Here is a 56,172-nt window from a genome sequence, read left to right as displayed (position 1 = left end):
ACCTGCCGCTGCAGGTTGGAATTCGAGACGACATCGTCATCCACCACACCTATCCGCCCCGCCCCGGCAGCGGCGAGATAGAGCAGCGCGGGCGAGCCCAGCCCCCCGGCGCCGACCACCAGAACCTTAGCCTGTTTGAGCCGCTTCTGCCCCGGCCCGCCGATCTCGCGCAGCATGATGTGGCGCGCGTAGCGGTCCAGTTCCGCCTCGGAAAAGCTGCCCGGTTTGGCGGCTGGCGACTGCGGCTCCTTCGCCTCGGCTCTCGTCCGGATCGCCCCGAGCATCCGGCGATAGATCAGCACCAGCGCGACCACGACACCGAGGCCAATCCACCCCGCAAGCGAACCGCCCAGAACACGCCCGATGGGAGAAAATCCCGGGATCGGCAGATGCGCGACCACCAGCGCCGCCCAGACCAGCACCAGCATCCCGAAGATCGCACGGGCAGACGCTTTCATCACCAGCCCAAGCCCGAGGATCGCCGCCATGAGAGTGAGTCCGAGCATGCCTCAGCCCTTGCCGGTCGAGCCGAAACCGCCTGCGCCGCGTGCGGTGTCACCCAAAGTGTCGGAGACCTCGAAGCGCGCCTGCACCACCGGCGCGACGATCGCCTGCGCGATGCGCGCCCCATGCTCGATCAGATAGGGCTCTTGGCCGAGGTTGATCAGCAGCACCCCCAGCGGCCCGCGATAATCGGCGTCGATCGTCCCGGGCGTGTTGGCCAGGCTGATCCCGTGTTTGTACGCAAGCCCCGAACGCGGACGGATCTGCATCTCGAACCCTTCGGGAATCTCGACTCGCAGCCCTGTCGGAATGATCGCGCGCTGCATCGGGCCGAGCATGACGCCGCGGCCGCGATCCTCGGGCGGAAGATTGGCGCGCAGGTCGGCCCCGGCGGCGCCGTGGGTCTCGTAGCGCGGCAGGGCGATCTCGTGATCGGCCCAGTCTTCGTGCAGAACCTTGATGATCGGTGTGCTCACGTGTCCCTCTCCTGCCCGATGTCGTGCGGGCGTCAATTGCAGATGCCTCCGGCGGGAATATTTGGACCAAGCCGAAAGAGGGGCGCTTCGCTTCGGCTTGGCATAAATATCCCCCGCGGAGCGTCCCCTAACCCGTCGCCGCGCCCAAGGTTGCCGCGATGCGCGCAGCCAACCGCCGCGCAACCTCGTCCTTGCCCGTCCGGTCCCAGCTTTCCGCGCCGGTCTCGTCGATGATCGTCACCGCGTTCTCGGTGCCGCCCATAATCCCGGTCGCGGGGCTCACGTCATTGGCGACGATCCAGTCACAGCCCTTGCGGACGCGTTTGTCCGCCGCGAAGCGCGCGACATCGTGGGTCTCGGCGGCGAAGCCAACCACGAGACCCGGGCGGCCCTCGCCCATCTTCGAAACTGTGGCGAGAATGTCCGGGTTCTCGGCAAATTCCAGCGCGGGCGGCGCGCCGGTGCCGTCCTTCTTCATCTTCCGCTCGGCCGCGTTCGCGACACGCCAATCCGCCACGGCGGCAGCAAAGATCGCGGCCTCGGCAGGCAGCGCGGTCTGCACCGCGTCGAGCATTTCGCGAGCGGTCTCGACCTTGATCACCTTCACGCCCGCAGGGGGCGCAACCGTCGCGGGACCGGTGACGAAGGTGACAGTCGCGCCGAGGTCGCGCAGGGCTGCGGCAATCGCCGTGCCCTGCGCGCCCGAGGAGCGGTTCGCTATATAGCGCACCGGGTCGATCGGCTCATGGGTGGGCCCCGAGGTCACGAGGATATGGCGGCCTTTCAGCGGACCGTCGGACAGCGCCGCACCGATCGCCGCGAGGATCGCCTCGGGCTCGATCATCCGGCCCTCGCCGAATTCGCCGCAGGCCATGTCGCCCTCGGTCGGACCTGCGAAGATCACGCCGTCGGATTTCAGCGTCGCGATATTGCGCTGCGTTGCGGGATGCTCCCACATCCGCACGTTCATCGCGGGCGCGATCAGCACACGCTTGTCCGTCGCGAGCAGCAGGGTCGAGGCGAGGTCATTGGCCAGACCGTGCGCCATCTTCGCCATCAGGTCGGCGGTGGCCGCCACGACGACGACCAGATGGGCGGCGCGCGACAGCTGGATATGACCGATCTCGGCCTCATGCGTCAGATCGAAAAGGTCGGAATGCACGGCCTCGCCCGCAAGCGAGGACAGGGTCAGCGGCGTCACGAACTCGGCGCCGGCCTTGGTCAGGACCGGGCTCACCGAGGCTCCCGCACCCCGCAGCAGTCGGATCAGCTCGGGCGCCTTGAAGGCGGCGATGCCGCCGCCGACGATCAACAGGATGCGTTTGCCGGCAAGCATTTGCCTCTCCGTGAAACTCTCTCAGATGGTCTAAGCGCCGGGGCGCATTGGTGCAAGGATCACTTGAACGCGGCGCAGGGATCGGCGCGCTCGGTCGGGGGCGTGACGATCCAGTCGTCATAGGGCTGTGGACCGGGATCGGCACCCGGTTCGGCCTCGATCTGGCCGATCGCCACGACCTTCGCCTCCGGGTCCGCCTTGCGCAGAAGCGCGGGGACCGCGAGGTCGGTTCTGGCATGGCCCGAGCCGGTGACCACCGCGACCGGGCCGCCGGTTTCCTTCAGCGCCTTCAGAGCGACCCGGGCGAAGGCGGCGTCGCGGAAGCGTTGCGCGGCGACCATGCCGGGCAGCAGATCGACCGGAAGCGCGTTACAATGATCTTCCTGCGACTGAGCTTCCAGCTTGGCCTGCAACGCGTCGGGATAGGGTCGATCGAGCCCGTAACGCGCAGCGCCCTTGCCGAACACCTCCGGTAGCGGCTTGGTCATCGCGGCGCGCACTGTCTCGCGCGGCTGCGCGGCGCCATAGACTTTCGCATCGCCCAAAGCCTCGAAAATCGGATAGTAGATCGCGAAATCGGGCCAGCCCGAGTTATTCCAATCCAGCGCCTTTTCCAGCGCCCCCTCTTCCTTCAAAAGCGCCGGCGTGATCTTCGCGGCCTGCTCGGGCGTCAACTGTTCGAACACCACAGCGGCGGGCTTCAGCGCCTTGATCGCCCGCGCCTGATTGAGGTGATGGGTGGGGTTGTCGTGAATCTCGCCCAGAACGACAATATCGCCCGACAGCGTATCGAGCTGGTCGGGCGATATTTCCGCAGCTTGAGCGGAACCTGTCAGCGACAGCAGGCAGATCGCGGCGAGAAACTTCCTCATATGAAGAAGCTTTGCACCTCGCCCTGATGTGTTTCAAGCGATTTGCGCATCTTGCCGAAGGCCTGCGCTTCGAGCTGACGAATGCGCTCTTTCGAAAGACCCAATTCTTCACCGAGGCTTTCCAAAGTGCGCGGCTCGTCGATCAGGCGGCGCTCGCGGACGATGTAGGCTTCGCGGTCGGTAAGACGCTCCATCGCCTCGCCCAACCAGACTTTCATCGTTTGGCCGTCATGGGTGTCGGCCACGGTTTCCTCCGGGCTCGCGCCATCGTCTTCCAGTGTGTCGACCCATTCGCGGCCTTCGTCTTCACTGGACTGCGTCGCGTTGAGCGAGAAGTCGGAGCCGGACAGGCGGCCCTCCATCATCTCGACGTCGGCAAGCGGCACGCCGATCACCTCGGCCACGCGCTGCCGCAGCTGCATCGCGTCGAGCTGCTCGCCCTCTTGCTGAGCCTCGCGGGTCAACTGAGCCTGAACGCGGCGCATGTTGAAGAACAGCGCTTTTTGCGACGAGGTGGACCCGGTGCGCACCATCGACCAGTTCCGCATTACGAATTCCTGGATCGAGGCCTTGATCCACCACACGGCATAGGTCGAGAAGCGCACGCCGCGTTCCGGATCGAACTTGTCGGCGGCCTTCATCAGACCAAGTGACGCTTCCTGAATGAGATCGTTCATCGGGGCGCCGTAGCGGCGGAACTTCGACGCCATCGAAATCGCCAGGCGCATGTAAGCGGTTACAAGTCGATGGAGGGCCTGCTCATCCCGATGATCGCGCCACGCGCGCGCCAGTTCTGCTTCGGTGTCAGCGTCCAGGAACTCTGCCCGCATCGCTTGGCGTGGCAGGGTTTCATCGGTCATACCATCAAGTGCCATTTACAATCTCCCTGGGGTGTCCAGCCCAAACCGGCGCAACCTTGAATTGGGTGGCTGCTTTGCCCACCCAATGCGAATGACATGAATTAGTTCCTCACGGAAATGTTGAATTTTGCTTGAAACTTTGTGCGCGTGGCGCACTTGACGACGTTTTCAAGCGAAAAATGAAAGAAATTCATACCCCTACGGAAGGACCATCACTCCTTCTTGAGCACGACATATCATAAGCCTGCTCACGGACACTTGAGAAACTGTAACGCAACGCGTTGATCTTGTGCGCGAAATTGAAGCGAGCGCTGTGCGGATATGCAGAAAATGCAGGTTCTCGTGGAGATTTCGGCAGCTTTCCCCCAGGCGCCTTTCGCCCCTGAGTCGAGGTTCGGGTGCCGCCTCTCGGCCTCGGCGACCGTTAACCGATCCTAAACCATGATCGCGCTACCCATCGACGAGGAGGCGTGGGAGAACCGATGGTCAGCCAGAGCTACACGGTGGCGTTCGAGGGGGTGGAAGCCCGCCTCGTGGAGGTGCAATGCGCTCTCTCCGAAGGCATGCCCGGCTTCGCGGTCGTGGGTCTGCCCGACAAGGCGGTCTCCGAGGCGCGCGAGCGGGTGCGCGCGGCGCTCGGTGCGCTGGGGATCGCTCTGCCGATGCAGAAGATCACCGTGAACCTTTCGCCCGCGGACCTGCCGAAAGAGGGCTCGCATTTCGACCTGCCCATCGCTCTGTCGCTGCTGGGCGCCATTGGCGTGATGCCCCGCGACCGGATCGAGGCACTGGTCGCGGTGGGGGAACTATCGCTCGACGGACGACTGCTGCCGGTCGCGGGCGCCCTACCCGCCGCGATGGCGGCTGCCGCAGCGGACAAGGGGCTGATCTGCCCGAAAGGCTCCGGCGCAGAGGCCGCCTGGGTCGGCGCGACCGATGTAACGGCGCCGGAGACGCTCGGCGGCGCAATCGACCATCTCAGCGGTCGCCTACCGCTGGAGCCTGCGCGACCGGGTCTGATCGAAGCGACCGCGCATCCGCGCGACCTGCGTGACGTGAAGGGTCAGGAGCGGGCGAAACGCGCGCTGGAAATCGCCGCTGCCGGACGCCATCACCTGATGATGATCGGCACGCCCGGCTCGGGCAAATCCATGCTGGCCGCGCGGCTGGCCTCTATCCTGCCGGAGATGCGCCCCGAGGAGATGCTGGAAACATCGATGATCCAGTCACTTTCGGGCCTGCTGGCCGAGGGAGGCATCTCGCGCACCCGCCCCTTCCGCGAACCGCACCACACCGCGTCGATGGCGGCGATGATCGGAGGCGGACGCGGCGCACGCCCCGGCGAGGTCAGCCTCGCCCATAACGGCGTCCTGTTCATGGACGAGTTCCCCGAATTCCCCCGCGCCGTGCTGGAGACTCTGCGCCAACCGATCGAAACCGGAGAAGTCGTCGTCTCGCGCGCCAACGCACATACGCGCTACCCCTGCCGCTTCCTGTTGATCGCCGCCGCGAACCCCTGCAAATGCGGCTATCTCGGCGATGCCGAACGCGCATGCCCCCGCGCGCCCGGCTGTGGTGACGACTATCTGGGCCGAATTTCAGGACCGCTGATGGATCGGTTCGATCTGCGCATCGAGGTGCCCCCGGTGCGCTATGCCGATCTCGACCTGCCCGCCACCGGCGACAGCTCCACAGAAGTGGCGGCGCGCGTCGCTGACGCACGCGAGCGGCAGGCCCAACGCTTCGCGGATCACCAGGAAATCCGCGTCAACGCCGAAGTCGAAGGACGGTTGCTCGAAGATATCGCAACGCCGGATACCGAGGGACGCGATCTTCTGGCGCGGATGGCGGAACGGGTCGGGCTCTCGGCGCGCGGCTACCACCGCGTCTTGCGGGTCGCACGCACGATCGCCGATCTCGATCACGCCGATAAGGTGCGCAAGCCACATATCGCGGAGGCGTTGAGCTATCGCCTCAGCGCTGTGGCAGGTTGAGCATCTTGCGCGCCGCGGCGGCCGCGTCTTCCAGCGCCTCGCGCGCCTCGGGAATCCGACCGTCGAAGAAATGCCACACATGCGGCGTGTCGGGCCAGCTCTGCACGGTGACATCCGTGCCGAAATCGCGCAGCCTTTCGGCCATGCGCAGCGAGTCGTCACACAGGATCTCGGCCATCGAATGCTGGATCAGCACCGGTGGCGGATCGGGAAATTCCGCGAAAAGCGGCGAGAAGCGCGGATCGGTCGGGTCATGGCCGCGCAGAACCATTTCGCAGGTGTCGCCAAGACGCTCGACCGGCAGCATTGCATCTTTAGAAGCGTTGAGGCGGAGGCTCTCGCCCGAACAGGTCAAATCCGTCCAGGGGGACAAAGCGATCACCCCGGCAGGCGGCGTGCCGCGCTGGCACAGGGCGCTGAGAAGCGCCAACGCCAAGCCGCCCCCCGCGCTGTCGCCTGCGAGCACGATCGCGCTAGGATCATACCCGGTCTCAACAAGCGCGTCGAAAGCCGCCGTCGCATCCTCGAGCGCGGCGCCCACCGGCGCTTCGGGCGCGAGGCGGTAATCCGGCACGATCACCTCGAGGCCGCTCAGCTTCGCCAAGCGCCCGGTGAGACCGCGATACATCCAAGGGGATCCGGTGACGTAACCGCCGCCGTGAAGATAGAGAATGACGCGCCCGGCCGCGCATTGTCCCGCGCGCAACGACAGCGCGTCACGCCCGGCCAGCCTGATTTGCAGACGACATATCTCTGTGGGCTCGCGCACGATCCAACTGGCCAATCTCTCGGTCCCGCGTCGCATTTGCGCAGGGCCGTGGAACCTGCGCACCATCGGTTTTGCGAAAGCCCGCAGCCAGAGATTGAGTAAAACCAGACGGATCGACATATCAGCTCCGTTTCGCTTCGATCGCCTCCCAGATCCGGGCGGTGATATTCACGCCGTCGAACCGTTCGAGCTCCTGAATTCCGGTGGGCGAAGTCACGTTGATTTCGGTCAGCCAATCGCCGATCACATCGATTCCGACGAAAATCTGACCCTTCTCGCGCAGATGCGGACCGATCCGCGCACAGATTTCTCGATCACGTGCGGTCAGCTCGACCTTTTCGGGCCGGCCGCCGACATGCATGTTCGACCGCGTCTCACCTTCCGCAGGCACCCGATTGATCGCGCCCACGGGCTCGCCATCGACAAGAATGATCCGCTTGTCGCCCTTCGACACCGCGGGCAGGAATTTCTGCGCGATCAACGGCTCGTTGTTGATGCCGACGAAAAGCTCATGCAGCGACGACAGGTTGCGGTCGTTCGGATCGAGCCGAAACACCCCCGCTCCCCCGTTGCCATAAAGCGGCTTGAGGATGATATCGCCATGCTCGGCCTTGAAGGCCCGGATGGCCTTGAGGTCGCGCGCAATCAATGTCGGCGGCGTCAGGTCGGGGAAGTCGAGAACGAGCAGCTTCTCGGGCGAATTGCGAACCCAGAAAGGATCGTTCACCACAAGCGTCTCGGGATGAATCCGATCCAGCAGATGCGTCGTGGTGATGTAACCCATGTCAAAGGGTGGATCCTGCCGTAGCCAGACGACGTCCCAATCCCCCAGATCGATCTCGGCCTCTTCGCCCAACGAGAAGTGATTGCCCTTCTCGCGGCGCACCGTGAGCGGCCAGCCACGTGCATAAACGCGACCCTCGCGATAAATCAGACGACCCGGCGTGTAATAGAACAGCTCATGTCCACGAGCCTGCGCTTCTTCGGCGATCCGAAACGTGCTGTCAGCCTCGATATTGACCGCTTCGATCGGATCCATCTGGATCGCAACTTTCAAACCCATCCGCGCCCCCTGTTTCAGTGCAATCTTGATGCAATGTGGCGCGCCCGGATGCAACCTCAACCCATCGGCCGGTCACATTCCGAAATAGGCGTTCTCCAGAACCTTAATCTCCCCGATCTCATTGACCAGCGCGAGATCGAACCGAACCTTGCGATTGCAGTTGGCCGGAGCCGGATGGCGCATCAGGTATTCTTCGACCGAAACGCAAATTCGGCGCATCTGACGTTGCGAAAGACGTTCGGCAGCACGGGCATGGCTCCGCGATTTCTTCACTTCGATGAAGATCAGGGTGTCGCCCTCGCGCGCGATCAAATCGATCTCGCCGCCATATTTGCCGCGCCAGCGATGTTCCGACACCGCGCGGCCTTCTCTCTCGTAATGCAGCATCACCTGTTCTTCGGCGGCGAGACCCGAATGATACGACAGCGATCCACTCATTTCTTCTTCTCCATAGCCAGAGCGGCCTGATAGACCTTGCGTCGCGGCAAACCGGTCGCGCCCACGACGGCATCGACCGCATCGCGAAGCGACTCCCGCTCGAGCGCGGCGCTCAACCGGCGCTCCAGTTCCGCATCATCGACTTCGACCGCGTGCGGCCTGTCGACCACCACCACGATCTCTCCCTTGATCGGCGCATCAGCCACGCCTGCCGCAAGCTCTTCCAGCGTGCCCCGGCGCACCTCTTCGAACCGCTTCGTCAGTTCCCGGCACAGCGCCGCTTGCCTCTCCTTTCCCAGACTATGGGCCGCGTCAGCTAACATTTCCCTAATGCGTTTGGGGCTTTCATAAAAAACCAGTGTCGCGGGAATTTCCTTGAACTCGGCGAGCCAATTCCGCCGCGCGCCTTTACTGTTCGGCGCGAACCCGGCGAAGAGGAAGCGATCCGTCGGCAAGCCCGAGAGCGTCAGCGCCGTCAGCACCGCTGAGGGGCCCGGCGCACTGTAGAGCGGCAGCCCGGCCTCGATCACCGCGCGGCCGAGCTGATAGCCGGGGTCGGCGACCAGCGGCGTGCCCGCTTCGGAGGCATAAACCACCGACTTCCCGGCCTCGAGCGCGGCAAGGATTTTCGGCCGCATCGCGGCACCGTTATGGTCATGATATGCGAGCACCTGGCGCCCGTTGAGCGGTACTCCGTGAATCTCCATCAGGTGCCGCAGGCTGCGGGTATCCTCGGCCGCCAGAACATCGGCAGCGCGCAACATATCTAGGGCGCGCAGCGTGATGTCGCGGGCCGCTCCGATCGGCGTGGCGATGAAATGAAGCCCCGGGCTTAACGGCGCAGGCACCCTCTTGGTTCCGCCATTTTGCGCGTTTGCATCAGATACAACACCCTCGCCCATCGCCCGCCTCATCACTTGTGTGGATCGTTTACTTCACGCCTGCTTGTGCGTAGTCTCGATCGCGTCATCCGATCGCGGTTCGCAGGCTTTGCTTCAGTGCCCGGACCGGACGCCAACGCCCAAAAGGACGTATCATGTTTAATCTCATTCGTAACCCCCGCGCCCTCGCTGCGCGAATCGCAGCCCTCCTTGCTCTGGTCTGGCTCGCGGCCTGTCAGCCGGGGCCGATGGGCAATTCCGGCCAGAAGATCGACAGCAGCGCACCGGTCAAGGTCGCGCTTCTCGTCCCGTCGGGGTCGGGAAATGCGGGCGATGAGACTCTCGCACGGGCTCTGCAGAATGCGGCCAATCTCGCGATCCAGGACCTGAAGGGCACCCGCATCGACCTGCAGGTCTACAACACCGCGGGCAATCCGCAGCAGGCCGCCGCGATGGCGACCAAGGCTGCCGACGAGGGCGCGAAGGTCATCCTCGGCCCCGTCTATGCGCAATCGGCGAATGCGGCGGGTCTCGCGGTGGCCTCGCGCAACATCAACGTGCTTGCGTTTTCGAACAATACCAACGTCGCGGGCGGCAATGTCTTCGTGCTCGGCCCGACCTTCCAGAACACCGCCAACCGCCTCGTGAGCTTCGCCGCGCGTCAGGGCAAGCAGCGGATCATGGTCGTGCATGAGCAGACCACGGCAGGCGAAATCGGCGCGCAGGCGATCCAGACGGCGATCGCACGGTCGGGCGCTTCGCTCGCGGGCGTGGCCTCCTACCCGTTCTCGCAGCAGGGCGTGGTCGATGCGACGCCGCAGATCGCAAGCCGCGTGAAGTCCGGCGACGTCGATGCGCTGTTCCTGACCGCCGATACCGCAGGCGCGCTCCCGCTGCTCACGCAGCTGATGGGCGAGCAGGGAGTGACCCCGCAGACCACGCAATATATCGGCCTGACCCGTTGGGATATCCCGCCGGCGACCCTGTCGCTTCCGGGCACCCAAGGTGGATGGTTCGCCGAGCCCGACCCGGCGCTGCAACAGCAGTTCGTGTCGCGCTACACCGCCGCTTACGGGCAAGCGCCCCACCCGATCGCGGGCCTCGCCTATGACGGGGTCGCGGCGATCGGCGCGCTGGTGAAATCGGGCAATCCGAACGCGCTGACCAAGCAGGGCCTGACCCAGCGTTCGGGCTTCGTGGGCGTCAACGGCGTCTTCCGGCTCCTGCCCGACGGCACCAACGAGCGCGCACTCGCCGTAGCTCAGGTCCGCAACGGGCAGGCGGTCGTGATCGATCCGGCGCCGCGCAACTTCGGCGGTTTCGGCTTCTGATCCGGAGCGCCGCTACAGGAAAGGGCCCGCAAAGGGACGAGATCGCGCAGTGACCAGCATGACAGACACCGCCCCGGCATCGACCGGGGCGCCCCTCCTTCTGGATCAGCAGCGTCTGTTCGACGCGCTCGACGCCGCAACCTCCGGTGCAAGCGATCCCAAGGACATCCGGACCGCGACGGTGAACTTCCTCACCGAGGAGCGCCGCGCCGCCACCGCTGCGATCGAGGCTGATTTCGAGAGGCACCCGCGCGCGGCGCGCGACACGGTCGAAGCCTATGCCCAGATGACGGACGGGATCGTCCGGTCGGTGCTGCGCATCGCGACGACGCGTCTGCATCCAAGCGGCATCCGCACCGAGGCAGAGCGTTTCGCGGTGCTCGCCGTGGGCGGCTATGGCCGCGCCGAGATGGCGCCGCATTCCGATGTCGATCTGCTCTTCCTCACCCCTTACAAGGTCACCCCCTGGGCCGAGAGCGTCATCGAGTCGATGCTCTACATGCTCTGGGATCTGAAGCTGAAGGTCGGTCATTCGTCTCGGACGCTCGACGATTGCATCCGGCTCGGGCGCGAGGACATCACGATCCGCACCGCACTTCTGGAGCATCGCTGCGTCGGCGGCGACGATAAGCTGGCCGAGGCGCTGTCGCTGCGCCTTCACCACGACCTTTTCGAGGGGACCGAGGCCGAGTTCATCGAGGCCAAGCTTGAGGAACGCTCGCAACGCCACCGCCGGCAGGGCGGGCAGCGCTACGTGCTCGAACCGAACGTGAAAGAGGGCAAGGGGGGCCTGCGCGACCTGCAGACCCTCTACTGGATCGGCAAATACATCCATCATGTGGGCCGCGCCCGCGAATTGATGGAGATCGGGGCATTTTCGCCCGAGGAATACGAGACCTTCCACGAGGCCGAGAATTACCTCTGGGCGGTGCGTTGTCACCTGCATCTGATCTCCGGCCGCGCTTCGGATCAGCTGACCTTCGACATGCAGGTCGAGGTGGCCGAGCGCATGGGCTATCGCGATCTGGCGGGCCGCCGCGCGGTAGAGGTCTTCATGCAGGATTACTTCCGCCACGCGACCGCCGTGGGCGACGTGACCCGGATCTTCCTGACCAAGCTCGAAGCGCAGCACGTCAAAAGCGCGCCGATGCTGACGCGGATTTTCCGCCGGCGACGCAAGCTGAAGGCCCCCTATTGCGAAGAGAACGGACGCATCAACGTGGCCGACGAGAAGGCCTTCCTCTCCGATCCGGTCAACCTGCTGCGCCTCTTCGAAGAGGGGCTGCGATCGGGGATGCTTATCCACCCTGACGCGATGCGGCTCGTCTCGGCCAATCTCGACCTGATCGACGACAAGGTGCGCACCAATCGCGAGGCGCAGCGTATCTTCCTCGATCTGCTCCTGAAGCACGGCAACCCGGAACGCGCGCTGCGCCGCATGAACGAGCTGGGCGTGCTGGCCGCCTTCATCCCCGAATTCGAGCCGATCGTCGCGATGATGCAGTTCAACATGTATCACAGCTACACCGTGGATGAGCACACGATACAGGTCGTCTCGACGCTGGCACAGATCGAGCGCAAGGAGCTGGTGGAGGATCTGCCGCTCTCGTCGCATATTCTCGAAGAAGGCATCAATCGCAAGGTTCTCTATGTCGCGCTGCTGGTGCATGACATCGGCAAGGGACGCCCCGAAGATCACTCGATCCTCGGCGCGAAGATCGCCCGCAAGGTAGCGCCGCGGCTGGGGTTGAACCCAGAGGAATGCGACACCGTCGAATGGCTGGTGCGCCATCACCTTCTGATGTCCGACGTGGCGCAGAAACGCGACCTGTCGGACCCGCGCACGATCCGCGATTTCGCCAAGCGCGTGAAGTCGCGCAAGCGACTCGACCTGCTGACGGTGCTGACGGTCTGTGACATTCGCGGCGTCGGCCCGAACGTGTGGAACAACTGGAAAGCGACGCTGCTGCGCAAGCTGCATTCCGAGACCGCGATGGCGTTGGAGCACGGGCTGGAAGCGGTCAATCGCGAGCAGCGTACCGACGAGGCCAAACGTGCCCTGCGCGAAGTGCTGGAGGCGCAGGACGATTGGGACAAGACCCGCATCCGCGCCGAGCTCGCCCGCCATTACCCGCCCTACTGGCAGGCGCTCGCCACGGTCAATCACGAGATCTTCGCGCGGCTGCTGCGCGATCTGGGCGATAACGAGATCCGTATCGACCTGCATCCCGATGACGATCACGACGCGACCCGCGTCAGCTTCGCTCTCGCCGATCACCCCGGCATTTTCTCCCGGCTCTCCGGCGCGCTGGCGCTGGTCGGCGCGAACGTGGTCGATGCGCGCACCTATACCTCGAAGGACGGCTACGCGACCGCCGTCTTCTGGGTTCAGGATGCCGAGGGCCATCCCTACGAGGCCTCGAAACTGACCCGCCTGCGCGGGATGATCGAGAAGACGCTGAAAGGCGAGGTCGTCGCCCGCGAGGCGCTCAAGGATCGCGACAAGCTCAAGAAGCGTGAGCGCGAGTTCAAGTTCCCGACCCATATCACCATCGACAACGAGGGATCGGATATCTACACGATCATCGAAGTCGATACCCGCGACCGGCCCGGCCTTCTCTACGACCTGACCCGGGCGCTGGCATCGAACAATATCTCGATCTCCTCGGCGGTGATCGCCACCTATGGCGCTCAGGTCGTGGACAGCTTCTACGTGAAAGACATGTTCGGCCTGAAACTCCATTCCAAATCGCGCCAGGAAGCTCTCGAGAAGAAGCTGATGGACGCGATTGCCTCGGGCGCGAAACGGGCGGGCAACTAATATGAAACCAATCCGGCTGGTGCGCGGCTTCCTCACGGTGGGCGGCTGGACCATGGCGAGCCGCATCCTCGGCTTTGCGCGCGACATGATGATCGCGGCCTATCTCGGTGCAGGCCCGGTGGCGGAGGCCTTCCTCGTGGCCTTCTCGCTGCCGAACCTGTTTCGCCGTTTCTTCGCGGAAGGCGCGTTCAACACCGCCTTCATCCCGATCTTCTCGAAGAAGCTGGAGGGCGGCGAGGACGCGCAGGGCTTCGCGCGCGAGGCAATGGGCGGCTTGGCCTCGGTGCTGATCGTGCTGACACTGGTGGCTTCGGCGGCAATGCCGTGGCTGGTGCTGGCGATGGCCTCGGGCTTCGCGGGCGATGAGCGGTTCGCCATCGCCACGAGCTATGGCCGGATCGCCTTCCCCTACATCCTCTTCATCTCGCTCAGCGCGCTTCTGTCAGGCGTGCTGAACGCCGCCGGTCACTTCGCCGCTGCCGCTGCGGCACCCGTGCTGCTGAACGTCACCTTCGTCATCGCGATGCTGATGGCCGATCAAGCCGGCTGGCCGGTGGGCGATGCGCTGGCCTGGGCCGTGCCCGTTGCGGGCGTGGCGCAACTGGCGCTGGTCTGGGCCGCGGCATGGCGGGCGGGCTACAAGATCGTCCCGAAACGCCCGCGCCTCTCTCCCGACATGAAACGCCTCGTTCGGATCGCGATCCCGGCGATGCTCGCGGGCGGCGTGGTGCAGGTGAACCTGCTGGTGGGCCGTCAGGTCGCCTCGCATTTCGACGGCGCGATCGCGTGGCTGAACTATGCCGATCGGCTCTATCAGTTGCCGCTGGGCGTCGTGGGCATCGCGATCGGCGTGGTTCTGCTGCCCGACCTGTCTCGTCGCTTGCGCGGCGGCGACACGGCCGGCAGCCGCTATTCCTTTTCGCGTGCGGGAGAGTTCGCGCTCCTCTTCACCGTCGGCCCCGCCGTAGCGCTGCTGGTGGCAGCCCAGCCCATCGTCTCGGTCCTGTTCGAGCGCGGCCAGTTCACCCACGAGGACACCATTGCCACGGCCTGGGCCACCGCGATCTACGGCCTCGGCCTGCCCGCCTTCGTGCTGCAAAAGGTTCTGCAGCCCTTGTATTTCGCCCGCGAGAACACGCGCACGCCGTTCAACTACGCGCTCGTCGCGATGGTGGTGAATGCGGTGTTGGCGATCGGGCTGTCCTTCGTGATCGGCTACCTTGCGGCGGCTGTCGGAACGACGCTCGCCGCCTGGGCGATGGTCGCGCAGCTTTGGCTCGGCGCACGCCCGATGGGGGAAGCCGCGAGCTTCGATCACCGTTTCTACCGCCGCCTGCCCCGCATCGTGATCGCGGCGCTGGTGATGGGCGCTGCGATCTGGGCGGTGACCTGGGCGGTGCCCGGCGCATTCACCGTGCCGGGCCTACGTGCGCTGGCGCTACTGGGGCTCGTGCTGTTCGGGATGGTCGTCTATTTCGGCACGGCCATCGCGATCGGTGCGATGCATATGGCCGATCTGAAAGGTGCGATGCGGCGCGGTCCGGGCGGGGCGTAAGGGCCGCGCCCGACCCTAGGGTAGGCGCTTTAGTCCGTCTCTCGCTGGGCGCTTTATCTCTCATGCCCGACGGCCGCTAATGCCTGCGCCGACTTCGCCAATGCGCCCTCCCGGTGGGAGGGTCGGGCGCGGCCCGGGGCTGGTCGCCCCTGGCCAGGAAGGCTCACCGACGCCGCAACCGCTGCAACGTCCGCTGCATTCCGCCGGGCGCCACGAAGAAGCTCAGCACGAAGCCTGCCACGAACCCGACGATATCCGCGATCCAGTCGGGCCGCGCGCCGAAGATCATCGCAAACAGCAGCTGAATGCCCATCAGTGCGCCGATCAACGAGAAGGCCCGGAACTGGTTCGCATTTTCCTGCCCCAGTCGCGTCCACAGAATCCATGTGAACGCCCCGATCAGCCCGTAATCGCCGGGATAGCCGCCATAGAGCCCGATCTGCGTAAAGGGCAGCGCCGCATAGACAAGCGCGCCAAGGATCGTCGCCCCGAAGAAGACGATCGCCACGGCGAGGCCCGAGAACACCTCGCCCACCATCTTGCCCAGCGCCAAGAGGAACACGAGCACGAAGATCGCCTGAGTCACCGAAGCGTTGACGAACGGATAGGTCAGAATTCGCATCATCTGCTCCGGCGGATATTGCCCGGTCTGGACCATCGCGCGCATCACCTGCGGCGAGAATGCGAATTTCTGCAGCGCGTCGAGCCGCCAGCCCGCCGCCTGCGCCCCGCCGATCAGCCCCGACTGGCCCATCGCGAAGAACAGCTCCGTCGCGATGATCGGCAGCGCCAAAAGCCAGACCACTGGCGGCAGCGGGTTCATCGGGTGTTCGTCATAGCCGTCGCGCATTAATGGCCTCCTGCTCGCGGGCTCAGTTGCGCCCTTTGCGCTTTAGCGATAAGCGAGCGGAGAGCGGATTTCCACCCCGGGAGATCCTCAATGGCGGGCTTCCACCCCCCGCAGATCAGGAGCATCAGATGAGCGAGCAAGCGCAACCCCTCAACGCCAATTTCAAACCGCGGATCTTCTCCGGCATCCAGCCCTCGGGCGGGCTCACGCTGGGCAACTATCTGGGCGCGCTCAAGCGCTTCGCCCAGAAGCAGGACGAAGGAATCGAGACGATCTACTGCCTCGTCGACCTGCACGCGATCACGGTCTGGCAAGAGCCCGAGGCGCTGCGCCGCAACACCCGCGAGGCAGCTGCCGCCTTCATCGCCTCGGGCGTCGACCCGAAACGCTCGATCCTGTTCAACCAATCGCAAGTGTCGGCCCATGCCGAACTGGCCTGGGCGCTGAACTGCGTCGCGCGTCTGGGCTGGATGAACCGGATGACCCAGTTCAAGGACAAGGCGGGCAAGAATGCCGAGAAGGCCTCGCTGGGCCTCTATGCCTATCCCGCCCTGATGGCCGCCGACATCCTGCTATATCACGCGACGATGGTGCCGGTGGGCGAGGATCAGAAGCAGCACGTCGAATTGACCCGCGACATTGCGGCCAAGTTCAACCACGACTACGGGACCGAGTTCTTCCCCTCCCCCGAGCCGCTGATCGAAGGCGCCGCTACCCGGGTGATGTCCCTGCGCGACGGCACCAAGAAGATGTCGAAATCCGACCCCTCGGACGCGAGCCGCATCAACCTGACCGACGATGCCGACACGATCGCCAAGAAGATTCGCAAGGCCGTGACCGACCCCGAGCCCCTGCCCTCCGAGATCGAGGGGCTCAAGGACCGAGCCGAGGCGCGCAACCTCGTGAACATCTACGCCGCGCTGGCCGACATGACGCCGACCCAAGTGCTGGGCGAATATGGCGGCGAGGGCTTCGGCAAGTTCAAACCGGCGCTGGCGGAGCTCGCAGTCGCGAAGCTCGCCCCGATCTCGGACGAGATGACCCGGCTGATGAACGACCCTTCCGAGATCGACAATATCTTGGGCGATGGCGCAAACCGGGCCGACGAGATCGCGCAGCCGATCCTGGGCCAGACGCTCGAGATCATGGGAATGATCCGCTCGCGTTAAGCGTCGCGCACGGGAGGCTCTGTCCCCGTTGCCGGAGGGCGACAAAACCAAAGGAAGAGGGGGCGCTGCCCCCTCGGGCTATCGCCCTCCCCCCGGGATATTTCGCCCAAGCCGAAACGGATCTTCCTCTTGATGGAAATATCCCGGGGGAGGCGCGCACGCGCCGGGGGCGGAGCCCCCTTCGCGCCTTCCGGTCGCGATCCGGCGAACCAGCAGCGCCCCCCTTGCCGCCGCTCACGGCCCGCACTACGCTTCGGCAACAAGAGCTTACGAGCGGACCTCCCATGCGTATCGGCATTCTCCAAACCGGCCAATCCCCCGACGTTCTGCGCGACAAGGCGGGCGATTATCCCGACATGTTCGAAGCCCTGCTCGCCGGGCGCGGCCTCGAATTCCAACGCTACGACGTCGAGCATATGCACTTCCCGAAAGACGTGCATGAGTGCGACGGCTGGCTGATCACCGGCTCCCGTCACGGCGCCTACGAGGATCATCCCTTCATCAAGCCACTCGAGACGTTCATCCGCGACGCTCATGCCGAGAAGGTGCCGATGGTTGGCATCTGTTTCGGCCACCAAATCATCGCGCAGGCGCTTGGCGGCAAGGTCGAGAAATTCTCCGGCGGCTGGGCCGTAGGCCCGCAGGATTACGATTTCGGCGGCGAGGTGATCGCACTCAACGCGTGGCATCAGGATCAGGTGACCGAGCTGCCGCCGGGTGCGACACCGATTGCGGGCAATGATTTCTGCGCCTATCCAGCGCTTACCTATGGCGACACGATCTTCACCGTTCAGCCCCATCCCGAGTTTCGCGACGAATTCGTGGAAGGGTTGATGGACACACGCGGGCGCGGCGTCGTGCCCGACGAGTTGATGGAGGCGGCCCGCACGCGGCTGGGCCGGCCCAACGGCGCGCCCCGGATCGCCGAGCGCATCGCCGATTTCTTCCTCAAGACAAGGGTGCCCGCGCACCCGGAAAGCTGACCGATGAGCGACATGAAGGACTGGACCGACCGCATCCCGCAAGCCGCACGCGATTACATCGAGGGTCGGCGTCTCGACGAGGTTGAATGCATTGTCGCCGACATCGCGGGGGTCGCGCGCGGCAAGGCGATGCCCGCGTCGAAATTCAAGTTCCAGGATCGCTTCTTCCTGCCGAACTCGATCTTCCTGCAGACGATCACCGGCGAGTGGACTGACAACCCCTCGGGCGCCTTCACCGAGCCGGACATGATCCTGACGCCCGATTTCTCGACCGCGACGGCCGCGCCCTGGACGGCGGACTGGACCTTGCAGATCATCCACGACGTCGAGGACCAGCAGGGCAACCCGGTGCCGATCGCCCCACGCAACGTGCTCAAGCGCGTGCTTTCGCTCTACGAGGCCGAGGGTTGGGTGCCGGTCGTCGCCCCCGAAATGGAATTCTTCCTCGTTGCACGCAATGTGGATCCGAACCAGCCGATCATCCCGCCGATGGGGCGGTCTGGTCGTCGCGCGGCCGCCAAGCAGGCCTATTCGATGTCGGCGGTCGATGAATACGGCAAGGTCATCGACGATATCTACGACTTCGCCGAGCTTCAGGGTTTCGAGATCGACGGCATCTTGCAGGAAGGCGGTGCCGGGCAGATCGAGATCAACCTCGCCCATGGCGACCCGGTCGAACTCGCCGACCAGATCTTCTACTTCAAGCGGCTGATCCGCGAGGCCGCCCTGCGTCAGGATTGCTTTGCCACCTTCATGGCGAAGCCGATCGAGGGCGAGCCGGGCTCGGCCATGCATATCCACCAATCGGTGATCGACACCAAGACCGGCGAGAACATCTTCTCGGACGAGAGGGGCGGCGAGACGGAGGCCTTCCTGCATTGCATCGCGGGGCTTCAGACGCACCTGCCCGCGGTGATCGCGCTGCTGGCGCCCTACGTGAACAGCTATCGCCGCTACGTCCCGGATTTCGCGGCCCCGATCAATCTTGAATGGGGCCGTGACAACCGCACGACGGGCCTGCGCGTACCGATCTCCGGCCCAGCGGCGCGGCGGATCGAAAACCGTCTCGCGGGAATGGACTGCAACCCCTATCTCGGGCTCGCGGCCTCGCTCGCTTGCGCTTATCTGGGCCTCAAGGAAAAGCAGATGCCGAAGCCCGAATGCCTGGGCGACGCCTATATGTCGGCCGAAGACGTGCCGGTGAATCTGGGCGATGCGCTCGATCTGTTCTCGGAAAGTGCCCCGATCCGCGACGTGCTGGGGCCGGAATTCTGCGCCGTCTACGAGGCCGTGAAGCGCAACGAATACAAAGAGTTCCTACAGGTGATCTCGCCGTGGGAGCGCGAGCACCTGTTGATGAACGTGTGATGCGATGAACCTGCTCTTCGCCAATGACCGCAAGGGCGAGCACGCGCCGAGCTATTACGCGGCGACCGCGCTGACCGACCGGCGCTGGCCCGCGTTGACGGGCCGCCACCGGGCGGATGTCTGCGTGGTGGGCGGCGGCTTCACGGGCCTCTCGGCGGCGCTGCATCTGGCGGAAAAGGGCTATTCGGTGCGGCTGCTCGAGGCCCATCGCGTAGGCTTCGGGGCGTCGGGACGCAATGGCGGGCAGGTGGGCTCGGGCCAGCGGCTGGAGCAGGACGATCTGGAGAAAGCCCACGGCCCCGAAATGGCGCGCAGGCTTTGGGATATCGGAGAGGACGCGAAAGCGCTGATCCGCGACCTGATCGCACGATACGAGATGGACGTGACCTTTCACCCCGGCATCGCCCATGCCTGCCGGACGGAATCCGAGGTCGCGCATTCCCACCACATGGCGGAGAAACTGGCCCGCGATTACGGCTACGATCAGGTGGAGCCGCTCTCCCGCGAGGCGCTGCACGCAATTCTGCCGTCGGAGGCCTATCTTGGCGGCGATATCGACCGGGGCGCAGGGCATCTGCATCCGCTGAACTTCGCCCAGTCCCTGGCGCTCGCTTGCAACAAGGCCGGCGTGGAAATCCACGAGGGTTCGCTCGTCCATCATATCCGTCCCGGCGCGCCGGTGCGCGTGCAGACCGAGCATGGCCATATCGATGCCGATCATCTGATCTTCGCGGCCAATGGCTATCTTGGAAACCTCGCCCCGCGCGTGGCTTCGCATGTGATGCCGATCAACAATTTCATTGTCGCGACAGAGCCGCTGGGCCCGCGCGTGGCCCAAGTGCTGCGCGAGAATATCGCCGTGGCGGACACGAAATTCGTAGTGAATTACTGGCGGCTCTCTGACGATAACCGCCTGCTCTTCGGCGGCGGCGAGAGCTACGGCTATAGGTTCCCCGATATCGTGCAGACCGTGCGCAAGCCGATGCTGGAGGTCTACCCCTCCCTTGCCGATGTAAAGATCGACTACGCTTGGGGCGGCACGCTCGCCATCACCCGCACCCGGATGCCCTATTTCGCACGGCCTTTGAAAAACGCGCTCTCGGCCAGTGGCTTTTCCGGCCATGGCGTCGCGATGGGCACGATGGCGGGCAAGATCATGGCCGAGGCAGTCGCAGGTCAAGCCGAACGCTTCGACCTGATGGCCAGCCTCGACGTGCCGGGCTTCCCGGGCGGATCGCTCCTGCGCAGCCCGCTTCTGGTCGCCGCGATGACGTGGTTCTCGATGCGCGACAAACTGGGGATTTGAGCCGGTCTCGGTTTCGTCATGAAAAGGTCACTGGAGAATTCGCCCCCTGCAGTGTAAGTATTTCTGAAAGTCAGTTTCAGGATATCTTGCCATGCCGCGTGACGGACAGACCGCCCCGAATTGCTACGACGCCGAGGCCATTCCCGAGGCCGCCCGGGCCGAAATCGAACGCCTTCTGACCAGCGGGGACCTGTTCCGCTACACCTCGGAAGACGCGCCGGTCGCCAAGCTGGAAGCCGAGTTCGCGGAATTCATGGGCGTCAAATACGCCGTGGCGGTGTCATCCTGCTCGCAAGCCCTCTTCCTGTCGATGAAGGCGCTCGACCTGCCGCGCGGCGCGCGCGTGCTGGTCCCGGCCTTCACCTTCGCTGCCGTCCCTTCCGCCATCGTCCACGCCGATTGCGTCCCGGTTCTGGTCGAAGTCGGCTCCAATTTCCGCATCGACCTCGACGATTTCCGCGCGAAATTCGACGACAACATCGACGCGGTGCTAATCTCTCACATGCGCGGCCACACCTCCGATATGGACGTGATCATGGAACTGGCAGCCGAGAAGGACGTGCCGGTGATCGAGGACGCGGCGCACTCGCTCGGAACGCTCTGGAACGGCAAGAAGATCGGCACCATCGGCAAGATCGGCTGCCTCTCCTTCCAGTCCTACAAGCTGATCAACGCGGGCGAAGGCGGCATCCTGCTGACCGACGATCCGGAGCTCGCCGCCCGCGCGGTCATCATGTCGGGCGCCTATGAGCATAATTGGAAGAAGCATCCCGGCCTGCAGAACAGCTTCCATCACTGGCAGAACAAGCTGCCGCTATACAATTGCCGGATGCAGAACCTCTCCGCCGCCGTCATCCGCCCGCAGATCGCGGAAGTGGAGCGCCGCGTGAACGATGGTCGCGCCAACCACGACTATGTCGCGGAGCGGCTGAACACGAGCGACTGGCTCGACGTGCCGCCGCCCCTCGGCCCCGAAACCCGCGCCCCGGATTCGCTGCAGTTCAACCTCGCGGGCGATTGGTCGGATGACGAAGCTCGCAAGATGCAATCGGAAGCGAAAGCGCGCGGCGTCAGCGTGCAGGTCTTCGGCCTCAGCCAAGACAATGCGCGCGCCTTCTGGAACTGGCAGTTCCTCGGAGATGCGCCGGAGCTGCCGAAGACCCGAGAGATGCTGATGCGCGCTTGCGATACGCGCTTGCCCGCGCGGCTCAAGCAGCCCGATCTCGATTACATCGCCGATGCGATTCTCGAGGCCGTCAAAGCCGTGAAGGGCTGATCCGGTCTTCTCCTTGATCGAAATATCCCGGGGGCAAGGCCGTCAGGCCGAGGGGGCAGAGCCCCCCCTCGCCTTACCCGACCATCACGCGCGGATAATCGATCTTCGGGCAACGGTTCATCACGACTTTCACCCCCTGCCCTCGGGCTTTCTCGGCGGCAGCGTCATGCGACACGCCAAGCTGCATCCAGATCGTCTTGAGATGGGGCAGATGCGCCAGCGCCTCGTCCACGACCTCCGGCACCGCCTCGGAACGGCGGAACACGTCGACCATATCCACCGCGATCTCGTCGGGGATCGCGCCGAGATCGGCATAGACCGTCTCGCCCAGCAGCTGTTGCCCCGCGAGCCCAGGATTGACCGGGATCACACGATACCCCTTGGATTGCAGAAACCGCGCCACTTCGTAAGAGGGGCGCTCCGGCTTGTGGGACATGCCGACCACGGCGATGATCTTGGTACTTTCCAGAATGTCGCGAATCTCGTCTTGCATCTGAAACCTCTCCTTTGTCGCAGCCCTCTAAGAAAAATGCGCCCAAGCCTTGAAGGCTGGGCGCAACAGTGGCGGAACGAGGGACAGTGAACTAGAGACGCAGCGGTTCCGAAGCTGCGCCTCAGACATCGAGATAGGAACGCATCCCGCCGCTTTTAAGGTCCACGCCCTCATGATCGCGATTTTGTGACCATTACCGACTTGCGGATGCATAAAGAGACACCGCGGCGGCATTCGACACGTTGAGCGAACCGAATTCGCCCGCAAAGGGGATTCGCACCAGACGGTCGCAGGTCTCGCGGGTCTTCTCGCGCAGGCCCGGTCCCTCGGCGCCCAAAACGAGCGCCACCGGCTCCATTCCCGCCTCGGACAGCCCGTCTTCGAGCGACATCTTCGCCTCGCCCGCAAGCCCGATCAGCCGGAAGCCCATCTGGCGAAGCTCCTCCATCGCGTCGGAGAGGTTCTTCACCCGCAGATAGGGCTGACGCTCGAGCGCGCCGGAGGCGGTTTTCGCGAGTGCGCCGGTCTCGGGCGCGGAATGGCGATGCGGCGCGATCACGGCGGCCGCGCCGAACACCTCGGCCGAGCGCAGGATGGCGCCGACGTTATGCGGATCGGTGACGCGGTCGAGCAGCACCACACGGTGCGCCCCGAAGCAGACATCCTTCAGCGCGCCCCAATCGAGCGGCTTCACCTCGAGCGCCGCGCCCTGATGGACGGAGTCGGTCGAGATCGGCACGAACTTGTCGAACTTGCGGACATCGACGATCTCGGGCTCCATGCCCGACGCCTCGATCGCCTCGGCCAGTTTGTCGGCAGCGTTCTTCGAACAGACCAACCGCAGACGCTCGCGCATCGGGTTCTGCAGCGCATCGCGCACCGCATGCAGGCCGAAGAGCCACACGGTCTCGGCGGCCGCAGCGCGCTTGGCGCGTTCCTTATCGATCACCCAGGCTGGCTTTTTCATCGCGGGTCTCCTTTGGCCCCTACCTGCGCGGAATGACCTCGTTTGGCAAGCTCTGATCCGGAGCGCGATTTTTCGGCAAACTCTCTCTTGACGCCCCCCGCCCCCTTTTGTATCTCCCGCCCAGCGTCGGGTGACGTGCTGCAAGGTGCGGCAGCGGACTGTAACTCCGCCGGGGCGACCCACGCCTGGTTCGATTCCAGGGTCACCCACCACTTCCCCTTTCAGGAACTGGTGACACGCGGCTCCCACCGGGGGCCGCTGTGTTGAATAACGCCCATTCATTGCGCCGTTTATTGCAGCACCGCCTTGCGGCTGAACCGTGCTTCTTCCGAACTGCCATCGTCATAAATCAGCTTCACCCGCACCTCGGAGACCGAGCCCTGCGGCTGGCTGACATAGACATTGTCGCCCGAGATCGCGTTGGGCTGGGCTGCGCCCTCGTGGCATTTCTCCATCTTGAACGATTTGGTGGGCGGCGCACCATTGAAACCGTAGCGAATCTCGCTCAGCCCGCAGCGCCACGCCAGAAGATGGGTGAAGTAGACCAGATCCTTGCCACCGTATTCCCGGATCGCGACCCAGGAGTCGCGGGTCATGCCGAGAATCGGGCGCACTTCGGCAGCGGTGGTAAAATTCTGCGCGTTCGCGGGGCCGCTCAATGCGACACCACACAGCGCCAACGCGGCTAACTTGCTTATCCGTATCACCTTTTACCCCTGAACTTTCTCGCTATACTGCGCTCAAATCCTCCGACAGGCGGCAGTATGGCGGCGAACGACCGGACTTCACAACCCTACAACATCTTCTGTGTTGCACAGGCGGGACGGCTGGAATTCGAAGCGATTCTGTTCGTATTGAGTTTCCGCGCTGCCAATCCGGACTTCGCTGGGCGCTTGCTGATCGCCGAGCCGCAACCCGGCCCGCGCTGGTCCGAGGAGACGCGGATCTCCGGTCCGGTCCGGGCGCTGCTCGAAGAGGTCGGCGCCGAGATCGTGCCCTTCGAGTCGAAGGTCTTCGGCCAGTCCTACCCCCATGGCAACAAGATCGAGGCGCTCGCCGCCCTGCCCGCGGGGATGCCCTTCGTCTTCTTCGACACCGATACAGTTTTTACCGGGCCGCTGTCGCAGGTCGGTTTCGACTTCGACCGTCCATCAGCCTCGATGCGCCGCACCGGCACCTGGCCCGAGCCGCCGCTTTACGGTCCGGGCTATACCGGCATCTGGAAGTCGCTCTACGACAAATTCGGGCTGGACGGGTTCGAGGAGACGCTCGATCTGAGCCAGCCGGACGAATACTGGCGGCGCTACATGTATTTCAACGCAGGCTGGTTCTTCGGTCCCGACCCGGCGGAGTTCGGCGCCCGTTTCCTGCGCTACGCCCGCGACATCCGCGACGAGACGCCGGATGAGCTGGCCTGCCAATCGCTCGATCCGTGGCTCGATCAGGTTGCGCTGCCGCTGGTGATCCATTCCTTCGGTGGCGGGCGCCCGGGACCCGAGCTCGATGGGCTCGACGGCGATGTCAGCTGTCATTACCGCGCGCTGCCATTGATGTACGCGCGCGAGAGCGACACCGTGATCGACACCGTCGAAGAACTGACGTCCCCGAACAGGGTCAAGAAAGTGCTGAAGGCTTACGAGCCTGCCAAGAAGCTGATTTATCAGGGTAAGGGCCGGAAGCTGCGCGGGATCATCGCGGAGGAAGGCATGCCACGGCAGGAGAAGGCGCTGCGTAACCGGATCAAGCGCGCGAAGCTCTGGATGCGCTGAGCCGCGCGGTCCTTCTCTGGCCTCTTATCACCGAAAACGAATGTGTTTGTCGGCCTCTCCCGGTGCCGCTAACGTCTCGGCAAGAAAAGAGGAGCCCCGATATGTCCGACTACGCATTCGACACCCTGCAAATCCACGCCGCAGCCGATCCCGATCCCGCGACGGGCGCGGTTCAGGTGCCGATCTACCAGACCACATCCTACGCCTTCAAAGACGCCGACCACGCGGCGCGCCTGTTCAATCTCGAGGAAGTCGGCTTCATCTATTCGCGCCTGACCAACCCGACGGTGATGAAGCTGGCCGAACGTGTCGCGGCGCTTGAAGGCGCGGCAGGCGGCGTGACCTGTTCCTCGGGTCATGCGGCGCAGATCATGGCGCTCTTCCCGCTGATGGGGCCGGGGCTGAACATCGTGGCCTCGACGCGGCTCTACGGTGGCTCGATCACCCAGTTCAGCCACACGATCAAGCGCTTCGGCTGGTCCTGCACCTTCGTCGATTTCGACGATCTCGACGCGTTGGAAGCGGCTGTGGACGAGAACACCCGCGCGATCTTCTGCGAGTCGATCTCGAATCCGGGCGGTTACATCACCGACCTTCCGGCGGTGGCGAAACTGGCCGACAAGGTCGGCCTGCCGCTGATCGTCGACAACACGCTGGCCACCCCCTACCTGTGCCGCCCGATCGAGCATGGCGCGACCCTCGTCGTTCACTCGCTGACGAAATACATGACCGGCAACGGCACCGTCACCGGCGGCTGCGTCGTCGATAGCGGCAAGTTCGACTGGTCCGCCTCGGGCAAGTTCCCGTCGCTGAGCGAACCCGAACCTGCCTATCACGGGCTGAAATTTCACGAGGCACTGGGGCCCATGGCCTTCACCTTCCACTCGATCGCGGTCGGGCTGCGTGATCTCGGCATGACGATGAACCCGCAAGGCGCGCATTACACGCTGATGGGGATCGAGACGCTGAGCCTGCGGATGGACAAGCACAACGCCAACGCCAAAGCGATTGCCGAATGGCTCGAGAAGGACCCGCGCATCGACTACGTCACCTATGCGGGGCTGGAGAGCTCGCCGTGGCATGAGCGCATGAAGACCGTCTCGCCGAAGGGCGCGGGCGGGCTGTTCACCGTCGCGGTCAAAGGCGGATACGACGCCTGCGTGAAGCTGGTGAACAATCTCAAGCTGTTCAGCCACGTCGCCAACCTTGGCGATGCGCGCTCGCTGATCATCCACTCGGCTTCAACCACGCACCGCCAGCTGACCGAAGCGCAGCAGATCGCCGCAGGGGCCGCGCCGAACGTGGTGCGCCTGTCGATCGGGATCGAGAATGCGGACGACCTTATCGCCGATCTCGATCAGGCGCTGAGCGCCGCAACCAGCTGATAACACAGATGGCGCGCCGCGATGTCGGCGCGCCATCCATGACCGCGGATTGCATTTCCGATATTTCTTGCGTCGCTCCCCGCGTCTGCGCCGTTGAAACGGTGGAAAACCGGCAAATGCCCGCTCCGTCCCCGTCGCGGCGCTTTTCAGAAGATCGAATCTCCTTTACCAAGATGTGAACACTTGGACCGGACCGCCCCGAGGCGCGCGCAGCACCCATGAAACCCGATTTTGCATTGATCCTCTCGCATGATGGCATCGCTCTGGTGCACCGCGCGAAAGAGGGCTGGACGCTTCTGGGCGAAGCCGCGCTCGAAGGGGAGGACCCGATAGCCGAGGTCGCGGCCCTGCGCGACAAGGCCCGGGCGCAGGCTCCGCGCGGCTTCACTTCGAAGCTCGTGCTGCCGGATACGCAGATTCTCTATACCGCGATCTACGCGCCCGGTCCCAGCCCGGCGCAGCGCAAGAAACAGATCGAAGCGGCGCTGGAAGGCATGACGCCCTACCCCGTCAGCGAGCTGGTCTATGATTTCGCGGGCCCCGGCCAGACCGTGCAGGTCGCCGTGATCGCACGCGAGACATTGAAGGAAGCCGAGAGCTTCGCGCAGGAGAACGGCTTCAACCCGGTCAGCTTCGTGGCCGCCCCCGAACCCGGCGACTTCCCCGGCGAGCCGCAATTCGGCCTGACCTCGTCGGTCGCGCAGTACATTCCCGAAGGTGCGCATGTCGAGCCCGACAAATTCGCGCTGATCGTGGCTGTCGATCTGTCCGAGGAGGCAAGCGAGACACCGGCGGAGGCCGTTCCGTCAGAAGCCCCGGAGACGGAGTCCGCCGAGGTGGAAACCGCCGCTGCGCAGAGCGACAAGGCGGAGCTCTCCGACGACAGCGCAGTCTCGGAAACCGAACTGGCAGAATTGAGCGCGCTGGATCAGCCGGCGAGAGCGGAGGCCACGGCGGAAGAGGCTGATCTCACGCTGCCGGACGAGCCGGGCGAATTCTCCGAGTTGCTCGATGCGGCGGGCGCCGAGCCCGACGCGCAGCAAGGCGCGCCGAGCGAGGACACGCCCGCTGCGGCAAGCCCCGCCGCCAAGGCCGCCGAAGCGGTGGCGGCGGGCGAAATCGCACCCAAGGAAACCGAGGCTGCGGATGCGGTCGAATTTGCCGAGGGCGAGCCGGATGGCGCGCTCTCCGACGACGCGGAGGCGGACAGTGCCGAGGAAACCTCGGACGCAGCCCTCGCCGCTGCTGGCCTTGCGGCCGCACCGGCCTTGCCGACCGCCGCGGAGGCCGATGCCAAACCTGAGGAGGTGGCGCACGACGCGGAGAGCGACCAATCCGAGGCTCTCGAAAGCGACGAGGACGACGACGATCTGCCGAAATCCGACGCCAGCGTTATCGCCGCCGCCTTCGCTTCGCGCCGCGACCACGCGGCGACGGTGACCGCGAACGACACGCCACCGCGGCTCGGCGGGGCCACGCGGCTCAGCCCGATGCCCGATCGCAGCAAGATCGCATCGGGCGACGCCAAGATCACCGCGCCCACGCTCGATTTCGACGAGCCCGATCCGCGTTTCACGCCGAAAGAACCGCAGAAAACCGGGGCGAAAGCGGGCAAGGCTACAGCCTCCTCGGCGCGCACGGGGATTGGCGGAACGACCGCGCTCGGCGCGAAATCCGCGACCTCGTTGCTGCGCGAGGAGGCGAAGGACGGGCCGGATGCGAGCACCGCCACCCCGGCGCCGATCGTCGAGCGTATGAGCGACAAGACTGTTTTCGGCGGCACCAAGCGGCCGACGACTGGCGGCAAGCCGCGCCATCTCGGGCTGATGCTCACCGGCGCGCTGGTGCTGGTACTGGCGATCATCGCGCTCTGGACCACACTGCTCGACGATCCCGCACCGGTCGATGCGCCGGTGGACGCCATCGCCGAAGCGCCCGCCCCGGCTGCGGGTGACGCGCGAGAGCAGACCGCCCTTGCCCCGGCCACTCCTGACGTGGCGGCCCTCGAGGCAACGCAATCCGACGCTCAGGCTCAGGCCAACCAACCTGCTCCTCAAGACGAGCAAGTCGCGGCGCTCGCCCCGGCTGAGGCGCAACCCGCCCCGTCGGAACAAAGCGACGCGGTCACCACGGCCGCGCCCGACACCGCCGCGCCAGCGCAGGATCAGGCGCCCACGCAGAGCGGCGCCGACGCACAGCCCTCTGACACGCAGCCTGCCGATACGGCTGCGGCAGAGCCGCCCGCCGACGCGCAGGCGACCGCTTCGGACATCACGGCGTCCGACACGGGCGACACCACCCCCGACACCATGCTCAATTCGCAGGCAGAGACTCCGGACGCCACGGCCGACACGCAAACAGACGTTGCGGCAAACGACACGACCGCCAGCGAAACCGCACAAAGCGACGCGACCGAAGCTCCCGCAACCGAGGCGCAGACCGCGTCGCCTGCGACGCCGCCCGCAGAGCTTCCCGCCTTCACCGCGACGCCGCTCGCCCCGCCGAGCGCCGATACGCTGCAGAGCGACACGCAGCCCCCAGACACCCCGCCTGTCACGCCGACGGAGGACGGAGTGGAAATGCCGGGCGGCTTCACGCTTTACGCGGGCGCGCCCGCCGTCACTCCGGGCCCCCGCCCCGAAGCCGTCGCGCAGGCCTATGCCGCGACCCAACCGATCACGCCGGAAGGCACGCTCGGCGCGATCCCGTCGCTGTCGGGATTCCGTCCCGCGGACAAGCCCGCCGACCTCACCGGCGCAACCGCAGCGCCAAATGAGACCGATCCCGCCACGCAGGCTGATCCGAACGATCAAGGCGCGCTCGACCCGGCACTTCAGCCCAATCCCGAACTCCAGACGACGCGCCCGACGGCTCGCCCCGACGCGGTGACCAAGCTCGCCACGACGCAGGCGCCCGCCTCGGAATCCGCAGCGGTCGCGAACCCTGAACTCGCGGCACTGCGGCCACCGCGTCGTCCCGCATCGATCCAGGAATCGGTCGCCGCCGCCGTGCAGGCGCAAGATGAAGCCGTCGCCGAGAACGCCGATCCCTTCGCCGGCGCGACCGCTCTGGCGGTGGCGCGCTCCGCCGCCCCGCCGACGAAACCGCGTAACTTCTCGCGTTCCGTCGAGAACGCCCTTGCCGCTGCGATCGCCGCCGAGCCCGCGCAAACGGTCGCCGCCGCCGCCGCGCGCGCCCCGGTCGCCACGCCCGTGCCCGACCCGCGGCCCGCCGATCTCGACGAGCCGGAACCCACTGCCGCGCCGACGCGCCTGCCGACCTCTGCCTCCGTCGCCAGACAAGCGACCGAGAAGAACGTCATCAACCTGCGGAAGATCAACCTGATCGGGCTTTACGGCTCCTCGTCGAACCGCCGCGCCCTCGTGCGGCTCTCGAACGGGCGCTTCGTCAAAGTGGGGGTGGGCGACCGGCTGGATGGCGGGCGGGTGACGCAGATCGGCTCCAATGCGCTGACCTATAAGAAAGGGTCGCGCAGCCTGACGCTGAAGCTGCTGCAAGAGGGCTAAACGCGCGCGGCGCAATCATTCGCGACCTTGAACCCTTGCGCACGGTCTGCGCTGGATTACGCTGGGACGTAGACGCGTCGCGCCCCTCCCCCTCCCGCGCACCGCCCAAGGAAACAAGCCGCCGATGGAAAGCTTTCTCTTTCAAGCCACGTTGTACCTGCTCGCGATGGTGATCGCAGTGCCGCTGGCCACCCGTGCCGGCCTTGGCTCTGTGCTGGGCTACTTGATCGCGGGCATCCTGATCGGCCCGGTCACGGGGCTCTCCGGCGCCGAGATGACCGACCTGCAGCATTTCGCCGAGTTCGGCGTGGTGATGATGCTGTTCCTGATCGGACTGGAGCTGGAGCCGCGTGCGCTATGGGCGATGCGCGACAAGCTGGTAGGGCTCGGCGGGTTGCAGGTGCTGGTCACGATGATCCTCGTCACCGCGATCGTGATGGCGATGGGCGAGGATTTCCGCGTCTCGCTCGCGATCGGGATGACGCTGTCACTGTCCTCGACGGCGATCGTGTTGCAGACTCTCAACGAGAAGCGACTGATGCAGACGGCGGGCGGGCGGTCCTCCTTCGCGGTGCTGCTGACGCAGGATATCGCGGTAATCCCGATGCTGGCGCTGATGCCGCTTCTGGCCCTGCCCGGCGCGCGGGCGGTGGCCAAGGCTGGGCACGGCGATCACGTCGTGGCGCGCGTGATCGACTCGTTGCCCGCCTGGGGCGTCACGGTGATCACGCTGGCCGCGGTCGCCTTCACCGTGCTGATCGGGCATTACCTCGTGCGCCCGCTGTTCCGGTTCGTGCAAGGCGCAAGGCTGCGCGAGGTGAACACGGCGATGGCGCTGCTGATCGTGGTGGGCATCGCGAGCCTGATGAACCTTGTAGGCCTCTCGCCCGCGCTCGGGACTTTCCTCGCCGGGGTCGTGCTGGCCGACAGCGAGTTCAAACACGAGATGGAATCCGATATCGAGCCCTTCAAGGGCCTGCTGATGGGCCTGTTCTTCATCACCGTGGGCGCGGGCATCAATTTCGACGTCATCACCGCGCAGCCCGCGAATATCTTCGCGCTGGTCTTCCTGCTGGTCGCGCTGAAATCGGCGGTGCTTTACGGGCTGTCGGTGCTGTTCAAGATCCGCGGGCCGGATCGTTCGCTGTTCACGCTGAGTCTCGCGCAGGCTGGCGAATTCGGCTTCGTGCTGGTCTCCTTCGCGGTCGGCCAACGGATTTTGCCGAATGCCTTGGCCGAGAAGCTTCTGGTGGTGATCGCGCTGTCGATGCTCATCACGCCCTTGCTGTTCATCCTGCACGAGCAGATCGGCCTCAGGCTGCGCAAGCCGCCGGGCCCCGACCCCGACGCGATCGACGAGCAGCAGCCGATCATCATCGCAGGCGTGGGCCGTTTCGGGCAGGTGGTGAACCGTCTGGTGACGATGTCCGGCATGCGCACGACCGTTCTGGACGCCGATCTCAAGACGATCCAGCTGATGCGAACCTTCGGCTTCAAGGGCTATTTCGGGGATCCGACGCGCCCCGACCTGCTCGCCGCGGCCGGCATCAATCAGGCGCGGGTGCTGGTCGCAGCGCTCGACGGGCGCGAACAGACCACGAAGCTCGTGGCTTATGCGCGCCGCATCCGGCCCGACCTTCACATTGTCGCCCGCGCGCGCGACCGGACGCATGTGTTCGATCTGTATCGAGCCGGCGCGAATGACATCGTGCGCGAGATGTTCGACAGCTCCCTGCGCGCCGGGCGGTATGTGCTCGAGAACGCGGGACTGTCGGCCTTCGAAGCCTCGGAGCTGGAGAAACTGTTCTTCAAGCTCGACCGGGCCGCCGTGCGCGACCTGGCGCAGGTCTGGAAGCCAGGCGTGCCGGTCGAACAGAACGCCGAGTACATCGCGCGCACGAAGGAGCTCAACGCAGAACTGGAAGCCGCAATGATGGAGCAGTTCCGCCGCCGCGGCGAGCGCGACGAAAGCGATCGCGAGGCCCCGGGCAACGAAAAGACCGGGCCGGAAGCGTAATCGCGGGCGACGGCTCCCCTGCCCTTCGCCCATGAAAAAACGCGAGGCTCGCAAGCCTCGCGTTGGAAAACTTCCGCGTGTGCGCGATCAGGCGGCGCGGCCGACCAGAACCTCGTCAACGGTTTTCGCGGCACGCTCTTCGTCGGTGCCCGAAACGGCGGCCACTTCGCGGGTCAGACGCTCGAGCGCGGCTTCATAAAGCTGGCGCTCCGAGTAGGACTGCTCGCGCTGATCGTCGCTGCGGTGCAGGTCGCGCACCACTTCAGCGATCGCGAGCAGGTCGCCCGAATTGATTTTCTGTTCGTATTCCTGCGCACGGCGCGACCACATCGCCCGCTTGACCTTGGCCTTACCCTTGAGGGTCTCGAGGGCCTTGGTCACCATGTCGGGCGAAGACAGGCTGCGCATCCCGACTTCGGTCGCCTTGTGCGTCGGCACGCGGAGGGTCATCTTGTCCTTCTCGAAGGAGATCACGAAAAGCTCGAGCTTGAGCCCGGCGATTTCCTGTTCTTCGATGGACATGATCTTCCCTACGCCATGCGCCGGGTAGACGACGAAATCGTTGGGGCGGAATTCGGTCTTCTTGGTTTTGGTCATGCGGTTCGTTTCCTTGCAGCCGGTCACGAACCCCGGTATCCAGCGAGCATACGACGCCCACGGGGCTCTCTAGCTCCGCGTTCGTCAGTCAGTCACAAGATCTCTTTTGCGGGCGAGCGGGCGACGCAAAAGGTGGGGTCGAACTCATTTGTGACAGTAATATAGCAAGAATCGCATGAATTTCAAAGCGCGTAACTGTCGCGCATATGTAATATGATGCGTTTTCAAAGAGTTACGCAGGGGATTTTGACAAAATGCCGCAGCGTAAAGCGCCCCAATTCCCAGAGAATCGGGGAAAATTGGTCAGAATCACCGACCCGTCAGTCGCCTTCGCCAGGCGCCTCGGAGAAATACTTCTCCAGCTTGCCACTCTCGCCGTCGTATTTCTCGGCTTCTGGCATCGGATCTTTCTTCTGGGTGATCACCGGCCAGAGCTCGGAATACTTCCGGTTTAGTTCGACCCAGGATTCCATTCCCGGCTCGGTATCCGGACGGATCGCATCGGCGGGGCATTCGGGCTCGCAGACACCACAATCGATGCATTCGTCGGGATGGATCACCAACGTGTTCTCCCCCTCGTAGAAGCAATCCACCGGGCAGACCTCGACGCAGTCGGTATATTTGCAGTTGATGCAGTTATCGATGACGACGTAGGTCATTGGTGAAACCCCGATTGAACAGCTTCCTGCCCCGTCCTAGCGGGGGATGAACCCTCTTTCAAGAGAGAGGCCCGGCTTTTCGCTGCGGCATTGCGCACAGCCTATCCCTCCGGTTCGAGCAAGGTGTAAAGCGTCTGAGCCTCGACCGCGGGGCCGCGCCGTGTGCCGCATTCCAGTACCCGCAGCACACAGATTCGTGCGTCTTCGCCCTTGCCGAGCCGCAAGGTCAGCACATCGCCCGGGCCGATCGCCCGACCGGGCTTGTCGATGCGCTGACCGTTGACGCGCGCCTTGCCACCCTGCACCAGCTCCTGCGCGAGGCCGCGGGACTTGCAGAACCGCGCCTGCCAGAGCCATTTGTCGATGCGGATGCGCTCGGGCGCGTCAGCCATGGCGGGACGTTACTTCTTGTCCTTGAGGGCTGCCAGAACCGCGAAGGGGTTGTCCGGATCAACCGGCTTGTCCTTCTTCGGCGGACGAGCCTCGAAGTTGCGCGCGCCTTGCGGTTTGCCACCCTTTTTGCCTTTGCCGTCGCGCTTGCCATGCGGCTTGCCGCCACCCTTGCGCTCGCCACGTTCGCCACCGGGCTTGCCACCCTGCCCCTGATCGCGACGCGGCGGACGGTTGCCGCGCGGACGCGGCGCCCAAGTGAAGGTGTAGAAGACCTCGACCTCGTCGCTGGTCACGTCATCGGCTGCCACCATGTCGCCGCCGGCCTCGGCCGCAGCCTCCGCCTCGGGATGGGTCTCGGCAGGCTGCTCGCCGCCGCCAGCCTCGGCTTTCGCCTCGTCGGCCTGCTCGGTCTTGAGGGCCTCGGCACCGGCTTGCTCTTCGGCCTTCTCAAGATCGGCGGCTTTCACCTTCGCGCGCTCGCCTTTCTCGGCCTTGTAGCCCAGACCGCCCATCAGATCGGCGAACTGATCCAGCGTCATGCCGGTAATCGAGAGCATGTCCGGATTGGCTTCGAACCCGCCGCGGCTATCCTGCGTGCGCAGCAGATCGGCGAGACGTTCGAGCATGTCGATGCGGATCGCCCGCGCGCCGGAGGGGCGGTAGCCCGACAGGCGATAGGTCTCGGCATCGAACGCATCGATATTCGGGATCGTCACGAGGCCCGGAGGCGGGCTTTCGGGGAATTCATCCGCGCCCGACCAGAGCGAGGCCAGCACGAGGCGCAAACGCGTCGGCGCGGGCTTGAGAAGCGCGGGCATGAAGATCGTGTATTGGCCGAAGCGCACACCGTGCTTGCGCAGAGAACCGCGCGCGTCCTGATCGAGATCCTTCACCTCGGCGGCGACCTGCTCGCGCGGGATGATACCCAGCGATTCCACCATGCGGAACGCGAAGCCACGGGCGAGACCCGTCAGCTCTTCGTCGCGACTCATCGCCAGAAGCGGCTCGAACAGGGCAGCGACCTTGCGGTCGATGAAATGCTGTAGACGGCGCGTAACCTTCTCGGCCACATCCGCGCCTGCCTCGTCGTCGACGAAAGCCTGCACGGTCGGCTTCAGGACATCGGGCCCCTTTACCAGCTTGCCGACAGCGGTGTCGCCCCACATCAGGCCGCCCTGCTCGGTAAAATCCATCTCCGTATCGGGCGCATTGTAGAAGCGGTCCGCGCGCAGATTGAACTCGGGCGCGAGCGCCTCATACGCCGCGCGGGCAAGCATCTTCGCCTCGTCTGGCGAGCCGGTCTCGTCCTGCTTGAACCGGAATCCTTCCAGACGGCCCGCGAATTCGCCTTCCACCGTCACTTCGCCCTTGTCGTTCACCTCGGCCACGAGGGTCTCCTTCTGCTTGAGCCGGCGCATCAACACAGAGGTGCGCCGGTCCACAAATCTTTGCGTCAGCGCGCCATGAAGCGCGTCCGACAGGCGGTCTTCTACAGCGCGGGTCGCCTCGCGCCAATGGCTTTCATCATCGACCCACCCTTTGCGTTGCGCAACATAGGTCCATGTGCGGATGAAGGCGAGACGACGCGAGAGCGTGTCGATATCGCCGCCCGTCCTGTCGATACGCTCGATCTGGCGCGCGAGCCAGTCCGAGGGCACGCCCTTGCCCGATTGCAGGAACTCGAAGATGCGCGCCAGAAGCGTTGCATGTTCGGCCTCGGAAATCGAACGAAAATCGGGGATTCGACAGACATCCCAGAGAAGCTGCACGTCCTTTGGACTGGTGACGCGGTCGCGGATTGCCGGATCCTCGGCCAGCACCTTGAGCGCGCGCGCATCGTCGGCCTCGCGTCCCTTGGTCAGCCATTCGCCGCCATCGCGTTCGGCGGGCCGCGCGTCGAGCGATTGGATCAGCCGGTCCACGGTACCGAATTCGAGCCGCGCGTTGCGCCATTGCAGCCTCTGCAGCGGCGCGAAACGGTGGTTCTCGACCGCCTCGATCACCTCGGGCTGCAGCGGCCGCGCCTCGCCGGTCACCCCGAACGTGCCATCGGTGGTGTGGCGCCCGGCGCGACCTGCGATCTGCGCAAGTTCATGCGGGAAAAGCGGGCGCATCCGCCGCCCGTCGAATTTCGACGTGGCCGAAAACGCGACATGGTCGATATCGAGGTTGAGCCCCATCCCGATCGCATCGGTGGCGACCAGATAGTCGACGTCGCCATTTTGATACATCGCGACCTGCGCGTTGCGGGTGCGGGGCGAGAGCGCCCCCATCACCACCGCGCAGCCGCCCTTCTGGCGGCGTATCAGCTCCGCGATCGCATAGGTGTTCTCGACCGAAAACCCCACGATGGCCGAGCGCGGCTTCATCCGGGAGATTTTCTTCGAACCGGAATAGGTCAGCTCGGAAAACCGCTCGCGCTTGGTGAACTGCACCTTTGGCACCAGCGCCGCGATCGCCCCGCGCATCGTCTCGGAGCCGAGGAACAGCGTCTCGTGCAGCCCGCGCGCATGCAGCAGCCGATCGGTGAAGACATGGCCCCGCTCGGGATCGCCACATAGCTGGATTTCGTCGATGGCAAGGAAATCCGCGCCGATCCCCGTCGGCATCGCCTCGACCGTGCAGACCCAATATTGCGTCCGCTCGGGCACGATACGTTCTTCGCCGGTGACCAGCGCCACGACCGAGGGGCCGCGCTGCGCGACGATCCGGTCATAGACCTCGCGCGCCAAGAGCCGCAGCGGCAGTCCGATGACGCCGGTCCGATGCGCCAGCATCCTCTCGATTGCGTAATGGGTTTTGCCGGTATTGGTCGGCCCCAGAACGGCCGTGATCCGCCCGCCTTGCATCGCAGCTCCGTTCCAGCTCTCAGAGAGCCGTGCCCTGATGCGCCTCGTCGAGGCGCGCAATGGCGTCTTTCACATCCTGTTGATGCGGATTCAAGGCAAAAGACTTCTTATAGGCCTCAAGCGCGCGCTTGTCGTCGCCCATCTCCTCGAGGATCGCCCCCAGACCTGCAAGCGCGCCCCAATGTCGCGGCTCCAGCTTCAGGGTACGCGCAATATCCGCCGCCGACGGGCCATAGAGCCCGGCCATGAAATAGGCGGTCGCCCGCCCGTTCCAGCCAGCGGCGAAATCGGGCGCGTGATCGGTGAGCGCCGTGAAATGCTCGATCGCGGCCTCGGTATCGCCGGCGTCCAGCGCCTCTTCGCCGCGCTTCAGGAGCAGGTCCATCGCTGCGGATCCAGACCGCGACCACGCCCTGCGGATGTCCGCCTCGGCGCGCGACCAGCCCGGATCGTTGGGATCGGCCAACTCTTTGAAATACGGGTCCAGACCTGCGGTTTCGGCGCTGGCGGGGAATGCCGCCATTGTTCCCAGCATCGCCGAAAAGCAAAATGCCGTGACGACACATTTGTATCTGTCAAATCGCTGCCACATAAATCATGACTGTAATGCAATTGCCGGAGAATGCGAGAGCCCGGCCATCAAAATTGGAGGACGCGATGAGCGAGGTTATCGACAAGGCCGTTGAGGCGCTGCGGGCGAAACTGCCCGATGGGTTTTCTTCGACTGCAAAATTCGTGATCGAAGGCGAAGGCTCGATCATTGCCGACGAGAACGGCGTGCGTGAAGGCGACGACGACGCGGAAGTCGTTCTGACCGCCGATCGCGAGACCTTCGAAGGCATGCTCAACGGCGACGTGAACCCGACCGCGGCCTTCATGTCCGGCAAACTTTCGGTCGACGGCTCGATGGGCCTCGCCATGCAGCTGGGTGCGGCTCTGGCCTGATGGAACGCGCCCCGATTTTCGAAGAGATCGCGCGCGGCCCCGAGGGCGGCGCTGCCTATTGGCTGACGGCGGAAGATGGGGTGCGGATACGCTTCGCACATTGGCCAGCACCGCCCCAACCACGCGGCACGGTCTTTCTGGGATGCGGGCGCACCGAATATGTCGAAAAATACGGCCCTGCGGCCGCGGAATTCGCGGCCCGGGGCTATGCCATGCTCGCCATCGACTGGCGCGGGCAAGGCCTGGCCGACCGGCTTCTGCCCGACGCACCCGAGAAGGGCCATGTCGGCGGCTTGCAGGATTACCAGTGGGATCTGCATGCGGTGATCGACGCTGCGGACAAGCTCGGTCTGCCGCAACCCTATTACATCGTTGGCCATTCGATGGGCGGCGCAATCGCGCTGCGCGCGGTGATGCATGAACACCATCGCTTCAACGCGGTGGCTTTCTCCGCGCCGATGTGGGGGATCGCCACCTCGCCGCTGCTGCACCCGTTCCGCATCGTGCTGGCAAACCTTCTGGGCGACGGCTTCCTCGCGAACAACTATCCGCCCGGCATGAACGGCACCACCTATGTCTACCGCGACAGTTTCGAGGCGAACCGCCTGACCCGCGATCCCGGGATGTGGGCCTGGCTGCTCGAGCAGGCCGCGAAGCGCCCCGAACTGACGTTGGCCGGCCCGACGATCCACTGGGTCGCCGAGAGCCTGCTGGAATGCGAGGCGCTAGCGGCCCTGCCCTCCCCCGACCTGCCCTGCTATTGCGGCCTGGGCGGGGCGGAGAAGATCGTGCACACGCCCTCGGTCCATGACCGGATGGGGCGTTGGCCAAAAGGCACGCTGGACGTGATCCCCGACGCCGAGCACGAATTGATGATGGAAATCCCCGCAACGCGGAAACGCTTCTACGACGGCTGCACCGCGCTGTTCGACGCGGCGGGCGGGCTGGACGCCCGCGACCCGGTCAAAGCTGAATCTGCGTGAAGCTGTCGCGCAGCGCGTTCGACCAGGCTTCCGACATTTCCGCGAAATCATTGTCGCCCGCCTCGATGCGGCGCTGGCTGGAGATCCGGCACTCGTCCTTCTTGATCACCGCCAGATCGAGCGGCATCCCCACCGAGAGGTTCGAGCGCAGCGTCGAATCCATCGAAAGGAGTACCGCCTTCTGCGCATCGATCAGGTTTGTGTCCGGACGGACCACGCGATCGAGGATCGGCTTGCCGTATTTATGCTCGCCGATCTGCAGGAAGGGCGTGTCCTCGGTGGCTTCGATGAAGTTGCCCTCCGGGTAGATCAGGAACATCCGCATCTCACCGCCCGCGCGCTGGCCCGCGACGATCATCGAGGCCGAGGTCGAAACCCGCTCGGCATCCATCCGGCTGGTGATGTCCTTGCGCACGCCCGCCATCGTGTTGCCGATGATCTCGGCCACTTTCAGCATCGTCGGCGCTTCCATGATCGAGCTGTCGCCCGTCGCGTCGCTCGCATCCGCTGCCTCGCGCAACCGCGCCAGCGTCGTTTGCGTGACCGAGAGCGAGCCCGCGGTCATGATCGCGATCACACGTTCGCCCGGCTCTTCGAAGGTGAACATCTTGCGATAGGTCGCGATGTTGTCGAGCCCGCCATTGGTCCGCGTGTCCGACAGCAGCACCATCCCCTCGTTCAGCAAGAGGCCTACGCAATAAGTCATGTTCGTTCCTTGATCCCTGACAAGCGCGCAATCTATTGCTGGACTTGGTCCAAGGCAACTGTGACGTGCAGTCGCTCCTCGCCCGAGCCTTGGGTGATGCCACGGATCGGCGCGGCTTCGCGCGCATCGAGCCCGGAGCCGAGGCGGATATAGCGCTCGTCCGGGCAGCATTTGTTCGCCGGGTCGAAGCCGATCCAGCCGATGCCCGCGATCCATATTTCGGCCCAGGCATGGGCGGCCTCGTGCGGGGTGCCATCATCGGCCGCGAACAGGTAGCCCGAAACATAGCGCGCAGGCAGATCGGCACAGCGGGCTACCGCGACCAGCGCATGGGCATGGTCCTGACAGACCCCCTCGCCCTGCGCCAGCGCCTCGGCGGCTGTGGTGTGCGAATGGGTGGCGCCCGGCTTGTAGGCGATCGCTTCGGAGATCGCGGCACTGAGGCGATGCGCCCGATCGAGATTTTCCGTGGCCCCTGCAACGGCCTCTTCGGCCAGCGCCGCCAGACTGTCGTCGATCCATGTCGCGACGGTCTCGCGCAGGTACGCCATCGGATGCACCAGCTCGCGGTGACCGCGCAGCACGCCCGAGGTATCGAAAGTTTCGACCTGCCCCGTCACGGTGATCGCGACCTCGTCGACCGGTGGGCGGATCGACCAGCCCTCGATACGGTCACCGGCGCCGTCGCGGAACGACCCGCCCCGGAGACCGCCTTCGACCGAGACGTCCCATTCGATGACGCGCTGGCCCTCGAAGCGCGAGGGGAACATGCGCAGCGACTGCACCGCGGCCCCCATTGGCGCGTCGTAATCATAGGTGGTGACATGGTTGACGGTGAGGATCATCGCGCATCTCCCGACAGGTAGGTTTGCTGAACGAGCGCGGTAAGCTGCCCGATCTCGCCGATAAAACGGGTGAGGAACTCGTGCAGGCCTTCCTCGATAATTTCGGCGACTTGAGTCTGGTTCAGCTCGGTCATCAGCGCCTTGGCCCGCATCTGCGGCAGGCCGGTGCCCGGCTCGACCTCGTAGAAGCTTTCGAGATTGTCGAGGTGGTGCATCGCCTTGCGCGTCGCCGATATCAGCGAGCGCGGGCTGGCCGGGTTGAGGATCAGGAAATGCATGATCTTCGACGCCGTCAACTCGCCGCCATAGGCCCAGTGGAAGGCGCGATAGGATTGCAGCGCGCGCAGCAGCACCTGCCACTGGTAATTGTCGAGGCCAGAGCCCACCATCTCCACCGAGGGCAGGAGCACGAAATATTTCACGTCGATCAGACGCGCGGTGTTGTCGGCCCGCTCCAGCGCATAGCCGAGGTTCATGAAGAAGAACCCGTCATTGCGCAGCATCGTGCCGTCCATCGCCCCACGCAGCAGCGCCGATTGGCGGGCCACCCATTCGCACAGCTCTGTAATCTCCCATTCAGAGCGCGGCTGACGCTCGATCTGGCGGATCTCCTGGAACGCGGTGTTGAGCGTATCCCAGACCTGACCGGTGATCGCCGTACGCACGATGCGCGCGTTCTCCCGTGCACGCTCGACGCAGGATATCACCGAGGACGGGTTGTCGCGATCAAAGAACAGGTAGCTCTCGATGTTGCGCTGCACCGGATCGCCGTATTTCTCGGAGAAGCCATCGGCAGTGCCCGAGGCTTGCAGCAGGCTCTCCCATTCGGAACGGTAGCCATGACCGGTCGACGGCGTCAGCGCGATCCGCGCGCCGACCTCCAGAAGCCGTGCCATCGTCTCTGCGCGCTCCATGTAGCGCGCGACCCAGAACAGGTTTTCAGCGGTTCTACTCAGCATCCGATCACTCCGCCAAAACCCAGGTGTCTTTCACGCCCCCGCCCTGCGACGAGTTCACGACGAGCGACCCTTCAGTCAGCGCGACGCGGGTCAGCCCGCCGGGGACAAGCTCGATCTTCTCGCCGACGAGACAATAGGGCCGCAGATCGACATGGCGCGGAGCCACGCCCTCTTCCACGAAAGTCGGCGTGGTCGACAGCGCGAGCGTCGGCTGGGCGATGTAGTTCTCGGGATTGTCCTCGATCTTGTGGCGGAAATTCTCGATCTGCTCCTTCGTCGATTTCGGCCCGACGAGCATGCCGTAACCGCCGGAACCGTGAACCTCTTTCACCACCAGCTCGTCGAGATGTTCGAGCACGTATTTGCAATCGTCGGCCTTGGCGCATTGCCACGTCGGCACGTTTTCCAGAAGTGGTTCTTCGCCAAGATAGAAGCGCACCATTTCCGGCACGAAGGTGTAGATCGCCTTGTCGTCGGCGACGCCCGCGCCCGGTGCCGAGCAGATCGTCACACCGCCAGAGCGGTAGACATCCATCAGGCCGGGAATGCCCAGCATCGAATCCGGGCGGAAGCAGAGCGGATCGAGGAAAGCGTCGTCGATCCGGCGATAGATCACGTCGAGCTTCTTCGGACCTTCGGTCGTGCGCATCCAGCAAAAGCCGCCCTCGCAGAACAGGTCCGGCCCCTCCACCAGCTCGACGCCCATCAGGTCGGCGAGGAAGGAATGCTCGTAATAGGCCGAGTTGAAATGGCCCGGCGTCAGGATCGCGACCGTCGGCTCGCCCTCGCATTTCGCCGGTGCGACCGAGGCCAAGGTGCGGCGCAGCGCGTCCGAATATCCATCCACCGGTTCGATCCGGTTCTCGCGGAACAGCTGCGGGAACATCCGCATCATGATCTCGCGGTTCTCCAGCATATATGAGACGCCCGAGGGCGTGCGGCAGTTGTCCTCAAGCACGTAGAACTGATCCGGCCCCGTGCGCACCAGATCGACGCCGACGATATGGCTGTAGATGCCGCGCGGCGGGATGAAGCCCGAAACCGCGCGCTCGAACGCATCGTTCTGATAGACCAGCCGCGCCGGGATACGCCCCGCCCGCACGATCTCGCCACGCCCGTAGACATCCAGCAGGAAGGCGTTCAGCGCCCGGGTGCGCTGCTTGATTCCGCGCTCCAACTTACGCCATTCAGCCTGCGTGAAGACGCGTGGAAACATGTCGAAGGGAATCAGGCGGTCCGGGTCGCCGCCCTCGCCGTAGACCGCGAAGGTGATCCCGATCCGGCGAAACAGCGCCTCCGCCTCGGCCTGTTTCATCGCGCGCAGCTCGGAGGGCATTTCGCGCATCCAGCCATCGAGCCCGCTATAGGGCTGACGCACTTTGCCGCCGTCGAACATCTCGTTGAAATACTCTGTCATCGCGCCGGATATGCCCCCCTAGTCTTTTATTTAAGTCTAGGCCGTGTGCCTCGCGAGTAAAAGGCGATGCCCAAAGTTAAGCAACGCGGCGCGCCCGGGGATCGCTCATTTCGCGGCATCTGCCGAAAAATTGTGCAACACCCAGCGAGCCCGCGCCCTTGTCACGGCGGCGCCCCTGCCCCTATCTGGAAAACAACCAAACATACATGAGCCAGACATACATGAGGATGCCCATGACGCTGACACACCGCCGCCCCGTCTTCGATGCGAATGCCAATGCAGGGGCGTTCGGCGATCTGCCCGAATGGGATCTCAGCGACCTCTACCCCGCCCCCGACGCGCCGGAACTGAGCAAGGACATGGCGTGGCTGGAAAAAGCCTGCGCCGAGTTCGCCACCGATTACGAAGGCAAGCTGGCCGATCTCGACGCGGCGGGCATGGCAGAGTGCATCAAGCGCTACGAGGAAATCGACGAAAAAGCGGGCCGCGTGATGTCCTATGTCGGCCTGCGCTATTACCAGAACACGACCGACCCGGCACGGGTGAAGCTGCTGTCCGACGCGCAGGACAAGATCACCACCTACACCACGCCACTCGTCTTCTTCAGCCTTGAGTTCAACCGCATCCCGGACGCGACCTACGAGGCCGTCTTCGCCGATGAGCGCGTCGCCCGCTACAAGCCGGTGTTTGACCGCATGCGCGCGATGAAACCCTACCAGCTCTCCGACGAGCTGGAGAAATTCCTCCACGACCAATCGGTCGTCGGCGCTGCCGCGTGGAACCGCCTCTTCGACGAGACCACCGCGGCGCTGGAATTCGAGGTGCAGGGCGAGAAACTGTCGCTCGAGGCCACCACGACGCTCCTCTCCGACCACAATCGCGAAAAACGCGAAGCGGCGGCGAAGGAGCTGGCGAACGTGTTCGGCGAGAACATCCGCACCTTCTCGCGCATCCACAACACGCTGGCCAAGGAAAAGGAAATCGAGGACCGCTGGCGCAAGATGCCGACGCCGCAGACCGGTCGCCACCTGTCGAACGACGTGGAGCCGGAAGTGGTGCAGGCGCTGCGCGACGCCGTGGTCGCGGCCTACCCGCGTCTGTCGCATCGCTACTACAAGCTGAAGGCGAAATGGCTCGGCCTCGAGAAGCTGCAAATCTGGGACCGCAACGCGCCGCTGCCGACCGAAGCCCCGCGCGACATCATGTGGGACGAGGCGAAGGACACCGTGCTCGACGCCTATTCCGGCTTCGATCCGCGCATGGCCGATATCGCGCAGCCCTTCTTCGAGAAAGGCTGGATCGATGCGGGCGTGAAGCCGGGCAAGGCACCGGGCGCCTTCGCGCATCCGACCGTGACGACCGTCCACCCTTACGTGATGCTCAACTACCTCGGCAAACCGCGCGACGTGATGACGCTGGCGCATGAGCTGGGCCACGGCGTCCATCAGGTGCTGGCCGCGAAACAGGGCGAGATGCTGGCCAACACGCCGCTGACGCTGGCCGAGACGGCCTCCGTCTTCGGCGAGATGCTGACCTTCCGCAAACTCCTCGCTGCGGCGAAGACCCGCGAAGAGCGCAAGACGCTTCTGGCCGGCAAGGTCGAGGACATGATCAACACGGTCGTCCGCCAGATCGCCTTCTATGATTTCGAGTGCAAGCTGCATGCAGCCCGCGCCGAAGGGGAGTTGACGCCTGAGGACATCAACGCGCTATGGATGTCTGTGCAGGGCGAAAGCCTCGGCCCGGCATTCGAATTCATGGACGGCTACGAGACCTTCTGGTCCTACATCCCGCACTTCGTCCACTCGCCCTTCTACGTCTACGCCTATGCGTTCGGCGACGGGCTGGTGAACGCGCTCTACGCCGCCTACGAGGCCGCGCCCGAGGGCTTCCAGGACAAGTATTTCGCGATGCTGGAAGCGGGCGGCTCGATGCACCACAAAGAACTGCTCGCGCCCTTCGGCCTCGACGCCTCCGACCCGGCTTTCTGGGACAAGGGCCTGTCGATGATCGAAGGCTTCATCGACGAGCTGGAGGCGATGGAGGAGGCCTGAACTTCTCCTTGATTGAAATATCCCGGGGGGCGCGCAAGCGCGGGGGCAGAGCCCCCTCCCCGGCCCGCAACAAAAAACGCCGCGCGAGGTTCTCAACGCGCGGCGTTTTCCGTGACCGGCTCCCCACGAGCGCCGTCAACTCCGACCGGAGCCTTTACCCCTTGCAGGCCCTCGCTCAGATCAGCATGTCTTCCACCTCGAACCGGGTCAGCCGCGGTGCGGCGAGCGGGCCGAACTCGCGCAGCCTGTCCATCTGCGGAAACAGCGCGAGGAACAGTTCCGCCATCCGAGGATCGATCATCCGCTCGAAGCCTTCGCCTGGGTGGAAGCTCTCGACCTCCATGCCGCCAACCTTGAGCGAGCCGTGATGCTCCAGCACCAGGTGATAGGCGGAGACCGGCGAGATCGGCGCGACCTCGATCACGCTCACCCCGTCGACGAAAGCCGCAATCGGCGCATAGGCCGCCTCGATCCCCAGACGCGCGCGCAGCCGCGCGTCGCGCAGGCAAATCCGCGCATGCGGGCCCAACACCAGATCCTGCGACGGACGACCATGCCCGAATGCCTCGGCGGTGACGCGGATCATCCCCGCGGCCTTGTCCTTCGCGGCGGGGAACATCGTCATCGACCCTTTCCAGGTGACGGTCTCAACCCGCTCGTCGGCGGTCAGGACGCGCATCCCGGGCACCACATCCTCAATCGAGACGGGGCCCTCCTCGGTCGCGATCACAGCGCCGCGCGCCAAGGCAGAGAACGCCTCCTCGAACAACGGAATCGCCGGGGCGACGCGGGAGGTTTCCTCGATGAACCCATCTGCCTCCAGCCACCACGCGGCATAACGGCGCGTCATCGCGGAGGCGCGCAGGGCGCGTTTCGGCGCATTCGGGCTCGCACGCAAAGGGCGCGGCAGAGGCGGTTCGGAACTGTCGGGACGGAGCGCGGCCGCTGCCGTCCGGTGGGGTAGATTCATGCGATAGGCCTTTCGGTCTTCTCACGGCTGCATCGGCCCCCACCGGTTGCAGAGAGACGCTCACAACATGGCTAAAACCGGTGACCCCGTCAAATTTTTGATGCGATTGTCTCACGATCCCCGAGCAGTCGAGACCTGCCCTAACGGCAGGTTTCCCGGGCGCGCACAAACCGCCACAGTCTCACCACATTCAAAGCGAATCACCCGCCTCCAGAGGCACTGGAAGCGGGTGATGAAAATGGCCGGGCGTGGCAGCGCCCGGCCAACTCTCGCATTGCGATCCGCATGACCAATTGCGATCGCGTTGCGAGAAGGGAGATCATTGTGCGGCGCCGACCCTCCGCGGCGCGGCCGCCGCCGTGCGACGCGTCTGAGCGCTGCGCGCATCGCGCGCCCACGGCATCGGCGTGTCGCATTTACGTGCGGAGTCCAGCGCGGTTTTCATCCAGCGGCGGGTCGGTTGTTGCTTGTTCACGTTGTTGTCCCCTCGTCTCAGGATCGTCTTCGATCCGGTTCAGGACTGTTGTGACCGCGCAATGGGGCCAGCATGGGGCAAGAGTGGGAATTTTTCGCGCAAGGAAACGAACGAATGCGGCAAGGCCGATTGTTTCAGAGCTATCTCATGTGCGGGCGGCGCGCCGCCCGCGCCCCCAGATCGATCAGAGGCGGATCGCCGAGAGCAGGCGCCCGTAATCGGCCTCCCCCGCATGGGTCGCGCGGCGGTAGGAATAGAAGCGCTCGGGCTCCCGGTAGGTGCAGCGACGCATCCATTCCGCCTCACCGACGCCCGCCTCGCGCAGCCGGTGCAGCGAGAAGCTCGGCAGGTCGAAATGCGGCTTGCCCGAGGGTCCGGGCGAGAAGAACCGGCTGTAATCCATGTCTTCCATCAGGAACTGCTCCATGAAGTCCTCGCCGACCTCGTAGGAATGAACCGAGATACACGGCCCGATCACCGCGGTGATGTCCTCGCGATGCGCGCCCAGACGCTCCATCGCGTCGAGTGTGTTCTCCAGCACCCCCTCCATCGCGCCGCGCCAGCCCGCATGGGCCGCGCCGATAACGCCCGCTTTCGGGTCCGAGAACAGCACCGGCTGGCAGTCGGCGGTCAGGATCGAGATTGCGATGCCCGGCACCTTGGTCACCGCCGCATCGGCGCGCGGCGGCGGATCGGTGATTTCTTCGATCACTGCGACATCGGGCGAATGCACCTGATTGACGCCCTGCAGCGCGTTCAGCTCAACCCCCAACGCGTCTGCGGCGCGGGCCCGATTGGTACGCACCGCCTCGCTTTGGTCCGACGAACCGGGGCCGCAGTTGAGCCCGGCGAAAATGCCCGAGGACGCCCCGCCCTTGCGGGTGAAGAAGCCGTGCTTCACCGCCCCCAGGGCGGGTGAGGTCAGAATTTCGAGCATCGTCGACATCGTGCCCCCCAATGGCTCAGTCGGTGTTTGGGTCGAAGCCCGGCGGCAGCGGCGCATTCGGCGCCACCAGTGCGAGAGCTTGGAACAGGTGACCCATTTCCTCGGGATGGGTCAAGCGGCGATGCGCGGCGATATGGGTCTCGCGCGCGGCCCCGGATAACGCCTGCGCGAGGCGCTGCGCCCGCGCCGTGATGCCCAGCCGCTCCAGCAGAAGGCCCTGCGCGGTCATCGCCGACACCTTGGCCCCGACCCTGTGCGCCGCCTGCGCCAGAGGTTCGAAATCGACATGGGCGGTCAGGTCCGCCTCACCCGGTGTCGCGAAGGGATCGACGGGTTCATGCGCCTTGAGGGCCTGAAACGTGTCGCCCTTGGAATGCCAGTTGCCATAGTCGATCAGCAACGCCGCGCCGCCTTGGCGCGCGATCCGCGCTGCGAGCCTTTCAGTGAAACTCACCGCAGCGGCACAGGTCTCGACCACATTGCCCGGCACGGTGTCAGCCATGCGCGGCTCCAGAGCCTCGAATCGCGTGGGCGGGGCGAGGCCGGGGGTCAGCGCGCCCTCGTCGGACAATCCGATCTGCCGCTCGGCCCAGCCCTGCTCGACCCGTTGGAACTGCCGGATCGGCAGCGCGTCGAGAAACTCGTTCGCTACGAGGAACAGGGGGGTGTCTGGCAGGTCGTCGATGGTCTCATGCCACACCACCTGATGCGGCGCGAGCTTCTGCTTCTGAATCTCGCGCAGGGTCGGCGAGGCTTCGATCAGATGCACCTCTGCCGCGTCCACCATCCCGCGCACCGCCTTCATCGCGCGCAGCATATCGGCCATCAGCGTGCCGCGCCCCGGCCCAGCCTCGGCCAAGATGAACGGCGTAGGCCGCCCTTGATCGAGCCATGCTTGCGCCAGACACAGGCCCAGCATCTCGCCGAACATCTGTGAAATCTCCGGCGCGGTGATGAAATCGCCCGCGCGCCCGAACGGATCGCGGGTCGCGTAATAGCCATGTTCGGGATGCAGCAGGCAGACGCTCATATAGCGGTCGAGCCGCATAGGCCCCTCCGCCGCGATCTGCGCGGCAAGGATGTCGCCCAGCGGGGTCACGATGCTTTCGGCGCGCGCAGCGCGCGGATCACGAAATACAACCCCACCGCGATCATCGGCAGCGACAGCACCTGCCCCATCGTCAGCCCCCAACCGTCCGTGAAGCGGATCACGTGGCCATAGGGATTGCCGAGGGTCACGAACTGCGGATCGCCCTGCCGGAACAGCTCCACGAAGGCGCGCGCGGCTCCGTAGCCCATCAGGAAGACGCCGAGGCTCAGCCCGGGACGCTTCAGCGAACGACCGAACTTCACCAGCCCCCAGAGGATCAGTCCCAGCAGCAGCCCTTCGAGCCCCGCCTCGTAGAGCTGCGAGGGATGGCGCGCGCAAGACCCGTCCACCTGCCCCGCGATCCCGAGGCAGGTCTGCGCCAGTTCACCGGGGAAGATCACGCCCCACGGCACGTCCGTCGGACGCCCCCAAAGCTCCGGCTTGATGAAGTTGGCGATCCGTCCGAGAAACAGCCCGATCGGCGCCACCAACGCCATCGCGTCGGCGAGTTGCAGCTTCGGCACGTGGTGACGGCGCGCGAACCACCAGCCTGCGACCAGGGTGCCCAGGAAACCGCCATGGAAAGACATGCCGCCCTGCCAGACTTTCACGATGTCGAGCGGATGCGCCAGATACCATGCAGGCTCGTAGAACAGGATGAAACCGAGCCGCCCGCCCAGCACCACACCCACGATCACCGCCGTCAGCAGGTCCTCGACCTTGCCCGGCGCCATCGGCGCGCTGTTCGTCGGCCAGAGCGTATCGCGCTTCATCAGCGCCACGATGATCCGCCATCCCGCGATCAGCCCCGCGATATAGGCCAGCGCATACCAGCGGATCGGCAGGCCCAGACCGGGGATCGTAAGGGCGACCGGATCGAATTGCGGGAAGGGAATGGCCAGAGGCAGCAAGGCGGTCTCCTGTCAGAAATCGCCGCGAGAAAGCCCTGCGCGGGCCGGGAAGTCAACCTTGCCAGCGGCACCGACGCGGCCCATATAGTCAGGGAAGCAGAAATTGACCGCAAGGGGATGCCGATGCAGCCGCCCAACAAGATGTTCGACGAGATGTCCAAGCTGATGACCAACGCGATGGGCGTGGCCCAAGGCGCGAAGGACGAGGCCGAGACGGCGATGAAAAGCTGGATGGACCGGTGGCTCGCCGACCGCGACCTCGTGACCCGCGAGGAGTTCGACGCGGTCCGCACGATGGCGCAGAAAGCCCGCGAAGAGAACGCCGCGCTGAAGGCCCGCATCGAGGCGCTGGAAGGCAAGAAGGAAGACTGAGGTCTTCGCGATGGAATTTGAAAACGCCCGGTCCGAATGGCCGGGCGTTTTTCGTTGGCCCCGTACGGGGGCGACCGCCCCCCGGGGACGGCGCATTGGCGATATCCTCGCGCGTTCGGATATCATGCGGCCTTGCAAGACAAAGCGCCCTCTCGAGGGTCAAGCGCGGCCCTTTGTCAGATTTCCAGACACGTCACCACACAGCGAAATGCCCGCGCCGAGGCGCGGGCAAATCACTAATTCTTCGTTAAAGCCTCCCGGCTTCAGGTGCCTTCCGCCTGATCGTAGGCGTCGATGATCTTCGCGACCATCGGGTGACGCACCACGTCTTTCGCTGTGAAGTAGTTGAAGCTGATCCCCTCGACATGGCCGAGGATACGCTCGGCATCCTGCAGTCCCGAAGGCATCCCGCGCGGCAGGTCCACCTGCGATCGGTCGCCGGTAATAACCATCCGCGAGCCTTGGCCCAGGCGGGTCAGAAACATCTTCATCTGCATGGTCGAGGCGTTCTGCGCCTCGTCGAGCACCACGAAGGCGTTCGACAGCGTGCGCCCGCGCATGAAGGCGAGCGGCGCGATCTCGATCCGCTTCTCTTCCAGCAGCTTCGCGAGCTGCTTGGCGGGGAGGAAGTCGTTCAGCGCGTCGTAGAGCGGCTGCATGTAGGGATCGACCTTGTCCTTCATGTCGCCGGGCAGGAAGCCCAGACGCTCGCCCGCCTCGACGGCCGGACGCGACAGGATGATCTTGTCGACATGCCCGCCGATCAGCATGGTCACGCCCACAGCCACGGCGAGATAGGTCTTGCCGGTGCCCGCCGGCCCGATCCCGAAGGCCAGCTCGTGCTCGAAGAGGTGCTTCACATAGGCCTTCTGCGCCTCGGTGCGCGGCTCGACCTGCTTCTTGCGGGTGCGAATCTCGAACTTGCCCGCCTCGAACATCTCGAGCTGCTCGTCCACCGTGGTCCCGGTGCCACCCAGATCGGCCATGCGCAGTGCGGCATCCACCTCTTCGGCGTCGATCTGCTTGTTCTGTTCCAAGCGCTGATACAGCTGATGCAGCACGGCGGCGGCCTGCGATTGCGCCTCCGGCTCGCCCACCACGGCCAGCTGATTGCCGCGCCGGAGGATGTGAACCTGCAGCTTGTGCTCTATCTGGGCCAGATTGCGGTCGAATTCACCGCAAAGATCGATCAGCAGCCGGTTGTTGGGGAACTCAAGAAGCGTCTCGTGAGCATCCTGAGAGCGAGGCGGGGGTGTGATCGCGCTGAAGCCCAAATACAGAGTCTCCCTAGCTGGTTTGGTAAAGATATGGTGCCTGCCTTGGGGGATTCACGCAAGCACTGGTTTCCCGCCCTCCTAGGCGAGGTATCGAATTTCATCAAACTGAAACGAAAAAACTCAAGCGCGGTTCCGTCTGGTCACTTCGCCTGTTTTTTAGGCAAAGACGGGTCGATCTGGAACGCAAGTCGCTGAGCGGGTCGAACATCCGTGGCACGGTTGCCCCGCGCGACAACCCCGAATCGCCAAGCCGCCGAGGGCCCGTCAAAGACGCAGAATCGCGTAGGAAAAGGCAAGCTTTACACAACCTTAGCGGGAAAACTGTCGCGGAAGGCTAAACATCCTCCATGTTTTTCCCGCCATTGTTTTCACATGCCCGGCAAATATCGACAAACTCTCGCCAATTTGGATTCAATCTGGGCAAACTGCGGGCAGATGGTGCTCGGATCGGAAGGATCACGAGCACCTATGTTATTCCGCTGCCCGATCAGGAGAGTCTCTGAAGATGAAGACCATTGCAATCACCGCCGCCGCGCTGCTCACCGGTATGGCATTCGCTGGCGCCGCCCAGGCCGGTACGAGCTGCTACACCGGCCCGGTGGGGCGCGATCACGTCAACAACAAGACCGTCTGCGGCCCGACCCGCAAGCAACAGATTCATATCGACTGCTTCCGTGGCCCTTGGCGCGAGACGATCTGGGATCACCCGCAGGGCAGCTTCGTCGATGACCTTGTGGCGTTCGGCTACGATTACGGCGATGCGAACGGCCTCGCGACGCAAATCTGCAGAAACGAGAGCCTCGTGGGCAACCCGGAAGGTCTGCGCAAAGAGCTTCTGAAAGCGATCGCGAACGATCCGCCCGGCCCGAACTGATCGGCGAAGGCTTCCAACAAGAAAGGGCCGCGGATGACGCGGCCCTTTTCAATTGATGCAGTGACGCGTTGCGCGCTCAGATCAGCTCGCCCGCCAACGAATTTGGCGCCGTACCGGTTATCCGCACCTTCGCCAGGACGCCGGGACCGAGCCCCTCGCCCGAGACATGGACCGCCTGCAGGTAATCGGATTTGCCTACCCACTGGCCGTCAAGACGACCGGGCTTCTCGAAGAGCACGTTAACTTCGCGCCCGATCATGCTCTCCTGACAGGCCCGCTGTTGCGAGGTCAGAAGCGCCTGAAGCTCTTGCAGCCGCGCGTCCGCGACCTCGGCAGGCACCGCGCCTTTCGCGCCAGCCGCGGGCGTGCCCGGGCGCGGCGAGTATTTGAACGAATAGGCCATGCCGTAATTGACCTCCCGGATCAGCGACATCGTGTCCTCGAAATCCTGATCGGTCTCGCCGGGGAAGCCCACGATGAAATCGCCCGAGATCACGATGTCGGGGCGCGCGGCGCGGATACGCTCGATCAGGCGGATATAGCTCTCCGCCGTATGCTTGCGGTTCATCGCCTTGAGGATCTTGTCCGACCCAGATTGCACCGGCAGATGAAGATAGGGCATCAGCTTCGGCTCGTCGCCATGGGCCGCGATGAGATCGTCTTCCATGTCATTCGGGTGCGAAGTGGTGTAGCGGATACGCTCCAGCCCATCGATCTTGGCGAGCGACCGGGCAAGCCGCGCGAGCGACCAGTCACCGCCCTCTCCCTCGCCGTGATAGGCGTTGACGTTCTGACCCAAGAGCGTGATCTCGCGCACGCCTTTCTCGACCAGCGCCTGCGCCTCCCGCAGGATTTTCTCGGCAGGGCGCGAAACTTCGGCCCCCCGCGTATAGGGCACCACGCAGAAGGCGCAGAATTTGTCGCAACCTTCCTGCACAGTCAGAAACGCGGTCGGGCGCGCCTGCACGGGGCGCGCGGGCAGATGGTCGAACTTGTCTTCCAGCGGAAACTCGGTCTCGACGGGGCGCGCGCCATTGTCGGTGCGGGCGACCAGTGCGGGCAGCTTGTGATAGCTTTGCGAGCCCACGACCAGATCCACCAGATCCGAGCGCCGCAAAATCTCGTCGCCCTCGGCCTGCGCGACGCAGCCCGCGACACCGATCTTCAGGTCGGGCTTGGCCTCCTTGAACGGACGCAGGCGCCCCAGATCGGAATAGACCTTCTCGGCCGCTTTCTCGCGGATATGGCAGGTGTTGAGCAGCACCATATCCGCCGCGCCCACATCGTCGGTCAGCTCGTAGCCCTTGGCGCCCATGGCCTCGGCCATGCGCTCGCTGTCATAGACGTTCATCTGACAGCCATAGGTTTTGATATGCAGCTTTTTCGGAGCGTCGCTCATGCCAATCCTCGCGCGTCTTTCCAGCGCGCCTGATACAGCCAAACCGCCCTTTCCCGCAAGGTCGCGCATGGCGCGGGCCGTAAAGGCTTGATTTCATGCGGGCCTTCTCCGATCCTGCGCCCGAAGACCCCGCGAAAGGGCTAAATCGGGCATGAAATATTCCTCGCTGATCGATTTCCTCACCCGTCAGAGCGCAGCGCTATCCAAAGGTCCGGTCGGCGTGATCCTAGCCGAGGACGGGGTCGAGTTGGAGAGCACGATCCGCCACCATATCGACCTCGGCTTCCCGGTGCTGCTGGTTCTGGGCCATGCCGCGATGGATCTGCCGGACGATCTGGCCGCCGACAGCCCGACGAAAATCCACCGCATCGATTTCGAGCTGAACCGCCGCGACGCAGCCCCCCTCGCGATCAACCCGATCATCGCCGCAGTACCCGGGGGAACCTGGCTCTATTACTGCTTCAACGCGGAATACCTGTTCTTCCCCTTCTGCGAGAGCCGCACGATCGGCGAGGTGCTGAGCTTCCACACCGAAGAACGCCGCGCCTCGATGCTGAGCTATGTGATCGACCTCTATACCGGCGATCTGGAGGCGCATCCGAACGGCGTCGATACCGAGAACGCGATGTTCGACAAGGCGGGCTATTACGCGCTCGCCCGGCTCGATCCCGAGAACCACGACCACCCGAAGGAGCGGCAGCTCGATTTCTTCGGGGGGCTGCGCTGGCGTTTTGAGGAGCACGTCCCCGCCGAGCGCCGCAAGATCGACCGGATCGCCCTGTTCCGCGCCAAGCCCGGCCTGAAGCTGCGCCCCGATCACACGTTCAACGACGAGGAATACAACACCTATTCCTGCCCATGGCACCATAACCTGACCTGTGCGACCGCCTCGTTCCGGGTGGCGAAGGCGCTGAAGTTCAATCCCGGCTCGACCTATGACGTGCACAGCTTCACTTGGGTCAATTCCGAGCGCTTCAACTGGTCGAGTCAGCAACTCATGGATCTGGGTCTGATCGAACCAGGCCAGTGGTTCTGATCCGCCCCTCAAACTGATTCCGAACGGTTCCCCCGTTATCTCTGCGCGGGCGCAGAGCACCCTGCGCAATTCCCTAGTAAAAGAATCATCTTTACAATTCTGATAATTTCACTCAGGTTATTTCCATCAGCCAGTCGATCCCCGACGAGCCGCATATCGCGAGATGGAGACCGGAGATGAAACGCCCCTCTTCCCCCGGCCCCCGATACCGGGCCGACACGCATGTTGATACCGACCCGCCGCTGAGCCTGCGCGACATCGTCGAGGCGCTGTGCAGCGGTTTCCCCCCGGGCCAAAGCGCGCTCGAAGCGACGCTCGACCGGATCGAGGGAGGCCAGAGATGAGCATCAATGAAAGCTTCGCCAACGCCCTGCCCGTCCATGACGCGGAGGTGCTGACCGGCAAGGGCAACCTCGCCCATATCGTGCTGGACGGTCAGGTCTATACGCTACGCATCACCAAGGCGGGCAAGCTGATCCTGACCAAATGAGCGCAGCATTGCGCACCCCGCACATCCCGAACGTCTGAAGCCGCCCGATCGTCCCTCGGGCGGTTTTTTCGTCTCGAAGACGCGTATCACAGTGATCTTGGGGAAAATGGAGCGGGTGATGGGAATCGAACCCACGTCTTCAGCTTGGAAGGCTGCGGCTCTACCATTGAGCTACACCCGCACTCTGGCCTCTCCTTAGCGGTCCACGCCGCGCCATTCAAGCGGGATTGGCAAACGGTTCGCGTAAACCCGCCCCGGAGGCGCGGTTCGAGTTCACCTCTTGGCCCACGCGCCACGCCTGCAGGATGCCCTCGGGCCTGGGCTGCATCAGTGTCGCCGCGCCATGGCCCTCCTCGCCCAGCCATTTCGCCCAATCGGCTTGCTCGAGAACCAGCGGCTCGCGGTGATGGATCGGGGCCAGCGTCGGGCCTGCCGGCACCGTCACGATGGCGCAGGTCGTCAGCAACTCGCCGCCCTTCTCCCAGTCCTGCCAGAGCCCACCGAACACCATCGGCGCCCCGTCCCTGCGCGAAACGTAGAAAGGCAGCTTCGCCTCCCCCTCGCGATGCCATTCATAGAAGCCATCCGCCGGGATCAGGCAGCGCCGCGACCGGATCGCCGCCCGGAAGGCGGGCTTCTCCGCCACCGTCTCCGAGCGCGCATTGATCAGCAATGGCCCGTCGGTCGGCGTCTTGTACCAATGCGGGATGAAGCCCCAGCGCATCGCCCGCAACTGCCGCTGCCCCTCACCGGAGACGCAGACCGGCAGGCTCTGGGTCGGGCAGATGTTGAACCGCTCGCCATCGGGCACGTCATTGCCGGGCACCGCCTTGAACAGACGCGCCATCGCATCGACAGGAAGAGTGTTGGCCATACGTCCGCACATGGCACAAAGCTATGCCGCCACGCGCGCGGCACAAGCCCCACGCTTGACCGGACGGCGCGTTTTCGGGCAAGGGAAAGCCATGTTGATTTACAAAATCCTCCGTCGCCCCGAATGGGATGCATTTCGCGAAGCCGGGCACACGCTCGGCGCTCCGGTCGACCTCGCGGACGGCTATATCCATTTCTCCACCGCCGATCAGGTCGTCGAAACGGCTGCGAAACATTTCGCGGGCGAATCCGATCTGGTGCTGGTCGCCTTCGACTCCACCGCGATGGGCGCCGATCTGAAGTGGGAACCTTCGCGCCGCGATCAGCTCTTCCCGCATCTTTACCGCCCGCTGAATCTCAGCGAAGTCGTCTGGGACCACGCCCTGCCCCTGGGCGCTGCGGGCCATATCTTCCCGAAGGAAATGTCGTGACCACCCTGATCGAGCGTGCGGGCCTCGCGGTTTTTCACAAGATCGACCCGGAAAAGGCGCATGGCCTGTCGCTGCGCGCGTTGCGAATGGGGCTCGCGCCCCTGCCCGGCCCGATCACTTTGCCCCGGCTGAAAACCGATCTGGCGGGGATGTCGCTTCTGAACCCGGTGGGCCTTGCGGCCGGCTTCGACAAGAACGCCGAGGCCGTGCCGCAGCTGATGCGCGCGGGCTTCGGCTTCATCGAAGTCGGCGCCGCGACGCCGCGCGCGCAGGAAGGCAACTTGCCTCCGCGCCTCTGGCGGCTGCCCGCTGACCGCGCCGCGATCAATCGCTTCGGCTTCAACAATCAGGGCATGGAGCCGATCACCGAGCGGCTGGCAAAGCGCCCCCAGGGCATTCCGGTAGGCCTAAATCTCGGCGCCAACAAGGACGCCGCCGACCGCGCGAAAGATTTCGCGACCGTTCTGGCCCATGCCGGCCCGCATATCGATTTCGCAACGGTCAACGTCTCCTCGCCCAACACCGAGAAGCTGCGCGACCTGCAGGGCAAAGCCGCGCTGGCGGCTCTGCTGGCAGGCGTGATCGAGACCCGCGACGGCCTCGCGCGGCGT

The 56,172-nt window shown here is 64.6% G+C and carries 52 protein-coding genes and 2 tRNA genes (2 of these 54 running past the window's edge); 24 read left to right on the top strand and 30 right to left on the bottom strand.

All coding sequences use genetic code 11. The features are described 5' to 3' along the window. The 5 genes from B6V75_RS10385 to B6V75_RS10365 form a co-directional block, all read right to left on the bottom strand. A protein-coding gene (locus B6V75_RS10385) for a HesA/MoeB/ThiF family protein (RefSeq protein WP_088719636.1) crosses the window boundary here: on the bottom strand, positions 1–506 show its 5' end (the start). Its footprint begins 559 nt before the window's first position; the window shows 506 of its 1,065 coding nt (coding positions 1–506); its start codon is at positions 504–506; its stop codon lies beyond the left edge, outside the window. A gap of 3 nt (positions 507–509) precedes the next feature. Continuing rightward, complete coding sequence (gene dut, locus B6V75_RS10380; protein ID WP_088719635.1) at positions 510–980, bottom strand: dUTP diphosphatase; 471 nt, start codon at positions 978–980, stop codon at positions 510–512. A gap of 127 nt (positions 981–1,107) precedes the next feature. Then, positions 1,108–2,316, bottom strand: a complete 1,209-nt coding sequence (gene coaBC, locus B6V75_RS10375) for a bifunctional phosphopantothenoylcysteine decarboxylase/phosphopantothenate--cysteine ligase CoaBC (RefSeq protein WP_088719634.1) — start codon at positions 2,314–2,316, stop codon at positions 1,108–1,110. A 59-nt stretch (positions 2,317–2,375) separates the two neighbouring features. Then, positions 2,376–3,188, bottom strand: a complete 813-nt coding sequence (locus B6V75_RS10370; protein ID WP_088719633.1) for a ChaN family lipoprotein — start codon at positions 3,186–3,188, stop codon at positions 2,376–2,378. Next, entirely contained in the window at positions 3,185–4,063 is an 879-nt protein-coding gene (locus tag B6V75_RS10365; RefSeq protein WP_075774107.1) for an RNA polymerase factor sigma-32, read from the bottom strand. The genes B6V75_RS10370 and B6V75_RS10365 overlap by 4 nt, the downstream gene beginning before the upstream one ends. Positions 4,064–4,530: 467 nt before the next feature. Here B6V75_RS10365 and B6V75_RS10360 point away from each other — a divergent pair, with 467 nt between their 5' ends. Further along, positions 4,531–6,042: a YifB family Mg chelatase-like AAA ATPase gene (locus tag B6V75_RS10360; RefSeq protein ID WP_088719632.1), complete on the top strand. Its 1,512-nt coding sequence runs from the start codon at positions 4,531–4,533 to the stop codon at positions 6,040–6,042. On the opposite strand, the gene B6V75_RS10355 is transcribed toward B6V75_RS10360, so the two are convergent. The 4 genes from B6V75_RS10355 to rsmI all read right to left on the bottom strand — a co-directional run bounded on the left by B6V75_RS10355 (position 6,023) and on the right by rsmI (position 9,160). After that, on the bottom strand, positions 6,023–6,826 hold the full coding sequence (locus B6V75_RS10355) for an alpha/beta fold hydrolase (RefSeq protein WP_342637081.1): 804 nt from the start codon (positions 6,824–6,826) through the stop codon (positions 6,023–6,025). The two genes, B6V75_RS10360 and B6V75_RS10355, sit on opposite strands and share 20 nt — an antisense overlap. A gap of 106 nt (positions 6,827–6,932) precedes the next feature. Next, entirely contained in the window at positions 6,933–7,874 is a 942-nt protein-coding gene (gene gshB, locus B6V75_RS10350) for a glutathione synthase (RefSeq protein WP_088719630.1), read from the bottom strand. A 72-nt stretch (positions 7,875–7,946) separates the two neighbouring features. Beyond that, positions 7,947–8,312: a YraN family protein gene (locus B6V75_RS10345; protein WP_075774103.1), complete on the bottom strand. Its 366-nt coding sequence runs from the start codon at positions 8,310–8,312 to the stop codon at positions 7,947–7,949. Beyond that, on the bottom strand, positions 8,309–9,160 hold the full coding sequence (gene rsmI, locus B6V75_RS10340) for a 16S rRNA (cytidine(1402)-2'-O)-methyltransferase (protein ID WP_075774331.1): 852 nt from the start codon (positions 9,158–9,160) through the stop codon (positions 8,309–8,311). Before rsmI ends, B6V75_RS10345 begins: the two co-directional genes overlap by 4 nt. A gap of 188 nt (positions 9,161–9,348) precedes the next feature. Between rsmI and B6V75_RS10335 the strand changes: the two genes are divergently transcribed. Genes B6V75_RS10335 through murJ form a run of 3 tightly spaced genes read left to right on the top strand, consistent with a single transcriptional unit; the run spans position 9,349 to position 14,900 of the window. Next, positions 9,349–10,524: a penicillin-binding protein activator gene (locus B6V75_RS10335; protein ID WP_075774102.1), complete on the top strand. Its 1,176-nt coding sequence runs from the start codon at positions 9,349–9,351 to the stop codon at positions 10,522–10,524. A 58-nt stretch (positions 10,525–10,582) separates the two neighbouring features. Then, positions 10,583–13,345 (top strand): [protein-PII] uridylyltransferase, encoded by a 2,763-nt coding sequence (locus tag B6V75_RS10330; protein WP_088719629.1) that lies wholly within the window; start codon positions 10,583–10,585, stop codon positions 13,343–13,345. 1 nt (position 13,346) lies between these two features. Next, entirely contained in the window at positions 13,347–14,900 is a 1,554-nt protein-coding gene (gene murJ, locus B6V75_RS10325) for a murein biosynthesis integral membrane protein MurJ (protein WP_088719628.1), read from the top strand. A gap of 163 nt (positions 14,901–15,063) precedes the next feature. Here the strand turns inward: murJ and B6V75_RS10320 are convergent, their stop codons facing one another. Continuing rightward, positions 15,064–15,750, bottom strand: coding sequence for a rhomboid family intramembrane serine protease (locus tag B6V75_RS10320; RefSeq protein ID WP_075774099.1), 687 nt, complete (start codon positions 15,748–15,750; stop codon positions 15,064–15,066). 128 nt (positions 15,751–15,878) lie between these two features. Here B6V75_RS10320 and trpS point away from each other — a divergent pair, with 128 nt between their 5' ends. From trpS to B6V75_RS10295, 5 genes are all read left to right on the top strand, one after another. After that, the gene (trpS, locus tag B6V75_RS10315) at positions 15,879–16,919 is read left to right on the top strand and encodes a tryptophan--tRNA ligase (RefSeq protein WP_088719627.1); all 1,041 of its coding nucleotides are present in this window, start codon (positions 15,879–15,881) and stop codon (positions 16,917–16,919) included. A gap of 284 nt (positions 16,920–17,203) precedes the next feature. Next, entirely contained in the window at positions 17,204–17,902 is a 699-nt protein-coding gene (locus tag B6V75_RS10310) for a type 1 glutamine amidotransferase (RefSeq protein ID WP_075774097.1), read from the top strand. Between the two features lie 12 nt (positions 17,903–17,914). Continuing rightward, positions 17,915–19,270: a glutamine synthetase family protein gene (locus B6V75_RS10305; RefSeq protein ID WP_088719768.1), complete on the top strand. Its 1,356-nt coding sequence runs from the start codon at positions 17,915–17,917 to the stop codon at positions 19,268–19,270. Positions 19,271–19,274: 4 nt separating this feature from the next. Continuing rightward, entirely contained in the window at positions 19,275–20,576 is a 1,302-nt protein-coding gene (locus B6V75_RS10300; RefSeq protein ID WP_088719626.1) for an FAD-binding oxidoreductase, read from the top strand. A 91-nt stretch (positions 20,577–20,667) separates the two neighbouring features. After that, complete coding sequence (locus B6V75_RS10295; RefSeq protein ID WP_088719625.1) at positions 20,668–21,852, top strand: aminotransferase class I/II-fold pyridoxal phosphate-dependent enzyme; 1,185 nt, start codon at positions 20,668–20,670, stop codon at positions 21,850–21,852. Positions 21,853–21,925: 73 nt separating this feature from the next. Here B6V75_RS10295 and B6V75_RS10290 read toward each other — a convergent pair whose 3' ends face one another. Together B6V75_RS10290 and rlmB are read right to left on the bottom strand one after the other, a co-directional pair. Next, positions 21,926–22,345: a CoA-binding protein gene (locus tag B6V75_RS10290; RefSeq protein WP_088719624.1), complete on the bottom strand. Its 420-nt coding sequence runs from the start codon at positions 22,343–22,345 to the stop codon at positions 21,926–21,928. Between the two features lie 193 nt (positions 22,346–22,538). Further along, the gene (gene rlmB / locus B6V75_RS10285; protein ID WP_088719623.1) at positions 22,539–23,312 is read right to left on the bottom strand and encodes a 23S rRNA (guanosine(2251)-2'-O)-methyltransferase RlmB; all 774 of its coding nucleotides are present in this window, start codon (positions 23,310–23,312) and stop codon (positions 22,539–22,541) included. 128 nt (positions 23,313–23,440) lie between these two features. On the opposite strand from rlmB, the gene B6V75_RS10280 reads away from it, so the two are divergent. Beyond that, positions 23,441–23,524: transfer RNA gene (locus B6V75_RS10280), tRNA-Tyr, on the top strand. 78 nt (positions 23,525–23,602) lie between these two features. On the opposite strand, the gene B6V75_RS10275 is transcribed toward B6V75_RS10280, so the two are convergent. After that, positions 23,603–23,908 carry a hypothetical protein gene (locus B6V75_RS10275; RefSeq protein WP_233242987.1) on the bottom strand — a complete coding sequence of 102 codons (306 nt, stop codon included), beginning with the start codon at positions 23,906–23,908 and terminating at the stop codon, positions 23,603–23,605. A gap of 168 nt (positions 23,909–24,076) precedes the next feature. Here B6V75_RS10275 and B6V75_RS10270 point away from each other — a divergent pair, with 168 nt between their 5' ends. The 4 genes from B6V75_RS10270 (at position 24,077) to B6V75_RS10255 (ending at position 32,010) form a co-directional block, all read left to right on the top strand. Next, entirely contained in the window at positions 24,077–25,081 is a 1,005-nt protein-coding gene (locus B6V75_RS10270; protein WP_088719621.1) for a hypothetical protein, read from the top strand. A 101-nt stretch (positions 25,082–25,182) separates the two neighbouring features. Beyond that, on the top strand, positions 25,183–26,466 hold the full coding sequence (locus B6V75_RS10265) for an O-acetylhomoserine aminocarboxypropyltransferase/cysteine synthase family protein (RefSeq protein WP_075774091.1): 1,284 nt from the start codon (positions 25,183–25,185) through the stop codon (positions 26,464–26,466). 218 nt (positions 26,467–26,684) lie between these two features. After that, complete coding sequence (locus tag B6V75_RS10260; RefSeq protein WP_088719620.1) at positions 26,685–29,993, top strand: hypothetical protein; 3,309 nt, start codon at positions 26,685–26,687, stop codon at positions 29,991–29,993. A 124-nt stretch (positions 29,994–30,117) separates the two neighbouring features. Further along, the gene (locus B6V75_RS10255; RefSeq protein WP_088719619.1) at positions 30,118–32,010 is read left to right on the top strand and encodes a monovalent cation:proton antiporter-2 (CPA2) family protein; all 1,893 of its coding nucleotides are present in this window, start codon (positions 30,118–30,120) and stop codon (positions 32,008–32,010) included. Positions 32,011–32,097: 87 nt separating this feature from the next. Here B6V75_RS10255 and B6V75_RS10250 read toward each other — a convergent pair whose 3' ends face one another. The 5 genes from B6V75_RS10250 to B6V75_RS10230 all read right to left on the bottom strand — a co-directional run bounded on the left by B6V75_RS10250 (position 32,098) and on the right by B6V75_RS10230 (position 37,031). After that, complete coding sequence (locus tag B6V75_RS10250; protein ID WP_075774088.1) at positions 32,098–32,607, bottom strand: CarD family transcriptional regulator; 510 nt, start codon at positions 32,605–32,607, stop codon at positions 32,098–32,100. Between the two features lie 320 nt (positions 32,608–32,927). Then, positions 32,928–33,266, bottom strand: a complete 339-nt coding sequence (fdxA, locus tag B6V75_RS10245) for a ferredoxin FdxA (RefSeq protein WP_075774087.1) — start codon at positions 33,264–33,266, stop codon at positions 32,928–32,930. Positions 33,267–33,367: 101 nt separating this feature from the next. After that, positions 33,368–33,658 (bottom strand): RNA-binding S4 domain-containing protein, encoded by a 291-nt coding sequence (locus B6V75_RS10240; RefSeq protein WP_075774086.1) that lies wholly within the window; start codon positions 33,656–33,658, stop codon positions 33,368–33,370. Positions 33,659–33,667: 9 nt separating this feature from the next. Further along, entirely contained in the window at positions 33,668–36,508 is a 2,841-nt protein-coding gene (locus tag B6V75_RS10235) for a helicase-related protein (RefSeq protein ID WP_088719618.1), read from the bottom strand. A 19-nt stretch (positions 36,509–36,527) separates the two neighbouring features. Continuing rightward, positions 36,528–37,031 carry a tetratricopeptide repeat protein gene (locus tag B6V75_RS10230; protein ID WP_233242988.1) on the bottom strand — a complete coding sequence of 168 codons (504 nt, stop codon included), beginning with the start codon at positions 37,029–37,031 and terminating at the stop codon, positions 36,528–36,530. Between the two features lie 134 nt (positions 37,032–37,165). On the opposite strand from B6V75_RS10230, the gene B6V75_RS10225 reads away from it, so the two are divergent. Both B6V75_RS10225 and B6V75_RS10220 read left to right on the top strand, forming a co-directional pair. Next, positions 37,166–37,453: an SCP2 sterol-binding domain-containing protein gene (locus B6V75_RS10225; protein WP_075774083.1), complete on the top strand. Its 288-nt coding sequence runs from the start codon at positions 37,166–37,168 to the stop codon at positions 37,451–37,453. Continuing rightward, a complete protein-coding gene (locus B6V75_RS10220) occupies positions 37,453–38,436 on the top strand; it encodes an alpha/beta hydrolase (protein WP_088719617.1) in 984 nt (327 codons plus the stop codon). The genes B6V75_RS10225 and B6V75_RS10220 overlap by 1 nt, the downstream gene beginning before the upstream one ends. Here the strand turns inward: B6V75_RS10220 and B6V75_RS10215 are convergent. Genes B6V75_RS10215 through B6V75_RS10200 form a run of 4 tightly spaced genes read right to left on the bottom strand, consistent with a single transcriptional unit; the run spans position 38,417 to position 42,363 of the window. Beyond that, entirely contained in the window at positions 38,417–39,142 is a 726-nt protein-coding gene (locus B6V75_RS10215; RefSeq protein WP_075774081.1) for a peptidase, read from the bottom strand. The two genes, B6V75_RS10220 and B6V75_RS10215, sit on opposite strands and share 20 nt — an antisense overlap. A 32-nt stretch (positions 39,143–39,174) precedes the next feature. Continuing rightward, positions 39,175–39,987 (bottom strand): transglutaminase family protein, encoded by an 813-nt coding sequence (locus B6V75_RS10210; RefSeq protein ID WP_075774080.1) that lies wholly within the window; start codon positions 39,985–39,987, stop codon positions 39,175–39,177. Further along, positions 39,984–40,946 carry an alpha-E domain-containing protein gene (locus B6V75_RS10205; protein ID WP_075774079.1) on the bottom strand — a complete coding sequence of 321 codons (963 nt, stop codon included), beginning with the start codon at positions 40,944–40,946 and terminating at the stop codon, positions 39,984–39,986. Before B6V75_RS10205 ends, B6V75_RS10210 begins: the two co-directional genes overlap by 4 nt. Positions 40,947–40,950: 4 nt before the next feature. Next, on the bottom strand, positions 40,951–42,363 hold the full coding sequence (locus B6V75_RS10200; protein WP_075774078.1) for a circularly permuted type 2 ATP-grasp protein: 1,413 nt from the start codon (positions 42,361–42,363) through the stop codon (positions 40,951–40,953). Between the two features lie 233 nt (positions 42,364–42,596). On the opposite strand from B6V75_RS10200, the gene B6V75_RS10195 reads away from it, so the two are divergent. Further along, positions 42,597–44,417: a M3 family oligoendopeptidase gene (locus B6V75_RS10195; RefSeq protein WP_088719616.1), complete on the top strand. Its 1,821-nt coding sequence runs from the start codon at positions 42,597–42,599 to the stop codon at positions 44,415–44,417. 175 nt (positions 44,418–44,592) lie between these two features. Here the strand turns inward: B6V75_RS10195 and B6V75_RS10190 are convergent, their stop codons facing one another. The 4 genes from B6V75_RS10190 to lgt all read right to left on the bottom strand — a co-directional run bounded on the left by B6V75_RS10190 (position 44,593) and on the right by lgt (position 48,800). Then, entirely contained in the window at positions 44,593–45,387 is a 795-nt protein-coding gene (locus B6V75_RS10190) for a Hint domain-containing protein (RefSeq protein ID WP_088719615.1), read from the bottom strand. Positions 45,388–46,046: 659 nt separating this feature from the next. Continuing rightward, positions 46,047–46,799 carry a peptidoglycan editing factor PgeF gene (pgeF, locus tag B6V75_RS10185; RefSeq protein ID WP_075774327.1) on the bottom strand — a complete coding sequence of 251 codons (753 nt, stop codon included), beginning with the start codon at positions 46,797–46,799 and terminating at the stop codon, positions 46,047–46,049. Between the two features lie 25 nt (positions 46,800–46,824). Beyond that, the gene (locus tag B6V75_RS10180) at positions 46,825–47,907 is read right to left on the bottom strand and encodes an SAM-dependent methyltransferase (protein ID WP_088719614.1); all 1,083 of its coding nucleotides are present in this window, start codon (positions 47,905–47,907) and stop codon (positions 46,825–46,827) included. Next, positions 47,904–48,800: a prolipoprotein diacylglyceryl transferase gene (gene lgt, locus B6V75_RS10175; RefSeq protein ID WP_077701393.1), complete on the bottom strand. Its 897-nt coding sequence runs from the start codon at positions 48,798–48,800 to the stop codon at positions 47,904–47,906. The genes B6V75_RS10180 and lgt overlap by 4 nt, the downstream gene beginning before the upstream one ends. A 132-nt stretch (positions 48,801–48,932) precedes the next feature. On the opposite strand from lgt, the gene B6V75_RS10170 reads away from it, so the two are divergent. Then, positions 48,933–49,181, top strand: coding sequence for an accessory factor UbiK family protein (locus B6V75_RS10170; protein ID WP_088719767.1), 249 nt, complete (start codon positions 48,933–48,935; stop codon positions 49,179–49,181). A gap of 263 nt (positions 49,182–49,444) precedes the next feature. On the opposite strand, the gene B6V75_RS10165 is transcribed toward B6V75_RS10170, so the two are convergent. After that, complete coding sequence (locus B6V75_RS10165) at positions 49,445–50,455, bottom strand: PhoH family protein (RefSeq protein ID WP_075774073.1); 1,011 nt, start codon at positions 50,453–50,455, stop codon at positions 49,445–49,447. 508 nt (positions 50,456–50,963) lie between these two features. Between B6V75_RS10165 and B6V75_RS10160 the strand changes: the two genes are divergently transcribed. Beyond that, complete coding sequence (locus tag B6V75_RS10160) at positions 50,964–51,332, top strand: hypothetical protein (RefSeq protein ID WP_075774072.1); 369 nt, start codon at positions 50,964–50,966, stop codon at positions 51,330–51,332. 76 nt (positions 51,333–51,408) lie between these two features. Here B6V75_RS10160 and miaB read toward each other — a convergent pair whose 3' ends face one another. Next, a complete protein-coding gene (gene miaB, locus B6V75_RS10155; protein WP_088719613.1) occupies positions 51,409–52,731 on the bottom strand; it encodes a tRNA (N6-isopentenyl adenosine(37)-C2)-methylthiotransferase MiaB in 1,323 nt (440 codons plus the stop codon). Between the two features lie 151 nt (positions 52,732–52,882). On the opposite strand from miaB, the gene B6V75_RS10150 reads away from it, so the two are divergent. The 3 genes from B6V75_RS10150 to B6V75_RS10145 all read left to right on the top strand — a co-directional run bounded on the left by B6V75_RS10150 (position 52,883) and on the right by B6V75_RS10145 (position 54,257). Then, the gene (locus B6V75_RS10150; protein ID WP_075774070.1) at positions 52,883–53,767 is read left to right on the top strand and encodes a glycosyltransferase family 2 protein; all 885 of its coding nucleotides are present in this window, start codon (positions 52,883–52,885) and stop codon (positions 53,765–53,767) included. A gap of 176 nt (positions 53,768–53,943) precedes the next feature. Continuing rightward, positions 53,944–54,111: a hypothetical protein gene (locus tag B6V75_RS18690; protein WP_157771603.1), complete on the top strand. Its 168-nt coding sequence runs from the start codon at positions 53,944–53,946 to the stop codon at positions 54,109–54,111. Continuing rightward, entirely contained in the window at positions 54,108–54,257 is a 150-nt protein-coding gene (locus B6V75_RS10145; RefSeq protein WP_075774069.1) for a hemin uptake protein HemP, read from the top strand. The genes B6V75_RS18690 and B6V75_RS10145 overlap by 4 nt, the downstream gene beginning before the upstream one ends. 107 nt (positions 54,258–54,364) lie before the next feature. Here B6V75_RS10145 and B6V75_RS10140 read toward each other — a convergent pair. After that, positions 54,365–54,438, bottom strand: a tRNA-Gly gene (locus B6V75_RS10140). A 36-nt stretch (positions 54,439–54,474) separates the two neighbouring features. Further along, a complete protein-coding gene (locus tag B6V75_RS10135; protein ID WP_088719612.1) occupies positions 54,475–55,143 on the bottom strand; it encodes an SOS response-associated peptidase in 669 nt (222 codons plus the stop codon). 79 nt (positions 55,144–55,222) lie between these two features. On the opposite strand from B6V75_RS10135, the gene B6V75_RS10130 reads away from it, so the two are divergent. Both B6V75_RS10130 and B6V75_RS10125 read left to right on the top strand, forming a co-directional pair. Continuing rightward, positions 55,223–55,561: a DUF952 domain-containing protein gene (locus B6V75_RS10130; RefSeq protein ID WP_078520541.1), complete on the top strand. Its 339-nt coding sequence runs from the start codon at positions 55,223–55,225 to the stop codon at positions 55,559–55,561. 5 nt (positions 55,562–55,566) lie between these two features. Further along, positions 55,567–56,172 carry the 5' portion of a quinone-dependent dihydroorotate dehydrogenase gene (locus B6V75_RS10125; protein ID WP_088719766.1) on the top strand. The gene runs 447 nt beyond the window's last position, so the window shows 606 of its 1,053 coding nt (coding positions 1–606); its start codon is at positions 55,567–55,569; the stop codon falls past the right edge of the window.

The sequence above is a fragment of the Thioclava sp. F1Mire-8 genome, assembly GCF_002213165.1.
Taxonomy (GTDB): Bacteria; Pseudomonadota; Alphaproteobacteria; order Rhodobacterales; family Rhodobacteraceae; genus Thioclava; species Thioclava nitratireducens.
The sequence above is the reverse complement of the archived record's forward strand: the minus strand, read 5'-3'. Positions and strand labels throughout refer to the sequence as shown.

What these genes read in the sequence shown, in the direction of transcription:
- B6V75_RS10235 (WP_088719618.1), bottom strand. Translation starts at nt 36,508, where the DNA reads ATGCAAGGCGGGCGGATCACGGCCGTTCTGGGGCCGACCAATACCGGC.
- B6V75_RS10130 (WP_078520541.1), top strand. Translation starts at nt 55,223, where the DNA reads ATGTTGATTTACAAAATCCTCCGTCGCCCCGAATGGGATGCATTTCGC.
- B6V75_RS10195 (WP_088719616.1), top strand. Translation starts at nt 42,597, where the DNA reads ATGACGCTGACACACCGCCGCCCCGTCTTCGATGCGAATGCCAATGCA.
- trpS (WP_088719627.1), top strand. Translation starts at nt 15,879, where the DNA reads ATGAGCGAGCAAGCGCAACCCCTCAACGCCAATTTCAAACCGCGGATC.
- B6V75_RS10190 (WP_088719615.1), bottom strand. Translation starts at nt 45,387, where the DNA reads ATGAATCTACCCCACCGGACGGCAGCGGCCGCGCTCCGTCCCGACAGT.
- B6V75_RS10230 (WP_233242988.1), bottom strand. Translation starts at nt 37,031, where the DNA reads ATGGCGGCATTCCCCGCCAGCGCCGAAACCGCAGGTCTGGACCCGTAT.
- B6V75_RS10305 (WP_088719768.1), top strand. Translation starts at nt 17,915, where the DNA reads ATGAAGGACTGGACCGACCGCATCCCGCAAGCCGCACGCGATTACATC.
- B6V75_RS10320 (WP_075774099.1), bottom strand. Translation starts at nt 15,750, where the DNA reads ATGCGCGACGGCTATGACGAACACCCGATGAACCCGCTGCCGCCAGTG.
- coaBC (WP_088719634.1), bottom strand. Translation starts at nt 2,316, where the DNA reads ATGCTTGCCGGCAAACGCATCCTGTTGATCGTCGGCGGCGGCATCGCC.
- B6V75_RS10255 (WP_088719619.1), top strand. Translation starts at nt 30,118, where the DNA reads ATGGAAAGCTTTCTCTTTCAAGCCACGTTGTACCTGCTCGCGATGGTG.
- B6V75_RS10295 (WP_088719625.1), top strand. Translation starts at nt 20,668, where the DNA reads ATGCCGCGTGACGGACAGACCGCCCCGAATTGCTACGACGCCGAGGCC.
- B6V75_RS10250 (WP_075774088.1), bottom strand. Translation starts at nt 32,607, where the DNA reads ATGACCAAAACCAAGAAGACCGAATTCCGCCCCAACGATTTCGTCGTC.
- miaB (WP_088719613.1), bottom strand. Translation starts at nt 52,731, where the DNA reads ATGAGCGACGCTCCGAAAAAGCTGCATATCAAAACCTATGGCTGTCAG.
- fdxA (WP_075774087.1), bottom strand. Translation starts at nt 33,266, where the DNA reads ATGACCTACGTCGTCATCGATAACTGCATCAACTGCAAATATACCGAC.
- B6V75_RS10200 (WP_075774078.1), bottom strand. Translation starts at nt 42,363, where the DNA reads ATGACAGAGTATTTCAACGAGATGTTCGACGGCGGCAAAGTGCGTCAG.
- B6V75_RS10210 (WP_075774080.1), bottom strand. Translation starts at nt 39,987, where the DNA reads ATGATCCTCACCGTCAACCATGTCACCACCTATGATTACGACGCGCCA.
- B6V75_RS10215 (WP_075774081.1), bottom strand. Translation starts at nt 39,142, where the DNA reads ATGACTTATTGCGTAGGCCTCTTGCTGAACGAGGGGATGGTGCTGCTG.
- B6V75_RS10260 (WP_088719620.1), top strand. Translation starts at nt 26,685, where the DNA reads ATGAAACCCGATTTTGCATTGATCCTCTCGCATGATGGCATCGCTCTG.
- B6V75_RS10300 (WP_088719626.1), top strand. Translation starts at nt 19,275, where the DNA reads ATGAACCTGCTCTTCGCCAATGACCGCAAGGGCGAGCACGCGCCGAGC.
- B6V75_RS10160 (WP_075774072.1), top strand. Translation starts at nt 50,964, where the DNA reads ATGAAGACCATTGCAATCACCGCCGCCGCGCTGCTCACCGGTATGGCA.
- B6V75_RS10170 (WP_088719767.1), top strand. Translation starts at nt 48,933, where the DNA reads ATGCAGCCGCCCAACAAGATGTTCGACGAGATGTCCAAGCTGATGACC.
- B6V75_RS10310 (WP_075774097.1), top strand. Translation starts at nt 17,204, where the DNA reads ATGCGTATCGGCATTCTCCAAACCGGCCAATCCCCCGACGTTCTGCGC.
- B6V75_RS10370 (WP_088719633.1), bottom strand. Translation starts at nt 3,188, where the DNA reads ATGAGGAAGTTTCTCGCCGCGATCTGCCTGCTGTCGCTGACAGGTTCC.
- B6V75_RS10330 (WP_088719629.1), top strand. Translation starts at nt 10,583, where the DNA reads ATGACAGACACCGCCCCGGCATCGACCGGGGCGCCCCTCCTTCTGGAT.
- B6V75_RS10265 (WP_075774091.1), top strand. Translation starts at nt 25,183, where the DNA reads ATGTCCGACTACGCATTCGACACCCTGCAAATCCACGCCGCAGCCGAT.
- B6V75_RS10275 (WP_233242987.1), bottom strand. Translation starts at nt 23,908, where the DNA reads ATGACCCGCGACTCCTGGGTCGCGATCCGGGAATACGGTGGCAAGGAT.
- pgeF (WP_075774327.1), bottom strand. Translation starts at nt 46,799, where the DNA reads ATGCTCGAAATTCTGACCTCACCCGCCCTGGGGGCGGTGAAGCACGGC.
- B6V75_RS10360 (WP_088719632.1), top strand. Translation starts at nt 4,531, where the DNA reads ATGGTCAGCCAGAGCTACACGGTGGCGTTCGAGGGGGTGGAAGCCCGC.
- B6V75_RS10345 (WP_075774103.1), bottom strand. Translation starts at nt 8,312, where the DNA reads ATGAGTGGATCGCTGTCGTATCATTCGGGTCTCGCCGCCGAAGAACAG.
- B6V75_RS18690 (WP_157771603.1), top strand. Translation starts at nt 53,944, where the DNA reads ATGAAACGCCCCTCTTCCCCCGGCCCCCGATACCGGGCCGACACGCAT.
- B6V75_RS10220 (WP_088719617.1), top strand. Translation starts at nt 37,453, where the DNA reads ATGGAACGCGCCCCGATTTTCGAAGAGATCGCGCGCGGCCCCGAGGGC.
- B6V75_RS10135 (WP_088719612.1), bottom strand. Translation starts at nt 55,143, where the DNA reads ATGTGCGGACGTATGGCCAACACTCTTCCTGTCGATGCGATGGCGCGT.
- B6V75_RS10150 (WP_075774070.1), top strand. Translation starts at nt 52,883, where the DNA reads ATGAAATATTCCTCGCTGATCGATTTCCTCACCCGTCAGAGCGCAGCG.
- murJ (WP_088719628.1), top strand. Translation starts at nt 13,347, where the DNA reads ATGAAACCAATCCGGCTGGTGCGCGGCTTCCTCACGGTGGGCGGCTGG.
- B6V75_RS10145 (WP_075774069.1), top strand. Translation starts at nt 54,108, where the DNA reads ATGAGCATCAATGAAAGCTTCGCCAACGCCCTGCCCGTCCATGACGCG.
- rlmB (WP_088719623.1), bottom strand. Translation starts at nt 23,312, where the DNA reads ATGAAAAAGCCAGCCTGGGTGATCGATAAGGAACGCGCCAAGCGCGCT.
- B6V75_RS10270 (WP_088719621.1), top strand. Translation starts at nt 24,077, where the DNA reads ATGGCGGCGAACGACCGGACTTCACAACCCTACAACATCTTCTGTGTT.
- B6V75_RS10240 (WP_075774086.1), bottom strand. Translation starts at nt 33,658, where the DNA reads ATGGCTGACGCGCCCGAGCGCATCCGCATCGACAAATGGCTCTGGCAG.
- B6V75_RS10225 (WP_075774083.1), top strand. Translation starts at nt 37,166, where the DNA reads ATGAGCGAGGTTATCGACAAGGCCGTTGAGGCGCTGCGGGCGAAACTG.
- B6V75_RS10290 (WP_088719624.1), bottom strand. Translation starts at nt 22,345, where the DNA reads ATGCAAGACGAGATTCGCGACATTCTGGAAAGTACCAAGATCATCGCC.
- B6V75_RS10335 (WP_075774102.1), top strand. Translation starts at nt 9,349, where the DNA reads ATGTTTAATCTCATTCGTAACCCCCGCGCCCTCGCTGCGCGAATCGCA.
- B6V75_RS10205 (WP_075774079.1), bottom strand. Translation starts at nt 40,946, where the DNA reads ATGCTGAGTAGAACCGCTGAAAACCTGTTCTGGGTCGCGCGCTACATG.
- gshB (WP_088719630.1), bottom strand. Translation starts at nt 7,874, where the DNA reads ATGGGTTTGAAAGTTGCGATCCAGATGGATCCGATCGAAGCGGTCAAT.
- B6V75_RS10365 (WP_075774107.1), bottom strand. Translation starts at nt 4,063, where the DNA reads ATGGCACTTGATGGTATGACCGATGAAACCCTGCCACGCCAAGCGATG.